We start from the raw sequence: 57,671 nt of genomic DNA, 5'->3' as shown, positions 1-57,671 counted from the left end.
TGCGGAACAGACCGGATAGCGAAGTCGGCATATTGGGTTCCGGAAAGAGGCAAACATCCAGCATGCATTATCCGCTCCCCCGGACGGCACGCAACGTGCAGCCGGCAGCGGACTCACATGAAAAAACCGCTTTTCCTAATTCACCGCCCCAATCGACAAAGTCTCGCCACATCGGCACGGGTATAACGCAAGCATCGCTCGCCGGCTTGGCACGGCGCGGCACCCAAATTCCGCCCTTTTTCATTGGACATCGTGAGACGATGAGACACTATCTTTCCCGCCTGCGCTCGCGTGGCGAACTGCTGACCGTCAAGCGCGAGGTCGATCCGCGCTACGAGATTGCTGCGGTCGCGCGGCGGCTGCAGGACGAAACGACAAAGCCGGTGCTCTTCACAAACGTGCGTGGCAGCTCTCTGCCCGTGTTGATGAATCTGTACACAGACCACGAGCGACTGCGTGAGATCATCCGTTGTGAGGCCGACGAAACGTTCTGCGCACGGCTCGATCGCGAAATCTCTCTCGCTGCGACGCTCGAGACGCCGACCGAGCGCGTCGCGGCGCCTACCGACTGGGTCACGGGCAAGCTCTCCGACCTGCCGATCCCCACTTATCACGCGCGGGATGGCGCGCCGTACATTACAGCCGGCGTGTTTCTCGCGAAGGACCCCGCCAGCGGGCGTGCGAATCTCTCGTTCCATCGCTCGATGGTCATTTCAGACGACGAACTGCGCATCCGGCTCGGCAGTACACACGATCTCGCGCGCTTCCAGCAGCAGGCCGAAGCGCGTAACGAACCACTCGAAGCAGCCATCCTGATCGGCGCCGACCCGGAAATATTCATGAGCGCATGCGTGTCGCTGCCGCCCGACGGCAACGAGCTTGCGCTTGCGGCGGCCATGCGCGGCGGCCCGATCGCGATGCGCCCGGCGCGCACGATCGATCTGGACGTGCCAGTCTCAGCAGAGATTGTGATCGAAGGGCGCATTTTGCCCAATATGCGCCGGCCCGAAGGTCCATTCGGCGAATTCATGGGCTACTACGTCGAAGTGGGCGACAACCATGTGTTCGAAATCACCCACGTCGGCTGGCGCGAGGGCGCAGTCTTTCAAGGCCTGATCTGCGGATCGCACGAGGATCTTCGCCCGCTCGAGGCCGCCACCGCCGCGCGTATCTACAAGGCCATTTCGAGCCAGGTGCGTGGTGTACTCGACGTGAGCTGCCGCCCCACCGTCATGAATACAGTCATCAAGCTCGACAAGCAATACGAAGGCCACGCGCAGCACGCGCTGCTGGCCGCGCTCGGCTCGCACCTCGACTACAACAAGCTCGTCATTGTCGTGGACAAGGACGTTGACATCTACAACATGGAAGACGTGATCTGGGCGTTTCTCACGCGCGGACGCGCCGATACGCGCACGATGGTAATCCATGACGTGCCGGGCTTCTATCGCGATGCGCACAAGGACCATTGGGGCCGTCTCGCGATCGACGCCACACGTCCGTGGGGCCGCGAAGCGGAGTTCGAACGCAAGACCATTCCCGGAGCCGGGCAGATCGTGCTCGACGACTACCTGCCGCATTTCTCCGCGCGGGCGGCGACATGACCGGCATCGTGCAAAAAAAGCGCGTCGTGGTCGCGATTACGGGCGCGACGGGCGCCGTGTACGGCGTGCGGCTGCTTGAGATGCTGCGCCACTGCACAGTGACGACGCATCTCATCGTGTCGCGCGCGGGCTGGATGACGCTACTCGACGAAACCGGACTTGAACGCAACGCGCTGCGCGATGCGGCGAGCGTCTATTACGACCAGAACGAAGTGGGCGCGAGCATCGCCAGCGGCTCGTTCCAGCACGACGGCATGGTAATCGCACCATGCTCCATGAAAACGCTCGCGGCCGTGGCGCACGGCTTCGACGACAACCTCATTTCCCGCGCCGCGAGCGTCACGTTAAAAGAGAACCGCAGGCTCGTGCTGCTCGCGCGCGAAACTCCGCTCACGCTCGCGCATCTGCGCAACATGACACTCGCGGCCGAAATGGGCGCGACGGTGATGCCGCCGTTGCCCGCGTTCTACGCGAAGCCCGATAGTCTTGACGCGATGGTCGACTATACGGTCATGCGCGTACTCGACCAGTTGCACGTCGAGCCTCCGGCGGCCATGCGGCGCTGGCAGGGGTTGGGCGCAGCGTATTAGCCGCTCTTGCCGTCCGCCCGGGACGGCAGGCCGGCACCCCATCGCGTTGCCAGCCAACGCCAAAAAGCCCGGCGTTGCGGCTTCTGCGCAACGTCGGGCTTTCCCGGTCAGGCACAACCAGACTGCGTGTATCGTCAGCCCGCCTGCATCTTCGCTGTGGCAGCCTTCCGGCGGTTTGCACCGCGCTTCTTGCGCTGCGCCATCGTCAGCAGCGTGCCGAGAACGAATAGCGATGTAACGAGCTTCAGGTCCGAAGGCTGGAAGCCGATCACGAGTACGACCGAGATCATCTGGAAGTAGACGATCGATCCCAGGACAGGCGCAAGCACCTGACGCAGCATCGAGCGGTTGCCGACGATCGCCTCGCCGAGCAGCAGCGCTGCGAGGCCGTTGACCAGTACGCCGAAGCCCATATTCACGTCGGCAAAGCCCTGGTTCTGGGCGAGCAGCGCGCCACCAAGCGCCGCGAACAGATTCGCGAGACCGAGACCGACCAGCGTATAGACCTTCACGTTGATGCCCTGCGCCTTGGCCATGGACGGACTCGAGCCGATCGCGCGCATCGCCATGCCGTGCTGCGTGCCGAGGAACCAGAGTACGCCCGCACCGATTACGGTATCCGTCGCGCCAAGCATGAGGATGCGAGACAGGTAGCCGCCACCTGCGGCCGGCAGCCATGAGAATACGCTCGCATACGCGAACAGCGCCGAATTCGGCTGCCCCATCACGCGGATGTTCACCGAGTACAGCATGGAGAGTACGAGAATGCCGCACAGCAACGTATTGATCTTCGCCTTCTCGTGAATATAGGCGGTGAGCAGCCCGGCCGCGAATCCCGCGAGCGTGCCGCCGAGCAGACCAATCACGGGATTGAAGCCCATCATCAGCAGCTTCGCGCACACGCAGGCGCCGAACGGGAACGAGCCCTCCGCCGTCATGTCCGCAAAGTTGATAATCCGGAACGGGATCATGATCGCGAGCGCGATCAGCGCGTAGGTCAAGCCCTGCATCATCCCGACCGGGAAAAGTCCGATAAATCCATTGATCAGATTCATGCGTTCACCGTTTGCGCCATCGGCGGCTCATCGTTGAAGGTCGCCATCAGGCGTTCCATCGTCATCGCGCGCTTTGCCTCCCCGGTCAGATCGCCGACGATCCGACCGTCGCGCATCATGATCAGGCGATTGCCGTAGTCAATCGCGTGATGCATGTTGTGCGTGACCATCAGCGTTGTCAGCTGCGCTTCGCGCACGACCTGCTCCGTCACCCGCATCACGATCTCCGCCGTACGCGGGTCGAGGGCGGCGGTGTGCTCGTCCAGCAGAAGCAGCATTGGCCGTTGCAGGACCGCCATCAGCAGCGAGAGCGCCTGCCGCTGGCCACCGGACAGCAGTGACGCCTGCGCCTTCATGCGCTTCTCAAGGCCAAGTCCGAACGACGCAATCCGCTCCCGGAACGCCTCCGCTTGCGCATGCGTGAGCCCACGGCCGAAACCACGCGCCAGTCCACGCTGGTTCGCGACAGCGAGATTCTCCTCCAGGCTCAACGCGGCTGCGGTACCAATCGACGGGTCCTGAAACACCCGCGAGATGTACTTCGCCCGCCGGTGCGTCGGCAACGTGGTAATGACACGGCCGTCGATCGAAATCACACCCGTATCGGAGATAACTTCGCCTGCGAGCATATTCAGGAAGGTCGATTTGCCAGCGCCGTTGCCCCCGACTACCACCGCGAAATCTCCGGGCAGTAGCTTGAGCGACACATCCGTCAACGCAACCCGCTCGTCGACCGTGCCGGCATGGAACGTCTTGCTGACCCGCTCGACAGACAGGAGCGAGGTGTCCTTTTCACGCATCATTGTCACCCGGGCGGAGCGTCGCCCCTTCAATTGATCAGGCATCCGCAGCCCTCGAACGATTTTGGAATGGTCAGGCCAAGCTTGGCGAACTGGCCACGGCTGATCGACGTGACATAGTCCGATTTTGCAGGCTTCATCACCGGCAGCGTCGATGTCGGTTCCCCCTTCAGCGCACGCACCGCGACGCGTGCCGCGTTTGCGCCGACCGATTCGAACGAAACGGCGTATGACGCGTCCGCCATGTCCTTCTTGATCAATTCCGTCTCCGAACTGATGACGGGTACTTTCATCCGCTGCATCGCTGCTGCCACTGCCGGAATCGCTGACTGCACGAGATTCGATCCGGTAATGTAGATAAAGCCGATGCCGTTCAGCAGCTGGGCGCGCTGCGTGATGTCGTTGACACTGTCAACGCTGACTGGTCGAAACTCAAGACCTGCCCGCTTGGCTGCCTCCTGCAGGGCGCGCGTCGTGGCGACATCATCAGCTTCTCCGGGGTTATAAAGTACGCCGAATGATTTGACGCCGGGCAGCAGCTTCTTCGCGAAGACCAACACTGCGTCGAAGTCCTGCAGGTCGGATGCACCAGCAAAGCGATCGCTGCCGTGAGTCCAGCCTGGCGTAAGGCCAGCCGCGACTGGATCCGTAACCTCCGCGAAAACGAGCGGGATATGATGATCGGCCACCGCTGAGAGTGCGACCTCGGAAACCGAAGTTGTCAGCGTCAGGATCAGCGCCGGATCCTTTGAGAGAATCTGCGAAAACATCTGGGGCATCAGCGCCTGCGTAAAGTTTGCGTCGCTGTACACGTAGTTAACGTTTTTTCCCTCGACATAACCTTCACGCGCCATTTCGGCCTTGAAACCGACCATCGTCCTTGTGAGCGATGGATGCGGCCCCAGGTTCGCAATACCAATCGTCACGGGCTGGCTGCCCTGAGCACTCACCGGCGCCATCACGGTAAACAATCCGGCGACAGCCGCCACGCCGACCATGAGAATGTTCCTCAATGTGCGGCGCAACAAAAACTTCGGAAGAACGGAAACGGTCGATTTCTTCATTGCGTGTATCCCGTAACGATATTGGATAGGCGATTTGTAGCACCGACAGGCAACACGAATTTATTCGCCAGCCAGCTTTTGCCGTTTCGCTAAAACCTGGTTCGCTTTGCCTAACTTTGCGCGCGACCGGACACTACCTGTGACCGGGCCAGCACAATTCTGGCAGCCCGCTCACCGCTCGCACACGCGCCGGTGAGCAGCGCCTGCGATGTCCAGTCCCCGCAATACACGACAGGCCGCCCGGAGGCCTGCGCAGGCGCCTCCTGCCAACGCCAGAAGGCGCGCAGGCGCCCCCCGTACCCCGGGGCGAACAAAGGCAGCATCCGGGGTATCCACTGATTGACGACCGCGACCACCTGCCGGTCGAAGTCGGGAATGCGGGCACGTAACTCTTCGCGCAGCAACACGTCAAGTTCGCCGGTGCAGCCGCGCCTGATTGCTTCGTCCACTGCCTCTGGCGCCAGCTGGCAATACACCTGCGTGAGTGGGCGCCCTTGATCGGGCGCAGCCGGCGTCTGTTGAAACGTTGCGATACGGCTTCCGACATCGCGCGAAGCGAATTGCATCTGCGCTGGGAGGGACTTTGCGAATCCATAGTGGACAACACCAAGGGCGTTGTAGTGCACATTGGCCAGCATCTGGCGCTCTATAGCCTGTGGCGTGCGGATCAATTCCCGCGCGAGTGAGCCCTGGACCGCGCAGACCACGTGATCGGCAGTCAAGGCGTCGCCGTTCGCAAGCGTGACCCTGAGACGAAGCTCATCGCCATCGCGCTGGTGCTCGACGGAAGTCACCCGCGTTCCGGTCCGCACGTCCAGCAACCCGGCAAGTGTCCGGCATACCTGTCCCATACCACCTTTAAGGGTGTGGACCGTATCCTCGCCGATCAGATGCGGCACGGTGGTGCGGTAGAACAGGGTTGATAACGCATCAGGATTGAAGCTGCGCGTCGCGCGAAACACCGGTTCAACCAGGTATGACATCGCATTTGGACCGATCTCCCTGCGAATGTAATCGGCGAGGTTCAGCCGGTCGGCCTCCGGGTCGACATCAAGCGCACTGATCGCCCAGTCCGGATCAACGCGGTCGCGCTGCGAACGCATCCGTAACGCATGCCGCACCATCGCGACCCGCTCCCCTAGATGCAACCCCGGCGTCGCCAGCGAGCGTACAGTCGGCATCAACTCGATCAGATGGTCCCCTTTCGTTGTCACACAGCGCGCGCTCAGACGGCGTAGTGGAACGAGCGCATCGCCAAGTGCGAGGTCGGCGACCAGACGATTGAACGCACCGCCGAACGGGTAGACGAGGCGCGCGCCGCTGTTGAAAACGATATCGCCTTCGCGCCGGTCTCCCATGCGACCGCCAACCGTTTCCGCGGCCTCCAGTACCGTTACATGCATGCCCGCCTGCCCAAGCCGATAGGCAGCTGTGAGCCCCGCAATTCCCGAACCGATCACAATCACGCGGGGGCCATTGCCGTCCTGGCGCGCTGCCGCCGCCATCGCCGGTCGATCATCCAGAGATGTGTCCATCGAAAATCCGCTTGCGGTCATCTCAATTCCCAAAAGTCATTCCGATCTGATGCGGGCAGTCCATCGAACGCATGCATCACATGCAGGCACCGGGCTTTCACCTGTACCACTCGCGTCCGGGAGTACAAGTATCGACCTCGTTCATCGCTCAATAAAACCCGTTTGTACGGTCGCTACTTAAAAAACGCTGGCGAATATACCCGGTGACACACGAGGCCACTAATGCACCAGGTTCAGGGAGCTTCTTTCTAGAACATATGGAAAATACCGGCCAGGGCCGAAACCTGGTTCCTGGAGCTGCTCGCTGCACACGAGGATCCCGCGCATTCGATATTCGCGTATGTCGCGTCTCCCGCTGCACGTTGATAGATTCCGGCGAGGTAAAGGATCGTTCGGTGTGACACGAAGTAATTTACGCCGACGTCAACCTGGTGATACTGTGGCGCGAAGTCCGTCGGATGGACCTTGCCAATTGTGTACGCATACGCGCCAACAAACTGGACCTGCGGCGTCAGGTTGTATGCGATGTTCGCCTCGATGTTGTCGAAGCGCGCATCCGCGTCAGCGAGTCCATCACCCTGATCACCCAGTTTGTCGTAGTCGCTGTGACTCCATAGCAACCCGAGTGTGGTCTTCCCGATCTGGTACGTTCCACCAATGCCGTAGATATCCATGCTCTGCGGGTTCAGCGCGTTTGCCTCATTTGGTGAGGCAGCCGATATCTGTGGGAACAGCATCGTATTCCAGTTGCCCTCGGATGCCGCGAGCGCAGGATGGTTCATATGGAAATAAGCGGCCTGGATCTTTGCGGGTCCGTTTTCGTATTTCGCGCCGAAGCTCATCGCGCTCTCGTTTCCGAAGCTGCCAGCTACGCCACCGAAGCTATACATTGCGCCGATCTGCAGTCCACCTACCACGGGACTTTGGTACTTCACCGCGTTGTTTACGCGGAATTGCCAATTGAAATTGTCGTTGTCTCCCGGGTGAGCGAAATACCCGTTCCACCGATAGACCGCGCTGCTCTGCGCGAGCCAGTCGTTGGCAAAATCGTATTGACGGCCAAGGGTGAACGTTCCCAACGCATCATTCGACAGACCAACGAAAGCCTGGCGGCCGAACAGGCGGCCGCCCTGAAACGACTGGCCGCTACTCATCGCAAAACCGCTTTCCAGGGTAAAGACCGCTTTCGTCCCGCCACCCAGGTCCTCGTTACCCTTCAGTCCCCAGCGACTAGGCCCCTCGGCAGGGCTGACACTCTTGCCACCAGCGACGTTGTTGGTCCAGATGAAACCACTCATCAGTACACCGTACAGATCGACGCTACTTTGTGCGTGAGCGCCAGACTGGCATACAAGTGCGGCCGCCGTTGTGATCAACGTACTCAGGATTACCCTTATACTGCGCATGACTCTTCCCCTTATTGGCTCGTTCGTGTACTTCAGGTTGTCGGCAAAGCAGAGTTTGGAGGCTGATGCGTTCTATTTCGTCTGTTGCCATATGCCGCGAAGGTCCAGGAGGGGCGGCAGCCAGCAACAAGGTGGGTGTCGGAGAACAGATTAGAAACGGCCGTCACGCGTGACAACCGATCCAAAAACCATAGAACCGTTTTCCTTTAATTTAGGATCGCTTCCCTATGACCGCCCTACCGTGACGACCTGTGCGCGTGCTCTGCCGAATTGCCGCCTCGATACTCGCCTCTCCTCGCGCCCCTCCACTCGCTTCGCTGACCGGTTTCTGACAGACGTCAGGTGGTCTATACATATCCAAGCCGAAACGGCTCCCCCTTATCTGCCACGGCAGCCCCATAGCGATTTCGCCAGATCTGTGAAGGAATTCTGTAATGACGCAGGTGCGTCTTATCGTAGTGGCAAGGAGAATTCGATGAAGAAGCGCCACATCGGTGAGCCGATCATCCGCATCCCCGAACCTGGGAAAGGTGAAGGGTCGATGAAGGATAGTTGCAGGCGGATGGTGGCAGGCGAGCCGGCTATGTACGGAACAGGCTGAATGCCGAGACCAGATACCCGGGAACGACGAATGGAGCCTACGGGGTCGCCGCAGTTACATTCACATGCCCGTTCTACGCAGCTTGCCTGGGATGTCGCCAGGATTTTCCTCCTGGCGAACGGTTGCACACGCCCGACCTTACGGGCGCGGCGTGTGACCGCTACAGAGGTTTCTCCCGATCAACCTTGCGCCCAATCTGTATCTGTCAGGTCACCGCACTGAACGCCCGTCGTCGCGATCATGTTGCTCGTCGCGCGCGACTGCTGTCCCGGCGAGTCCGGGCCGGTCCTCACAGCATCAAGCGGCTTTGTTGAGCGCATCAAGGGGAAGGAGCGCGACAAGGTGCAGGCTCAAGAGTGGGCAGGTCCGCGCGGGCGAACCTCATCATCGATGAACGCCGGCTGTTTCGCAACGAGAAGGGATAGTACAGACGCCCATAGTTATCTGATTGATCCGCTGTAGCCGTTAAGATCGCATCCGAATCCATTTCGGGGGAAGGCGACCTGCCGGATTCGCCGATCGATCTGCCAAAATGCAGGCCTGCGAAATGCGCGACCGCTCGACCGCCGAGTGCTGGGGCCAAACACGATCAGCCCGCTACACGCGATCGCCTTTGTATGAATCCGGAGTCCCGACCATGCAATCTGGTAACCCCCATGATGGCACGAGGACTGTGCCGCCATCAGCGATGGTGAGGATACTCTTCAGGAGACTCATGGCCTCACACAGCCGCCGTACTTCGACACGAGCGACTCCCGACCCGTCCGCTTTCTGCATGCCCCCTTTGACCGACGCACGACGACGAGGCCATCCTCCTGGCGCTTCACGGCCGACGAAAAGCGGCGACACCATGTCGATGCGACCGCAGCCAGACGCGCACGCGACCTCACTCCACTCAAGCAGTTGGACTTCGATTTACTCGCACCACCGGCGGCCAGCCCGCCGCCCTCTTGGGACGACGGAGGACTAGGTCCCCGCCTAACCGCTTGCCTCTTCCTGGTCAGCCCGTCGCCCTTGTCAATTGACGAGGAGGGTGTACCCGCCCGTCGCCAGGTGCCCTGGCTTCCCCGGGAACTCGGGGCGCTGCACGCCCGGCCACCAAAATCCATAAAACCAGCTGTTGAACGCCCCCATCGGCGCGACAGCGACGAATTGCAAACCTACTGCGTCGACGCGCACAGCCATTGCATTCATAATCTGTGTCCATTCCGGGCGCAATATGATCGGGCCGTTCTTGGGCTGCTTGAGGCAAAGCGGCGAGTTAAGTTCGATCTCGCAAAATCCGTAGTCACGCGCCACTGCGATCCACGTCGAGGTCTCTTCAAAGAGCGCTCGATACGGAATCCGCGGCGGCCGCGATCTCCCGGAGCATGACCAGGTCGGCCCCGGGCTCCAGTGGATCGAAAGCCGTCCTCCTCCATGGACCCGACACTGTATGCTCATCGCGTGTTGGCCAAAATGAAAAACACTCCATGCGGAGACAACGAACGCGCCGAAGCTCCCGAATATGAGGACACTGCCCAGGGTCATTGCGGGCGCAACCCACGCAAATGCTGCGCCCTGATAAGGGGCGCCGATGACGAAGCCCCAAAGAGCCGTTCCGATCACAAAACTGAGCGCGATACTGAACTGCACCTTGCAGCGATGCACGGACCAGATTCGTGCCACCTGCCATTTGAAGCGGATGTATTTGTTCTTGCCCATGTTCTTCTTTTATTCCGAGTGCGTTCGAACGAAGAATGATAACGGGCGAATCGAAAGTTCATCAAATCATTGGTTTGAAGTCCCTGCCGAACGCTTTGTCAATCCGGTGTTTGGGCAACGGGCAGCGGATCAGGCGCGACGATGAAAACTTACGGGCTGGTACGAGTCAACAGGCGGGAGCGGGTATTTTGCGCAGATTTCTTCCTGTCCAGGTGGGTAGACCCAAACAGCCCCTTCCTTCATTTTTTTAAGGGTTCTTAGTACCGCCTCGGCTTACGCGCGGAACCGGCCAATGCGACTGTGGCCAATAAGCACTGCAAGGAATGTTGAAGCGAAAACCGTTAGCACATAGAAGGCCGGAACAAGCGGTGTACGGAAAACTCCGATAAGGAGAGTCACAAAATACAGGGAGGCCCCGCCGAAGATTGCGGCACTTACATTGTATGTAAGTGCCATTCCGGCGGCCCGTAATTCGGCGGGAAACAGGTAGGCCATCACGTTCGGAACGACTGCAACACTCGCAGCATAGATGATGGAGAAGAAGCCGGAACATAGTAAGAGCTTCGTCATTGTCGGTTCGGTGTTCATCCAGGAATAGAGAGGAGCGACCGTAACAACCATGATGAAGAGTGCAACGAGCAATTGCCGGTATGCCCCGACCCGGTCAGCAAGTGCACCAAACAGCGGTGTCGCAATTGCCCCTATGCCACCACTCACGAGAAGGGCTGAAAAGGAGACATACATCGGTAGATCCAGTACCTTCACAACATAAGTCGGTGCGTAGGCCAGCAGGATATATGCACCCGAGTTGATCGCCCCCGCGAGAAGGAGCGCCAACACCAATGTCCCCGGCCGCTCAAACAGCGTCTTGAAGCCGCCTTTGACCCGGGAGGCTTGTGATTTCGAAAAGGCCTCCGTCTCCGGAAGATGGCGTCGGATATAGAGCCCAACCGGGGCGATCAATAATCCGACTGCGAAAGGAATACGCCACCCCCAGGAGTCTCGCGATGCGTCCGACAGGACGTAGGAGATAAACAGCCCCGACAGTGCTGCAAGGATTGTCGCGATCTGGGTGCCAGCACTGTACAGGCCGCTGAAAAAACCCCGTCTCTCAGCCGGGACAGATTCCAGGAGATATGTCGCGGCGCTCGAGAATTCCCCTCCCGCAGAAACTGATTGAAGCAGTCGCGCGACGATGACGACTAGCGTAGCTACAAAGCCTATTGCTTTATACGTCGGTGTCGCTACCATCAAGAGCATGGACATGGTCATCGACGCCATGATCAACAGCATGGTGAAGCGCCGGCCCACGCGGTCACCGAGCATCCCAAGCAAGATTCCACCGATCGGGCGAACGATAAACGACAGGGCAAACGTCGCGTAGGTCGCAAGCAACGTCTCATCAGGACTGCCTCCGAAGAAGTGCGATGAGATCGCCAGCGCGAAGAAGCCGTAGATGATGAAGTCGTACCATTCAAGTGCGTTACCGATGACAGTTGCCAGGACCGCGCGGGTTGTACTGTTCTTCGGTGATATGCGATTAGCCTCGACAACTGCCATGACTGTCCTCATTCAGAGTATTCAACTGCCTTGTTCGCCCTCGTCCATCAAGGGCTGTTGGTAAGAAGGCGTTGTAGCATCGCGATGCCTGATAAAATCACTCAGGCACCGTCCTCTTCAGGTATCACTGTAAATGTCTACCCGCGAGCAGCAAAATAGTCGACCGTCACTTGCGCACGTTCGTCGCTCTCACGCCTCGCGCAGCGAGGAGACGCAACGGAAAATCCTGGATGCTGCACTTCGCGTCATCCAGGCACATGGTCTCCAGAAGGCCACAATGACGGAGATTGCACGGGAGGCGGGAGTATCAGCCGGTGCACTTCAGCATCACTACGGGTCAAAGGATATTCTCATCACCCGAATCATTGACCTCATCTTCGAAGAGTCGAAGCCAGACGGTGACATTTGGCCCAGCGTTACTCTGCCTGTCAGACAACGGGCTTACGCTTTTGTCGAGCGGGCCTGGCAGTCAATCTACGGAACGGAGCGTTACCTCGCTTCGTGGCATCTTCACTTCGGGGTGCATGCGTCGGAAGCGTTGCGCGTGAGGCTAAATGAAGTGCGGCTCGAGTGGGACAAGGAAATGACCACTCGCTTCCTGCTCTCCTTCCCCGAACTGGAGGCCTGCATCCCTGACCCAACCGGCTTCGCGAGGTTGGTTTTCTCAAGTCTGCGTGGTATAGCCTTCCTCGCCTGGTTCGGTGACGCATCCGACAAAAATCTCGACCAGCTGAACGCCCTTGCGGAGTCAATTAGCCGAGTTGCCACCGGTCATACTGACGAGGGCGCATAGCCCGGGCAAAACACATTTATTTCCATACGGTCCGCATCAGTCGCAACCAGTTTCCTCCGAACACCAGACGTAGGTCCGAATCAGAGTAGCCCATCGTCAGCAGTTCATCAGCGACGTCATTCAATGACGTAGGCTCGAGCTGTTTGATATCCTGCCGTGTATAACCTCCATCCTTCGGCCAATGCGTGGCGTTCTTCGCTGCCAACGCCGTAATCGCAGGCAGGTCGAACACATAGTCCAGACCGAAACCAACGGACTCGATTCCCGCAAGCTGGACAACATAATCAATCTGCCTTGCGAAGCCGGCAGCACTTGCCTCATCATCGCCCGTGAAAATGCTCATCCCGGTAAGGCCGAAGACGCCACCGCTCCGTGCGATCGCCCTGATCTGATCGTCGCGATAGCAACGCGGATGATTGTGCAATTCCCAGATATTTCCGTGACTGCATATCACGGGACGATTCGAATGTTCGATCGCTTCCATGCTTGCCTGGTAACCCGTATGCGCGACGTCGACGAACATGCCAACCCGATTCATTTCGTCGATAACCATTCGACCAAAACGGCTCAGGCCACCTTGACCCATCTCGTGACAGCCGTCCGCAACGAAGTTTTTCTGGTTATATGCCAGCAGCATGTGACGAATGCCCAGTTTGTAATAGGCTTCGATAAGATCCAGGTTGCGACCTATTGGCAACGTACCTTGGAAATGAAAGCCGACTCCCAATTTTCCCGCGCGTTTGGCGAGGACAATATCTTCCGCAGTTTCGACCAGCACGCACACGTCGGCCTGATTCTGGAAGAATCGCCTGCATTCAGCGAGAGCCGTGAACGCCTTCGCAACATCAGGTTCGTCATCCACTACCGTGAAGGATACGTAGGTAAGGCCTGCATTGCGGAGAAGTCCCGGGAGCGCAAGTCGCCTGACGGGGTCTCCTGGAGCAAAAAATGGGAAAGTCATGTCGCAAACGATACTTTCCCGAACAATTTTAGACCCCTTATCCAAGTTAGACACATCGTACTCCTAAGTTAAAAATGGAGACAAGCTGGACACGAGCGGCAGTTAGCCGATTGAATGTTCCAAATTTTTTCCTGGCCCTGCTTCGAATAAACAATGGCTATGTCCATTCGCTTCGCAGCATACTTCCTGGCCCGATATCTGCGCACCCGAAAGGGTAGACCCGCCCGCCAGATACTCCACCGCACCCGCCACTGCGGAGGCAAACGGATAGCAAACACACCTTCCTACGTTGCCGTACTCGGCAACGTAGATCGAATTGTGAAGTTCAACGGCAAGGTGGCCCGTATCGACGTCGATGGACTTGATGGCGAATCGCCCCATACCCCGGGCCGAAACCCTGTCGAAATATCGTTTCAGCACTTCTTCCCGACATGCCCCTGACCGAAGCTCTTCCTGCTCGCACCAGACGCGCGTGCCCTTCCGGGTTGCGTGGTTGAAGAGCTCGGCCGTCGCGACGAGGCCAAACTGCTCCTCGGCCTGTTTCTGAACAAACACCCAGAAACGCCTGGGGATCGGAATCATCGGTTGCCCCTCCGACATCCAGGCTCCCGATTCGTTATCTATATCCACCGGCACGGGAAGTTTAGTCATTCGCGACCCCTCATTTACAATATGCGTGTAATGTAAATTGCTAAATTCCGCGACGGTACTGGGAAGATCCCTATGTACGGGCCAGGTGATCGGCCATTGCCCGGCAACATTCTCTGTAGCTTGCCAGGCACTGGCACCGCGGTGCGCCAGCCGACACGGACCGGCTCGCTCTCGCGCACGCAGCGTTGCACCGGGTTGGCTCGGCAGAGCGGCCTGAACTACGCAGGGTCACGCCAGCCGGGGCAGCGCCGGACAGAAGATCGGGAGAAATCTGATTCAAACCTCGTCGTCCGCATGGAGGGACTGGCTGACCGTGCGGAACTGCCCCTGCGTTTTGAGGTTGTTCCCTTCGCTAGCGGCAAAGGAGCAAGCCGCACGACGACGGAACATGGGTGCCCGACCGGCGCAACGCGTTGTTGCTCGAGGCATGCAACCGGTAAGCGGCCTGACAAATCGACCGATACGCCGTGTAATCAACGAATCCCGGCGCTCCCATGAAGATACGGGAGCATGAAAAGGCCATTTCCGCCCCAAACAGGAATCGGAACCGCACCGCGGCATCGATATCAATATGCGACCACAAAGGATCCCGCAAATTTCAGGGACACCCGTCCACTTCCATCGCCCAACCCGCCCCCCCGGCAACAGTACGCTGGTCAGTACTCACCCTCCTGCGGCAGCAGATGAAATCGCCTGTCTCGTGCAAATAGCTACCGCAAAAGTCGCTTTGCCTAGATCGTGGTCCCTATTCCTGCAACCCGACTGAAAACCGGACGGCTATAAAGTGATGAGTTCGCGACATCTGTTGCCTCTCATCGACAAGGCTCCGGCAGGGCACTGCGATCGCGTCCATGCTTCACGGCAGATGAACGGCTGAAGCCGCGACCGACTGTCGTTCAACAATGCCCTCTGCTGTCGTATGAGTTTTGGCCTTGCGCACTCATCTCGATCAACATATCCATGGAGAAGGAATGAACGACATGAAGTTGGGCGATCAATTAAATCTCCGTCAGATTTTCCTGAAAATTCCCGATCTCGCCCTGCCGATCATTGACTGCTTTCAGCACCTGATGAGAGGGCCGTCCTCTCTGTCCCCGGGGGAGCGCGAACTGATTTATTCCTACACGTCGGGACTCGACGGCTGCCATTTTTGCGCATTCTCTCATCGACACTGTGCAATCGGACTGGGCATACCGGAGTCCGTATTCAGCGTTCCGAGGGATCGTATCGGCGCTGCAGATCTTCCCGCCGAAACGCGTGAGCGGCTTGCTTTTGCATCGTCTCTTCACGCACTTGAGCGCGACTCCATGTCCTTGACTGCTCCTGTGCTATCGAACCATCCCGCTTCGGCTCGCGAAGACGTCGTTCGGGTGACGGCCTTCACCGCATTTATGAACCGGGTCATTGACGGACTTGGCGCCATATCGCCGGACGCGATGCACGTTATCGCAGGAAAAAGTCTTGCGCAATTTGGCTATCTACAAGTTCGCAAAGACGTTGAATCATTGATCAATGCCACAGGTAGCCATCCAACCCAGAGACTGGACGGCCTGCCCAGTGACTGGCCGGGCATCACCAGTCCCCTTGACGCTACGATGGCATGGTTGAACGCAGTGACCGCACAATTGCTGCGTCAGAACTCTGGCATCTCGACCCAGTTAAGACTTGATATCAGGCAGGCGGTCCTCGGCTCCAGAAAATATCCGGATGACGTCAACGGCACTCAACAAAGTCGCACCGAACGCGACGATGCCCTGCTTCAATTTGCCGTTGCCGTGGGCACATCGAAGGCGCGAAGTGTTGCCGACGACTTCGCGAGGTTACGTGGCCAGGGATGGACCGATCGAGATATCATCGACGCCGTATTGATTGCGGCAGGCGCTGCCTGTTCACTGAGAGTTACGGCTGGTATGGACGCCCTCGCAAACTTGACCTAACTAGTCGGCAAAGCGCAACGTGACGCATTGAAAATAAAGGAACAGGAAGGCATCTTCCCGGCAAAACTCAAGGACGCCGTCGCGTGTGATGCACATGATTTTCGGCGTAGTTCTGAATAGATACGCGTGAAACGTGATCGGGATTGCACTCGCTCCATCTGCCGAATGAGTATCAGGGATACGGTCCGCATTCTGGCAGCGACAAGCGCCCCCTTCTGACCCATGCCTCACCGGCTCTGCTGCGTTTCACTTCAGTGTGACTTTGTGCGTCGCCACGATCGGCTGATCCCGACCGGACAAAGCGTCGTGCTTGAGCAGGCGTCACGCGACAAGCGCCAGTAGACGAGGGATTCCGCTGGCGCCCGTCGCAGGCCGCGTTTGCTCAGCCCAGAACGTCGCTGCCGGAAACGGCAGCCCGGTCGACATTCACCCACCGATCAATGTTTGGTGGTGATTGGCGTCCACTTTCCGTTCTTTACTTCGTAGAGCGTACTCGACGGATCCTTCAACGCGCCGGTGTCGCTAAACGCAATCGGACCGGTAATGCCGTCGACCGCTTGCGAATGCAGTTTTGCCAGGTATTGAGTCGGGTCTGGCGAGTTTGCCGCCTGCATGGCGTGAATTGCTGCCCATGTGGCGTCGTAGGCAAATGGAGCATACGTCAGCATCGGCGTATGGAAAGTCTTCTCGTAGTTCGACTGGAACGCCGCGCCACCGGGAAGCGATGCGATCGGTTCGCCATACTCCCATGCCATGGCCCCCTCTGCGGAACCCCCTGCCAGAGAAAGGAATGTCGGTTCCATGACCCCACCTCCGCCGACAAACTGGGCAGCGATTCCCAATTGCTTCATGCGTTTGACGATCATCGCCGCCTGCGGATTCAGCGTCGCCACAAATACGAGATCGGCATTGGTGCTCTTGATATGTGTGAGTTGAGCGCTGAATTCAACCGCCTTGTCAGTCGTGAATTCGCGATCGACGACATTCCCATTGGCAGCCTTCACAGCCTTCACGAATTCATCTGCCTCACCCTGACCGAACGCCGTGCGGTCGTCCAAGACTGCGATGCGCTTTGCCTTGGTCACTTCAACCGCATATTTACCAGCATTGCCGGCGTTCTGGGCATCTGTCGCGATGGTGCTAAAAACATTGCTGAAACCCTGCGAGGTAATGGTCGGATTCGTCGCGGATGGGGTAATCATCGGAATTCCGGCGTTGGCATAGATGCGGGAAGCCGGAAGCGTCGTTCCTGAATTTTCGTGGCCAATCACCACCGCGACCTTCTTGTCCGCGAGCAGCTGCGCGACTTCGACAGCGGTCTTGGGATCAGCCTGGTCGTCCTGCGCCAGGACGACGAAGTGAGCGGATTTGCCACCGATCGTCAGCTTCTTTCCGTTGGCACTGTCCACGGCCAGTTGCACGCCGTTTAACAAATCCTTGCCGTAGGCCGCGTTATTTCCGCTCAGTGGCGCCGCTACGCCGACCGTGACCGTCACCTCATCTGCCGCCATGGCAGCACTCTGAAAGGCTGCAGCCGAGGCTGCCAAAAAGAAATATGCGGCGGCGGTAGCGCTAAACATCCTTTGTGTCGATGTCAGTCTTTGCTTCGTTTGCATTGCGACTACTCCTCTGGCGGTAGATAAGGTAAAGAAAGTGCTTTCAGACCACAGGCCTGACGGAACCGGACGATGGGTTCCGTCCACCTTTTCTGGCGCTCAAGTGGTCTCAAACGTTCATCGGGGAATCGGTAAGCAACTGCAGACTCGAGGGACGCAGGACCTGATCGATGAACCGTTGCTGGTGCGGCTTGTAAAAGTCCCAAAGGGCACGCAGAGCGACTTCGGGGTTTTCCTGGAAGTCGATGCGCAGATCGACGAGCGGCCAACTCTGCTGATCAGCAATCAGAAGCGCCGCCGACATGACCGGCTTGGTTTCACCGCCGGCCTTCACACCAGCGTCGAGCGCTTTCATGAGCCGATCGCCGAACTCCAGTTCGGGGGCGCGCTCATACTCGGCAATCATGCTATCGGTGATGTTGTGATTGGCCAGGAAGTTTCCGGTGGCTACGCAGGCGTCGCCGACGGTACCCGTGGCGATGTTGGGAATCGCGGGTCCGCAGAAAAATGCAACTCGCCCTTCCTTGTCCACAGCCGCGAACTGGCGTTCGCCAGGATCGTCGTTTGCCTGTGACAGCACCCGGACAACTTCCGGCGCACTCAGTCCCTGGCTGAGGAGCTCGAGGCCGACAGGGCCCTGACGGGTGTCGGTGCGATGCTGCGTCGTCACGGCGCCGACGCCTGCCTTTACCCAGGGGCAACGATTCCCGACAGCAATCGCCGAGGTTGCGATCGCGATGCCGAACATGCCGGTTTTCTTGTCCTTTGCAGCGATTGAGAATGTCATTTCGTATTCCTTAATTAATGGGAAAGTAACTGCCGTACGTCTGTGTAATATCCCCGCCGCCTCACCCACGAACCTCGGGGCATCCGCCGCAGCTCAAACGCACGCTTTCACGACCGCCGTGTTGCGCCCGGCGTGTCGTTACCACGCCCCTGACCGCGAGGCTCCTGGTCAGGAAGGCATTCTCCTGATAATTCACATCGGCGATTGTAGCGCTACAATCTGGTGCCGATGCGCAACCTTGACTCTGAAACGGAGCGTATAGCAGAAAAAATTGTAGCGCTACACTTTTTTATCCGTGAGCCGGAATGGCGGGGGAGTCCGCGGAGTTACGCCCTTAAAGCGTTGCACCCTGTTTAAATCGAACCCCATTTCGCCGCGTGTGGCCCTTGCAATTGTTGCGCTAAAATGCGGGGCCTGGTTTAGGTGGCAGCATCACGGTGGACCGGCGTCCATCGCTTCGCTAGCCTTCTTCCCGTGGGTTCGATCACTGCAACTTTGGAAGGCACGGTGGGCTCATGCCTGAATGTTTCGGTTGCTACCGATATGTCGCGGCGAATGAGGGTAGCGCATGTTCTGTGCATCCGCGCAGTAACTCCGGTGCCGCAGTTTATGAGAATCGTGCCGGGCTCACGCGGCACATGCGGCCAACCTTGTCAGGCAATCATCGCAGCAATCCCGCGGCGATAGCTTCTTCCGTATCGCCGCTCGTCAGGAGGTTGGAGCGTGGACCACAAAATCAATTCATCACGCAGCGGTGCCAAAAAAAAGGCGACAATGCAGGACGTCGCAACGTTGGCCGGTGTCGCGCCCATGACCGTGTCCAACTGCTATCGGGTGCCCGACAAGGTACATCCGCAAACGCTCGCCAGGGTCCTTGAAGCCGCAGCAAAACTGGGCTACACGCGTAACCGGATTGCAGGCAATCTCGCGTCAGGACGCAGTCAGGTGGTCGGTGTACTTGTACCTTCTCTGGAGAATTCCAACTTCATCGGAATGATTCAAGGTCTGGAAGATCGACTGCATCAACTCGACCATCAGCTGATGTTGGCGGTCACGCCGACGGCCGACCGAGAGCTTGACTCCATTCGCACCTTTATCGAGAGGCGCATCGACGGTGTAGTGCTGACTGACGTGCAACATTCCCGTGACACTGTCGACCTGCTCAGGAACGCGCGCCTGCCGACGGTCGAGACATGGAGTCTCAAGGGGCCGTTCATTGACATGGGTGTCGGCTTTTCCCTATACGATGCGGCCTTCGACATGACAAATCTCATGATCGAAGCGGGCTACCGCAGGATTGGCTTCGCCGGGTTCACCCCCGCTTCGACAGAGCGATTCCTCGAGCGGCAACGTGGCTTCGAGGACGCACTCAGGCGTGCGAACCTGCGTCACGATGTGCACGCATATACCGAACAGTCCGAAGGATTTGCCGGCGGCCGGATCACCCTGAATGCCCTCCTCAGAGAGGAACCCGAGCTGGATGGTGTCTTTTGTGGCACCGACATACTTGCCGCGGGGATGATCTTTGAATGCATGCGCCGAGGCTGGAGGGTACCTGGTCGAATCGGCATCGCTGGATATGGGAACTATCAGATTGCCTCGGAAATAACGCCCAAGCTCACGACCGTGGCAACTCCAGGTTATGAAATGGGTGTGGCGGCAGCAGAAATGCTCGTTGGAAGGCTGGTCGGCGCCGCACCGGCACCCGTAATTCGCGATGTAGGCTACAGACTGATCAGCGGGGCTTCCTTCTGATTCGCGCAAGCGCAACCGGAACGCTTCGCGACAGCCACCTTCGAAGCCTGAGCCGAGCGCCTCACCGGAGCGCAGGTCGTCGTTCAGGCGCACCGGGCGGCCTGCTACCTGGTTTCGTCCCTGTCCGGCGCTACCAACCGGCCAGAAGGGTAAGCGCCGCTTTAAGGTCGCCTGGCATCGCCGTACGCGACAATTGCGAGAAGACGGCCTGTATCCGGGTTACTTGAGTTGAACCGTGACGTAGCGGGACAATTTATCAGGCGCTGCAGCAACCAGCGCCCGATCCACCGCGCTCACGACCCGTTCGATATCGCGCCTGAATGGCCCGCGGTGGCTTTGGGGCGCATTTCCATGCGGGCCTGCCAATACTGTGAGCATCAGGGCGTGTGATTGATCACGTCGAAGGCGCTAACGCATAAGGCAGTATGTGGTGCGCATGTCAGTAATCACCGTGCACGATGAAATGGTTCGGGCATCGGGCTATCAGGCACAACGCCTACGTCGGATCGCCTTGCCTTAGTCCGTACCCGGTCTACCCGACTTCAGCGCGACGCGCCGAAAATCCTGCCAGCATTGATTGACCAGCTTCATTCCCTCCACCGCAGGAGCCCAGGCGACCATGCCGCGTCGCGAAGTAAACAACGGCAAGATCGGCAATGTGTCCATTACGCGCGCATCGGCGGCCCGATACAGTGCGATCCGTTCGTCCGTCGAGACGGTCGTGCGTGCGCGGTCAAGCAGCGCATCGAGCACGCCATCGCGGTTGTAGCCTGCATTAAAGCCGCACGGCGACAGGTTCGCACCATGTAGCACCTGCTCCAGCCACAGGTCGCAGGACATCCCCCAGCTCATTTCGCTGAAAGCAATGCCGTCGGGCGCACCTTCACGCCACTGATTGCAGTAGGCCACCCAATCTTCATGGAGCGTCACCTCCAGACGAATGCCGATCCTGGCCAGATCCCGGGCCACGCATGCGTAGATCGATCCAGGATCGAGTTGCGCCGAGCCGGCGCGCGCCGCGACCACCCGTAAGGACAGCGTATCCACGACGCCTGCTTCGGCCAGCAGCGCGCGGGCACGCTGCGGATCGTACGCATAGCGATCCGGCAAGTCCGCCACATGCGCCGGCGCCCCCGGCGGAATCGCACTGCTGGCAGGCAGCGCGGCGCCCGGAAAAAGCGTTCCGCACAGGGCCGTGCGATCGATCGCGCAGGCGATGGCGCGCCGCACCCGCACGTCGGACAGATGCGGATCGCGCAGATTGAATACCAGATACCACAGATAGGGCGGCGCAAACGCCGGCACGCTGAACCCGCGCGCGGCCAGATCCTCGAGATCCGCGCCCTCCAGGCTGTAGGCGAAATCCACGCGGCCCTCGACGAGCGCGCGGACACGGTCGCCGAGGTCGGGAAACGGCAGGAAGTGGACGCCCGCAAGCGCAGGCGCCCCACCCCAATACGCGTCGTTGCGCGACAGCGCCACCGCGGATCCGCCTGCCGTCTCGAAACGGCGCTCGAAGCGGAACGCCCCGGTACCGGGTGCTCGATCGGTGCAGCCGTCGGCGCCCCACCGGCGCAGCGCCGCCGGGCTGATCAGCGACTGAGCCCCTGGCGCGTCCTCCTGCGTCATATAGCGCAGGAATTCCGGGAACGGCTCGCACAGCAGAAACTCAACCGTCCTCGCGTCGAGTGCGCGCACGCATTCGATCGCCGCAGCCCCGGCACGATTGAAGTCGGCCACCACGGGCGAATAATACGGCGAGTCGGGACGCACCATCCGCTCGTAATTGAGCACCACGGCGTCGGCATCGAGCGGCGCGCCGTCGTGAAAGCGCACGCCGTCGCGCAAGCGAAACACGAAACGACGCGCCTCACGCGACACTTCGACATGCTCGGCCAGACGCGGCACGACGCGCGTGGGCGCATCGGGCGGGCTGGGCTCCGTATCGAAGTCGTCCTCGACCAGGCTTTCATGAGTCTGCTGTACTACGCGCCCGGTATTCCACCCGCCGAACGAGCGCGGCGGGTCGATGCCGTCCACGGCCCAGTCCAGCGCCACCCGCAGTATCCGGTCATGCTTCATTTGGTCTCCTCGAATCGTCGTCAAGTGGCAAACAGGCGGCCGTCGCCGCGGGCGTGGTGCATCGCCGCGATCTCAAGTCCTGCAGCCGCGCTGCATTCCATGTCGTCGGGCCGCGTGTTCAGCGCAATCTCTGTCGCGGCGATGACGTCCGGCGCGAGCCCGCTCAACAACCCTTGCGCCGCCGCTGCCGGCACGATGTCGAGCCGCACCGCAGCCGACAGGATCATGGTCGCCACTCCGCGCATCTCGATCAGCACGGCCTCGTCCCGGCCGATGCCCACCGCGGCCGATAGTGCTCCCGAGACGACTGCCAGATGGCCGGGCGTGCGCCGGGCGGAGACCTCGGCGGCATATTGCAGCAGTACCGCGTCGGTGCCGAGCGACGGCGCGAGTGCGGCGAGCCGGCTGCCGCAACGGCGCGAGGCGGCTTGTGCCGGCTGCGTCAGTTTCAGCAGATCAAGCCGTGCGTCGGTCGCCGCGAGCGCCTGCAGATCGCCGGCGCGCACCGCGTCGTGCGCCATGGCGGTTGCGGCGCCGTCGCCACGTGCGGCGCCATGCATGAGCGCCGCGACGACCATCTGGCGCAGTGCCGGTGCGCCCGTAACGCGCCCGGCGCGCAGCAGCGCCTCAAGTCCCATTGCATGCGCGTGGCGCCCGATCGGTAGCGCGGCGTCGGCGAGTTGCATCAACGCCAGCAGCGCGCCCGCACGCACCGGATCGACCGCCTCGGTATCAGCCATGGTGCCGATGTGCATGGCCGACGTGGTGCTGCGGATGCTCGTGTGTCGCCCCCGTACAGATCGGTGGCCCATCGGCGGCGAACCGCCTGTGCTCGAATCGGATCGCCAGATCGGGTAGTCCGAGCGCAAGCACCGGCCGCGACGCGAGTTCCGGGGTATCGGTCACCGGCACGACGATTTCGTTGCCGCGCAGTTCCGACGGGCTGTGACGGTTGCCCAACGCATGCCCGATACGAAACGCCGCTTCCGGCGTCAAATCGAGCAGCGCGATCACCATGACCGGCTCGGCAGGGCGCGCTACGACGACGATGCGCGCGCCGTCGTCATACAGCACGGCACCGTGGAAAAGCCAGTTCTGCCGCGGCAGGTCAATACCGAGCTCGGTGCCGTCCTCGGCATGCAGACGCATCCGGCGCCGCCCTGCATCGTGGGCGGAAATGCTGACGGCGACGTGCTGCCGGTGCGAGAATCGCGGCGCATCGGCGCGGCCGAGTATCTGGTTCACGAGCAACATAAGCATCCTTATTTTCTGAGTATCGGCGCGGGTAGCCCGCGCATGCATCGCCTCGCGGCGTCCCAGGCCAAGTGCGTGGCCTGGCGCAAAAGCGTCGCTTCGCCGGCCAGAAACCGCGCCACCGCGCCATGCCGGGACGCCAGCACGGACGCGCCGCCGTAAACACCCGGTAGCTTCGCCAATGCGGCATCGATGCACTCCGCCAGGTCTTCCGCTCGCCCCGTTTGTGCCAGGGCAAACAGACTGCCCATGTAGCCCTCCCTGCCAAGGCTTCCCTCAAGAGCCGGATCCGCTTCCTCCGGTCGAAACGTGGACCCGTCGCGCAATACGACCGTGCCGCCGAAACTGGCCTGCAACCGCAGGGAAATCGATCCGTAGACGTGGCGTTCGCCGCGCGCGACCCGACCGGGGGCAAGCGATTCCGCGACGATCGCGCCAGCGCCGTCGGCCAGATCGATCTGCGTCTGCTGCCGATGAACCGCGCCCGGGTGAGAAATCAGCATGTCCGGAATCGACTCGAAGAACGCATCGCGGCCGACCGACACCTGCATGTGCTGCACCGACAAGGCATCGCCCTGCAGCCGTGTCGCAGAAGGCGTGGACATGCATAGCGCGGCGCCCTCTTCCAGATGCATCTCCAGGTTCAGGTGATCGCCGCCGAACACCGAACCGGCCGCGTTCTGCACGTAAATCAGCGCGCCGGGTCCGTGATCCAACGGCAGCACCGCCGTCGTGGTCAGCGGATAGCACTGCCGCCGCTCTGCGAGCCGGGTGTGCCCTGTCCTGTCGCGGACGAAGCGCATCGACAAACAGCCATCCGTCATCCGCGGATACATCCGAACAACGCGGCCCGGGCGATTTCGTCGAACACGGCACGCACGCCGCCGCCGCGCCGCAAATCGGTAAACAACGAGGGCCGGTCGGGACGGGCTCTGGCTACGTCGGCGCGGATGCGGTCCAGTTCGGCGTCGACATACGGTGCGAGATCGACCTTGTTGACGACGAGCAGATCGGCGCGCAGCACGCCCAGGCCCCGCTTGCGCGGAATATCGTCGCCGCCGGCTACGTCGATCACAAAGGCCCACCAGTCCACCAGTTCGCTCGAAAACGTCGCGGCAAGATTGTCTCCGCCGCTTTCGATGACGATTACGGCGGGCTGGAAACGACGCTCCAGCCACTCGACCGCCTCAAGGTTCACCGACGGATCTTCTCGAATCGCCGTATGCGGGCAAGCCCCGCTTTCGACGCCCAGCACCCGCTCGGGATCGATCAATCCCGAGCGCTTCACGCGTTCGGCGTCTTCGCGCGTGACCAGGTCGTTGGTGATGACGGCCACCGAAATGCCCTCCTCGGCGAAAACCGGCAACAGGCGCTCGACCAGGCGCGTCTTGCCGCTACCTACCGGACCACCGATCCCCAAACGTACTGCAGTCATGGTGTTCTCCTACTTGAGCATGTACGACATGCCGAGTGCCACGCGCTCGGTGGGCGCGCTATCAATGATCTGTCCGTCGACGCTGACGCGGAAGGTTTCCGGATCGACGTTGATCGGTGCGACCATGTCGTTGCGGATCATGTCCCGCTTGGTCAGCCCGCGTGTGTCCGCGACCGGCACCAGCTTGGCCTTCAGGTCCAGGCGGCGCCCCACATCGGCGGCGATCGACGGTGGCGCCACGAAGCGAACGCCAAGCGCCTGCGGCGCGCGGCCGAAGCAGCCCCACATGGGTCGGTAGCGCAATGGCTCACAGGTCATCAGCGAAGCATTGGCTTCGCCGAGCGGCGCCCACACCGGAAAGCCAGCCTTCATCACCAGCTCCGGCTTTGCCCCGAAACTGTCGGGACGCCAGAACACCAGATCCGCCAGCTTGCCAGCCTCGACCGAGCCCACTTCGCCGTCGATGCCGAACATGCGCGCCGGGTTGATCGTGTACTTGGCGATATAGCGCAGGATGCGAAAATTGTCGGCGCCGGACCCGCGGTCCTCCGCCAGGCTGCCGCGCAGCACGCGCATATGCTCGGCCAGTTGCCAGCAGCGCGCGACGGTCTCTCCGATGCGCCCCATGCCCTGACTGTCCGAGCCGATCGCACTGATCGCGCCGAGGTCATGCAACACGTCTTCCGCACCGATCGTTTCGCGCCGGATCCGGCTCTCGGCGAAGGCCACGTCTTCCGGCAAGCGCGGGTTCAGATGATGGCTCGTCATCGCCATGTCGAAGTGCTCGTCGAACGTATTGATCGTGAACGGATTGGTGGGATTGGTGGACGAAGGCAGCACGTTGGCCCTGCCGCAGATGCGGATGATGTCGGGCGCGTGGCCACCGCCCGCGCCCTCGACGTGATAGGCGTGGATGCAACGATCGCCGATGGCTTTCAGCGTGTGCTCGACGAAGCCCGATTCGTTCAGCGTGTCCGTATGCAACTGGATCTGGCCACCACCGATCTCGGCGGCTTTGAGCGCAGCGTCGATCGCGGCCGGCGTGGCGCCCCAGTCTTCGTGGATCTTGAGGCCGGCGGCACCGCACGACAACTGTTCGACGAGCGGTTCGATGGCATGCGACGCTGCTTTTGCAATGAACCCGAAGTTGAGCGGGAACGCTTCGGCGGCCTGCAGCATCAGGCCGAGATTGCGCGTGCCGGTCGAGGCGATCGGCACGGTGGTAGGGCCGAGGCCGCCACCCATCAACGTGGTGATGCCGCCGCACAGCGCCTCGTCCACCTGGCCGGGATCGATGAAGTGCACGTGACAGTCGATGCCACCCGCCGTCACGATCAGGCCCTCGGCCGCGCGGATGTCAGTGTTCACGCCCACGCGCAGGCCGGGCGTCACTCCGTCCATGATGTTCGGATCGCCTGCCTTGCCGATGCCGACGATACGACCGTCCTTGATGCCGATATCGCCCTTGACGATCCCGGCGACCGCATCGATGACGAGTGCATTGGTGACGACGAGATCCAGCACCCCGTCGGCCGCGGTCCGTTCGCCGTCGCAGCCGGTACCGGCGCGCAGCGTCTTGCCGGCGCCGAACACGAGTTCGTCGCCGCCCGCGCAGAAGTCGCGTTCGACCCGCGCCCACAGGCCGGTGTCGCCCAGGCGGACGCAATCGCCCGTGGTCGGACCGTAAAGCTGCACGTATCGTGAGCGTTCGATGCTGCAGGCCATGCCTACTCCTCCAAAAATGCCGCGAGCCTCGACATCGCCACTTGCCGCACGGCGGGATCGTCCAATGCGCCGTTGACGAGTCCCGCCAGGCCGTACACCGCTCGCGCGCCTCCGATGGCCACCAGGTCGACGTCACGTGTATCACCGGGCTCGAAACGCAGCGTCGTGGCCGCCGGGATGTCGAGGCGGTAGCCGTATGCGGCGTGCCGGTCAAACGCGAGCGCCGGATTAACTTCGAAAAAATGGTAGTGCGAGCCGACCTGGATCGGCCGGTCTGCCGAGCTTGCGACGCGCAGGCGCAAGGTAGGGCGATGCCGATTGACGACGACGGGTGTCCGCTCCAGGCGCCAGCGCGGCGGCGGTGCCTGCGGCTCCCCCTGGCTACCCGGGCCGATGGGATCATGCACGCAGACCAATTTCTGCCCGTCGGGGAAAAACGCTTCGACCATGACTACCTCCACACGCTCGGTAACCCCGGGCATCACGTCATCGTCAGTCAACAGCGTGGAGGCGAGCGCCACCATATCGGCCACCGTCCCGCCTACGCGTGCGCCCTCGCACACCGTATCCGCGATCAGGGCGCGGGCCTCCGGTTCGGTCAGCAATAATCCTCTGCTGCGGCGCGATCTGGCCAGTTGCGCTGCCTGATGCAGCAACAGACGATCGACTTCACGCGGAAACAGGCGCATGCATTGACTCCGTTCACACCGATGGAGACGTCGAATCCTAGACGCCGAGATACTGGGCAATCCGGCCGTTCGTGTCGGCCTCGCCCCTGTTGCCGCACAGCACGATCTCGCCGCCTTGCACGACCACATATCGATCAGCGAGTTTCAGCGCGAAGCCGAGATGCTGTTCGATCAGCAGAAAGCTGGTGCCGTATCGCTCGCGCTGCAGACGGATGACTTCGCCTATGCGTTGCACCATGGCCGGCTGCAACCCCTCCGTGATCTCGTCGACCAGCACAAGCCTGGCGCGGGTCGCCAGGGCGCGCGCCATCAGCAGCATCTTCTGCTCGCCGCCACTGAGCGTGCCGGCACGCTGACCGAGTCGCTGCGCCAGAAACGGAAATGCCGCCGCGGCCGTTTCGATCACCTCCGCCAGTGGCCGATTGCGCGTCGCCAACCGGAGGTTCTCCCGCACCGTCAGGTCCTGGAACAAGGCTTTTTCCTGTGCGACGTAGCCGATGCCGAGGCGCGCGATCCGATGGGGCGGCATGACGGTGATGTCCTTGCCGTCAAGCGCCACCGAACCGGTTTTTTTCCCCAGAAATCCCATCACGGTGCGCAGCAGCGTGGTCTTGCCCATGCCGTTCTTGCCCAGCACCGCCACAATCTCTCCCGGGGCGACGTCAAGCGCCAGATTGCGGACCACCATCGATTCGCCGTAGCCGCTGGTCAGGTTCACTGCGTGGAGTAAGGGATTCATGCCGCATGCTCCAGATTCTCGCCGCCGGTATAGACGCTGCTCACCAATTCGGACGAGACGACTTCGTCGACCGATCCGTCGAGCAGGATTTTTCCCTGATGCAGGACGATGACGCGCGAACTGATTTCCCGAACGAAGTTCAGATCGTGTTCAACCAGCAGGACGCAGATACCCTGTTCGCGCACGATGTCCACGAGTATGCGGCCAATCTGCGTGCGTTCGGTCTTGGTGAGCCCCGCCGTCGGTTCGTCCAGCAGGACCACGCGTGGTTCGAGCGCCAATACCATGGCCAGCTCGAGTGCCTGCTTCAGGCCGTGGGACAGCAGGCGAGCTTCCTCGCCCAGCCGCTCGGCCAACCCGGTGGCCTGGACCACGTGAAACGCGGCCTCGGGCAATTGCAGCGCCGTTCTACGCCGCCACAGCGAGGGGCGATCATGGACGAACCGGGCGATGCCGAGGCATTCGGCCACCGTCAGGGTGTCGAACACGTTGGCCATCTGGAATTTGCGCCCGACGCCCATGGCGACGCAGCGCGCTGGCGGCGACTTGCCGATGCTGCGGCCGTTGACCACGACATCGCCTGAGCTGCGCTCCATGCCGTCCGCGATGCAGCGCATGAGCGTGGTCTTGCCGGCGCCGTTAGGCCCGACCAGACTGACGATTTCTCCGGCACGAGCGGCGAAGTCTATGCCGCTCAATACCGCGAGGCTACCGAAATTCTTGTGCACGTCGACGACCTGGAGCGCAGGCGGCACGCCGTCCCCGGCATCCTGCCGATGCGCCGTCCCGCTGGCGAGCGCCAGCTCGGGCACGAACGCACGACGCGCCGCCTGCGTGGGGCGCACGCGCCCGAACAAGCGGCGCAGCGCCGCTGGCACGATGGGCAGCAGCCCGCGCGGAAAAGCGATGATGACAATGACGAAAATGCTGCCGATGAGAAGTTTCCATACATAAGGAAAATCACCGCTGAGCTGCGCGCTTTCGTAGTCGACCAGCATCGTGCCGAAAATCGGACCGAGCAGCGTTGCCCTGCCGCCCAACGCGGTCCAGATCACGAGCTCGGTGCCGAATACGAAACCGGCCAGTTCCGGCGAGACCAGCATCGAATAATTGGCGTACAGATAGCCCGCAACGGCACCGACGGCGGAGCAGCCAAGAAATGCGGTGGTCTTGAGCAGCGCAGTGTTCAGCCCGAGGTATTCGCAACGCTGTTCGTTTTCGCGAATGGCGATCAGGATCCGTCCTGCGTCGCTGTGAACCAGCAGCCACGCGCCAGCCGTCACTACGATCAGAAAGCCACCGGCGATCCAGAACCATGCCTGCATGGACAGATCGAAGCTGTCGAAACCGGTCAGGCCGCTGCTCGATCCGGTGAAATTTCCACCCGAAAAAATCACCTGGGTACAGACGATGCAAAGCACCAGCGTAATGACCGAGGCATAGAGATTCGTCGCACCGTGCCAGAACGCCAGCCAGCCGACCAGCGCGGCGACCGCCATGGCCGCCAGCACGCCCAGAACAAGCGCCGCGAGCGCCAGCCACGGGCTGAAACCGATGTGGGTAAATATCAATCCCGAGGTATAGGCGCCGATGGCGAAAAATGCGGACTGCCCGAAGGTCAGAATCCCCATATACCCCCACAGCAGATCGACCGTCAGGGCGACCGCCGCATACAGCAGGGAGCGGGTCAGAACGTTGACCGAATAGGAATCGAGCACGACGGGCCCGAATCCAACGAGCAACGCGCCCACCAGCACGATGATCGCCACCGGCCGCAAGGTGCGGCGAACCTGCGCGAGAGTCTCAGACACGGGCAAATCCTTCCGGACGGATGCGCAGAATCACGGCAGCCAGCACCGTGATGGTCAATCCGCCGAGTATGGGATCGATATAGACGCTGATCAGCACCTGCGCGGCTCCAAGGACCAGACAGGAAACGGCCAGCGTCAGCAGCGAATAGCCGGACACCATCACCAGCATGAACGCGTTGACCTGCCAGGGCACACCCATGTTCGGATCGATGCTCGACAGCGGTGCGATCACCATCCCCGCTATACCGGCCAGCGCCGAGCCGAGCGAAAAGGTCACGAACCGCACCAGGCCGCTATTGATGCCGAGCCCGCGGGCCAGATCCTCGTTCATGATCACGGAGCGTGTCTCGAGACCGAGGCGCGTGCCCTGCAGCAGCAACGTCAGCAGGCCGCCGAGTGCCAGAGCGACCAGTACGAGGCTGAGCCGATAGAGCGAGTACTCCGTTCCCAGCACGTTCACCGTCCCCGTCAAGGGCGAACGGGCAAAGTGCACACCGCGGCCGAAGCACAAGGTCACGACCTGGCTGATGACGATGCCGAGCCCCCAGGTGGCGAGGATCGCATCCAGCGGCCGTGCGTAGAGCGGTCGCACGGCCAGAGACTCGACCACGACGCCCGCGACGCCACCGACCAGCGCGCCCAGCGGCAAGCCCAGCCAGGGGTTCATGCCCAACCCGGTACATGCCAGCGCGGCGTAGCCGCCCAGCGTGATGACCGCGCCGTGCGCGAAATTGATGATCTTCATTACGCCGAACACGAGCAGCAATCCGCTGGCTACAACGAACAGAATCGATGCCGTTGTCAGGACATCGAGAACGAGCGCAATCATATACGCGACCTTTTACGAGAAAGACGCCCCGCGACCGCCTTGCGGCCGGGGCTTGGCGTGTGCGCTGATCGATCCAGGCATCATTTGAGGTTCGGGCACTGCTCGCCCGGATCCTCGTTCTTGAACTCGGAGATGACCTTGACACTGCCGTCGGGCATTACCTGCCCCAGGTACATGGAAAGTGCCGCGTGACGCTCCTTGTCCATGGTGATGGCGCCGCGCGGCCCATCCACCGTGACCGACGCGAGCGCCGGAATCACCTTGTCGGTCGCGGTCGAACCGGCCTTGGCGACGGCCTCGGCGTATGCGAGCACCGCATCGTATTCCGGCACCGAGAGGTCGTTCGGCGTTTCCAGCTTGTCGCCGAACCTGGCCTTCATTGCGGCCATGAATTTCTGATTGGCGGGTGTCTGCAGGCTGGTGTAATACGAGCCGGCCACATAGGTGCCGACCGCATCCGCGCCCATGCTCCTGGCCGTGCCCTCGTCGATGCTGAGATTGCCGTACAGAGCCTTGATGCCGCCGGTGCGCAACTGCTTGGTCAGGGTGACGTTCGGCACGCCGCCAGCCGTCGAGATCATCAACGCGTCGGGGTGGACCGCGCGAATCTTGCTGACGATGGCGGTCCAGTCGGTCGCGTCGATCGGGTTGTATTCCTCACCGACGACCTTGCCGCCGGTTTTCTCGATGTACTTGCGCGTGAACGCCAGCATGCCGCGCCCGAAAGCATAGTCGCTGCCGATCAGAAAGAAGGTCTTGGCATCCTTTTGCCTGGTGAAGTAATCGACCATCGGCGCAACCTGCTGCTCGGGCACCCATGCATTGATATACATGTACTTGTTGCACGAGCGTCCCTCGTAGAACGAGGTGTAGATAAACGGTATCCTGCCGCGCGTGACGATGGGCAGCGCCGCGTTGCGGGCCGCGCTGGTCTCCATGCTGACGATCGCGTCGACCTTTTTCTGGAATACCAGCACGTCATAGGCTTTCTGCGCGCCGGCGGCGCTCGAGCTGTCATCCACGATCTCGAGCCGCAGCTTGCGACCGAGCACGCCGCCGGCGGCATTGATCTGATCCACGGCCAGATCGGCCGCCTGCACCACCGAAGGCGCAACCACGCTGTTCGCACCACTCAGCCCCACTGCTACGCCGACCACGATGTCGTTGGCTGCGTATGCGACGGGCACGCTCAGGCACAGCGCCATGCCGGCGACGAAACCGACTGTTTTCTTTACGTCATGCATAGTATTTCTCCTGGAGTTTGTTTTTTGCTCACCGGTTGCCTTTCAAAGAACCCTGTCGACGCCTGCGCTCAGTGCCCGTCGAATGCCGGGATGCGGCCGTAGATATCCGCGCGCCGATCCGCCAGCACGTCGTTGTGCGTGCCGACGCTCGTGCGTGCGTCGAGCGTGATGGAGGCGCTAACGATTTCCTCGAGCGAGCGGCTCGCTACGTCGCCCACGGGCCAGCCACTCTGGTCCACGACGAGGCTTTGCCCCTCGAAAGGCTGTCCGCGTTCGACGCCGACGCGATCCGCACAGGCGACTACCAGGCCGTTCGTATGCGCGGCGGCCATCGCGAGCGTATTCGCCATGGCCGGACGATCGGCCGACTGGTTCGGCATCGGTACCCAGTTGGTCGGGACGCATACGATCTGCGCGCCGCCCAGCGCATAGAGGCGAAACAGTTCGGGAAACCAGAGGTCGTAGCAGATCGCGATCGCGATCCGGCCCAGCGGCGTGTCGTAGATCGGCGAGGGCCGATCGCCGCTGGCGAACAGCTTCTTCTCGTCGCCCCACAGATGCGTCTTTCGATAGCTGCCGAGATAGCCGTCGGGTCCGAGGAGCACGGCGCTGTTGTACAGCGCGCCATCCGCCTTTTCGGCGATGCCGGCGACGATGTAGACGCCAAGCGCAGACGCGACCTCGCTCCAGGCCGCAGTGGTCGAGCCGTCCGGCACGGGCTCGGCCAGGCTTTCCGCTTCGGCGCGCGAGTCGAACACGTAACCGGTGTTCGCCAGTTCCGGCAAGACAACGAGCTCGGCGCCCAGGTCCGCCGCTCGTGTCACGAAGTCGATGGCGCGTCGTACGTTGAGATCCTTTTCGCCGATCCGGGGCGCCATTTGCACGCAAGCGATCTGCACGTTTTTCCTTGAAAAAAGCAAAAAGCTCCCAGTCCGTGGAGTAACGGAATCTGGGAGCTTTCGTAGCCGTGGTAGCGGCAACGCTGCCGCGGGACGTGGAAGACGCCTTGCCCGTATTAGTCACGGAACAAAATTGAGCGTCAAGCCTGAAAAAAATTACCCGACAAACGACACTTCGGCGCACGAATGCGTCAGGACTCACCTTTCTGCAAATCGAGTCCGTCGAGCATTTCCTGCGCGCTGATGATCGAATTGGCGATCACGCTGGTAGACACCCGCTTGCCAGACGCCTGCTTGCGAATGAACTGATAAGCGTCGGCCTCGCTCATGTTGCGCACGCTCATGATGATGCGAGTGGCCTTCTCGATTTCGCGTCGGGCCTTGAGCGTTTCCTCGATCTTCGACGCCTTGCCGATCAGGCGCTGCTCATAGGCGCGCAAGGAAAGCGCGAGCACCAGCGCGGACAGGATGCCGACCGCGCGCAACGGACGTACCAGCACGCCGTGCGTATTGCTGTCGAGCAATGCCTTGAGCAGGGTTGGATTTTCCGAATCGAGCACCGCGACGCGCGCCCCTTCGGTCTCCGATGCCAGCCAGGAAATGTCAGGCGGATCGCCGATCAAAAAGAACAGCGCTTCGGCCGGCGGCAGCACCGCCACGGGCGGCCAGATCGCTTCGACCTGACATCCGATGCGCTTCAGTTGATGTGTGAGGTCCCTGCCGTCCGTGTCGGGCGGATGAACTACCAGCACGCGAATATTGCGCAGGTGATGGATGATGTCTTCGTTGCTCAATCGGGCATCCTCGCGTGTTGCGCACCGTAGTCGAATGAATGACTGATCAGATAGGGATCGGGTTTGACTGGATGGAGCGCTTCCCAGACGAGGTCGAACTGCCCCCTGTCGTTCAGAATGCCGATCCGAGAATTGAGCCAGGTATGGTTGTTGTCGGCATCGACGATGACACGTCCCTGCGGCGCATCGAATTCCACACCAGCGGCGGCCGCCGCGAGCTTTTGCGGATCATCCACTCCCGCGCGCTCCAGGGCCGCCGAAAACAGGTAGATCTGGTTGTAGGCACTTTCCGAGTTGTAGCTCGGCATCGAGTCGCGGCCGAAGCGCCGTGCAAAACCTTCCTGAAATCGCCGACTGCTGGACGTATCGACGCTCGCAAAATACGTGGCGGAAGTAATGTGGCCCGAGCAATATTCCGGACCGATTTTGCTGACCTGGTTTTCCGCCAGCGAAAGACTTCCCACCGGCAGCTCCCGCGGATCGAGGCCAGCGTCCCGGTAGAATCGATAGAAGGGGCGCGTACCGCAGCCGATGATGGTCGACACGACAGCCGCCGGCCGATCGCGCTTGATGCCGTCGACCACGCGGCGCAGGACGATCTCGTCCGGAACGATCGGCACGTAGGTCTCGTCGACGATGCGGCCGCCGGCGCTTTCGATCAAACAGCGCAATAGCCGGTTGGTCTCGCGCGGAAAGACGTAATCCGACCCGACGAGCGTGATGTCCTTCCCGACATGCGAAATGATGTAGCCCGCCAGTTGCATCGTGCTTTGATTCGGCGCAGCCCCGGTGTAGATGACGTTCGGCGAATACTCGAACCCTTCGTAGTTGGCCGGGTACCAGAGCAGCCCGTTGCGGCGCTCCAGGCTTCCCAGTATCGCTTTGCGACTGGCCGATAACAAACACCCGAAGATCACGCTGACGCCGTCGTCGACCAGCAGTTTGTCGGCATAGCGCCGATACTCGGCGGAATCGGACCTTGGGTCGTAGCACACGGGTACGATAGGGCGACCGAGCACGCCACCCGCCGCGTTGATTTCCTCTATGGCAAGCACAGTGCCGCGAAAATACTCCGACTCGGTCTCTTCGGCCACGCCGGAACGGGAAAACAGGATGCCTATCCGCCACTCGTCTTTCATAACCAGCCCGCCTGCCGCGACACTCTCTCATAACCTGATTCCGGATAAGAGTAGCGGAAAAAAATAGGCGAAAATAAAGCATGCGGCCCGGCAATTGGGAACTCTGTCGGTTGGACCCCGGCTCACGCGTCAGCACTGCTGACGGCCAGAAGTAGCGTGACGTTGCTCAATAGTGCGTGTGGTCCTCCGAAGCATTGAGGTCGGACGGCGGCAGGAGCTGTCTTCGCAGTATCGGCTTCACGACACTTGTGCCTTCGATGAAACGACTGCGCGAGGATACCTTGCCCCGGCAGGAGGCAATCCGCGAAGCTCAGGCAAGAATTATCGCTGCGCCGATGCCACCGTCAGATCTATTCGTCAAAAAATCCGCTGTCGCTTACGGGCTCGATGATGGTCTGCCACGTAATCGCGGCAGCCATTATGCGGCGCCCTGAGTCACGCACCGGATACAAGCCGTGATCGAGGCACGGACGGCCCCCTACGGCCTGCAACTTTGCTTGGTACCCTTCCGGCGTTGCCCAATCGGGCCAAAGCAGTAATCTCCGCTCCGGCATCGCCGTACCCGGCAACTGCGAGGAAGCCGCCTCTGCCAGGGTTAGTTGAGCTGACTCCTGACCGCGCGGGATGATGCATTACGTTCCGTAGCAACGAGCGCCTGATCCAGTGCGCTCACAACCCAGTCGATATCCTGAGCCTGAAAGGCCAGCGGCGGCCGAAGTTTGAGCACATTTCCATGCGGGCCCGCCACGGAGGTAAGCACGCGTTGATCACGCAGGTTCTCGATGACGTCAAGCGCACGAGCCTTGTCCGGCGTTTTACTCTCCCGGTCCGTAACCAGTTCGAAACCGATAAACAACCCCGCCCCCCTCACGTCCCCTACGCACTCGTGGCGCTCGGCCAGACGGGAAAACTCGCCGAGCAGACGTGCGCCGACCTGTTGACTGTGCTCTTGAAGCCGTTCCTCGCGAATGACGTTGAGCACAGCCTGGGCCGCGGCCATGGAAACCGGATTGCCACCAAAAGTGTTGAAATACGGAATCTCATCACTAAAGGCGGCAAGCACCTCCGCCCGCGCGAACAGGGCGGACACGGGGATACCGTTTCCCATTGGCTTGCCCATCGTCACCACGTCGGGAACGACGCCATGGCGTGCGAAGCCCCAGAAGGCGTCGCCTGTCCGTGCGAAACCGGGCTGAACCTCGTCCGCGATGAAAATACCACCGTTGCGATGTACCACGTCAATCGCTGGCTGAAGGTAACCTGCAGGGCCTGGCAAAACGCCATCCGACGAAAAGATGGAATCCGCCATAAATCCGGCGAACCTGATACCCTGGGCAGCCATGTCGTCGATCTGCTTTTGCATCTCTGCCGCGAACCACAGGCCCAGATCGGGCGTGTCGACGCGATAGCGGTCCGGCGCTGGGATGAGGCGGGTTGTCGGGTCAATCGGCTGGCCGCTGCCCAACGCAGGCGAGGCGCCCGAGGTCAGGTAGCTGGTGCCATGGTAGGCCTCGCGGCTGACAATGATTCCCGTGCCGCCGCTATAGGCACGTGCAACCCGCATCGCCAGGTCGTTTGCCTCTGAGCCCGTACACATGTACATGGCCCTGCTGATTTCGGAGGGCATCGTGGTCAGCAGTTCCTCCGTGTAGGCGAGGATTCGCTCGTGCAGATAACGGGTATGCGTATTCAGCTGCTTCATCTGCTCATGCACCGACGCTATGACGGCCGGGTGACAATGACCGATGCTGGCGACGTTGTTATACATGTCCAGATACTTATCGCCGTGAACGTCCCAAAGATATTGCAGCTGGCCGCGTACGAGATGAACGGGCTTTCTGTAGAACAACCGATAGGAACCCCCCAGCAGTTGCTCCCGCTTCTGCGTAAGTTGGCGGGTGTATTCATCCAGTGTTGCCGCGTTCTCAGGACGGAAACTATTCGTGTCCATAATGGTTGACCGGGTACCCATGACTAATTGCTCCACATTTAAAAGCGGTCTGAGATCAGGATGACGTTTCACGCGCTCGATAGACGAACGGGAACGAGAGTCCGCCTGTCAGACCCGCTTGAGTATTCAGAAAAAGTTGCTCCATTCCGCCGGCGATCTGTCGAACGGCGACGAGCGGAAGTGGATTCGGAACTGCCGGTGTGGGTCAGTGCAGCGCAGGCGCGCAGGCAGGACCCTTTGCGCCGGTCGTGACCTGTCTCGAGAACAAGCGGTCCACCCGGGCAATTTCCTCTGGCGACTGTTTGATCGCGAGCGCAAAAATCACGAAGACGATAAAGTTCGCGGCGAGCCCGACGATCCCGCTTGTCAGCGAGCCGAGTGCCCGAATATCGTCCGGATAAATGGTCGTCAGTACGATTGCGATCGCAATGCCGACCAGCATGCCGGCAATCGCCCCCTGCTTGTTTCCGCGCTTCGAAAAGATCCCGAAGAAAAGCGGCACTGCCAGCTGGATAATCCCTTGATACGAGATCTGCGCAAGCAATTGCAGTCGACTGTAATCGAATGTCAGGTACGCGATCACGGCAGCAGCAACAATGAATACGACCATTCCGGCCTTCGACAGCACCATGAGCTGCCGGTCGGAGCGCGGAGTATTCCAGGTCGCAATGTCATTTGCGAATTGTGTGCCGCACACCTGCACGCAACCGTCCACGTGTCCGATACTGGCTGCGAGTACGATGACGGTTGCGAGCGCAAGCAGCCACGGGCCGCCGATATCCGCGAGAGCGACGAACCAGCCGTCCTGCGGATGTGCTGCAACCTTGGGATCGTGGCTCGCCGTCGCGGCAAACAGCATCAGGATGCAATAGAACCCGCCAACCAGCAACATCGTCAACAGCGTGCCCTTCTTGACTGCGCGTACACCGCTCGCCGTGTAAATCCGCTGGAAGCTCATCGGCCAGCACATCGACCCGATCACGCCTGTGAAGATCAGGCTAAACATGTACCAGGGACCATATGCCGTGCGAGCGTCCCCCGGGATCAGGAGCATCCTGGCCGGAAGCTGGGAGAGGTTCGAAAAGGGCGCGTGGTTGCCCATCAACAGCAATATGCAGACTACCGCGCATACCACATACGCGACGATGCCTTGAAACATATCGGTCATGATGAGCCCGCGCATGCCCATGCTGACCGTCCAGTATTGACGGATGAGAACAACGGCAACGCCCACGATCAGACAGGTCGTAACGGACCACTGGCTGAAGCTGGCGAACTGGAACAACGTCCCGAGCGCCTGGATGCCCATCACGACCCACGGAAACACGGAGATAATTCCGATGATCGACGCAATCCGCTTGACGACCGGGCTGTTGTAGCGCATTCCGAGCAAATCTGGTTGCGTCGTCAGGTTGTACTGCGACCCCCACGACCATGCGCGATTCGCCATGAGGTACATCACCGTAACCCCGAGCGTGGCGTACACCATTCCATAGAAGCCGAGCACGCCGCCGACGGACAAGGCAAAGAATGCAGTGAACGTTGACCCCGGCCACCAGGAATTTGTATAACTCATTGCAACGTACCACGGACCGTAGGAACGTCCGCCGACCGCGTAGTCCGCGAAACTCGTGCTCCTCCGGTTGGTCGCATACAGTATCGCGATCATCACGACGAGAAAAATGGCAATCGTGCCAAACGTTATGAATACGGCTCCATTCGACGCGTTCATGCCAGCTCTCCTTCTTTCACGCAATCTCCGACCTTCCCTTCAACCAGGTACAGCACCCAGACGCCGAGTAAGACCAGAACCACATTGACCATCCAGTAAAAAATCGGTAGCGGTATACCGAGCACCAGAAGCGTGCTACCGCTGACACTGAGATAGAGCGGCGGAAACAGTGCCATCAGCAGTAGCAGGAAGAAATAAATACCAAACACGACTCGGATCAGGCGCCGCGGTGGTGACAGCATTGGCGTATTCACTTTCAGATGCTCCTTAAAGTTAAGGTTTTCTTCACATAAATTCAGGAATACTAAGTACAGTAGTTGTAATTAGCCGGTGATGACTTCGTCCTGCTACCCTCAAATCCTGTTACCTACCAGCCTGCCGATCTGACCATCGTCGAACAGCAGGAGAAGCTCATACCTGCCTTAGCCAGCTTTCCCATCTGATATCCTGCATGACAGTGCGAGCTCGCATGTACTTCCATATCCCGTACTTATAGAAATCAAAATCGATTCTGGAGACTGAACGCTGCACCATCGCCCATGCCGACCATTTAAGGTCAGCCAGCGCTTTGTAGAGCTGTACACGTGCAATTTCCCTGGGTCCAACGCGCCCAAAATATTCCTCGATCAGTTCCAGCTCCACCTGCTCATCGAAGAACATCTCGCCGAACCACATCGCAAGCTCGTAGTACCGGTCGTTATTCGACGCGTATTCGAAATCGACGAGCATGACTCGATGTGCTGCATCGAGCATGAAGTTGCCCGCGAGCGTATCGTTCATGCATGGCGCGAGATCGACGCCGGATGCCTCGAGCGCCCGCCGTGCGCGTGCGTATTGCCGGCACAACCATTCGTGATCGAGCGGACACGCCGCGCGTAGTGTGCCGCGCTGGTCCTCATGCTCGTCGATCATGTTGAATACGGTTTTCGTCTGCGTTAGCAATGGCTGGTCGTTAAACGCCTTCAGCGCCCGTAACGCGTTGTGCCGTACCGTGCCATTCAGAAAGTCGAGATTCGAAGACGAGTGCCATCCCTCCATGAACTCGAAAATTTCGACGCCGCAGTCTTCCATAAATGAGAAGACCGGAGCACCGTAACCACATTCAGCGGCGCGCACACTTGCCTCATGCGCGGTGCGGCGATCGATGAACATTTCCGTCCCGATGCCAGGGACCTTAAGGAAATACGTGGTTTTCTCGTGTCCGTTCGCAACCTCCACGCGCCAGTTCGAGTTGGAAATTCCACCGCTGACAGGCGAATAGCGGATCGCCCGCTCCGCCCAATCCGGCACGCGGCGAATGACGGACTCGATGTTGAATTCATCAGTTGTCTGTGCATCTCCGGGAGTTTTCATTTCACCTATCCTTTGAATGCTCGTAGCCAGCCCTCGAAACGCGGGTCCCGAATCGTCTGCCGACAGCGCTGTAGTGTCCATTGAGAAAGCTTGGTGAACTCAAGGCGGCGCGAGGACGTCGTGCCAAGCCATAGTCCCCACAACGTCCAGTACCAGTCGTCAACAAACGCATAGAGACGGCAGCGTGCGTAGTCGGCTTCTTCACACTGACCACTCCAAAACCTGATTCCGTCACGCCATTGCGGTTCAAACTGGTAAAGCTCATTCAGAACGACAGCGACGTCGTACCAGGCATCGCCCGTTCCACCTCGATCAAAGTCGACCAGGGCCAGCGTATCGTCAGGGCCAACCATCACGTTTGAAGCTGCACCGTCACCGTGTAGCGGGACAGGGGTGGTGTCGCGTCCACTTTCGAGCGCGCTCGATGCCATTTCGACGCACTCGTCGAGCCATTCATGACCTGACGGCAGAACGACGGCGTCGCGATCACACAGTGCGCGCAGGCGGGCAATATCGGCCACAAACGAGCGGTGAAATCCGGGATCCGGTCCGCAATGAACCTTGCGCTTGAGATCCCACAAACGCTCGAGTCGGTCAGGCGCAGTGAGATCGTCGACCCGTGCCCACCGCCACGCATCGTCCGGGAGCGCATCGAATAGCAACACACCGCGCTCGACATCGGCCAGATAGAGAGCTGGCGTGACACCGGTCAACGCTGCCGCCCGGCTGGCGAGTACGGTCTGCTCCACATCGATCAGCGGACGCATATCGTCGTACAGCACTTTCGCGTATCGTTTCTCGCCGTCGCCTGTTTGAACGAGAAATCCCGCCCATTCGGTCCGGAGGCGCATCGGCGACGCGACACCGCCAAGTCCGCTGCAGCTATACTCGAGCGCAGTCAGGTCCGTATCGGCGAGTGCCTCGATCAGGCGTGCCTGTTCGGAGGAGGTTTTCATTTCCCAACCCTCACCGACTGTTCTGCGTTGTCACGCAGAGCGTTTCCAACAGCGCACTTAGCGCGCGCAGGCCATTGTGCAGATCTGCCTCTTCCGTGAACTCAGCTTCGTTATGAGCGATGCCGCGATGGCTCGGTATGAAGAGCAGACAGGAGGGAACCGTTCGACTTAGACTGATCGCGTCGTGCCCGGCGACCGTCACGCTGTCGACGGACCGCAGCCCGAGCGATCTGCAAACGTCGTGTGCGCACTGTGCCAACCTGCTATCGAGCGCAACCGGCGCGCGTAGCTGACGGCTCTCCACTTCGACATGCGTGCCGGTCTGCGCAGCGATGTCGTCGAGTATCTGGGCAAAGCGTTTGCCGACGTCCTCGAGTCTATCTGTGGACAGGGAGCGGAATTCGACGTAGAGCGTCGCCTTCGATGGCACCACGTTTGGCGAATTTGGATAAACGTCGAGACGTCCCACCGAACCATGCATCTGGTCGCCGTGCTTCCCGACTTCCGAGTACACGGCCGAAATCGCGCGTGCAGCGGCCCGTAGCGCGTCCCGCCGCTGGTCCATCGGCGTAGGACCCGTGTGGCTTTGTTCGCCGTCAAAGCGCACGCGCAGCTTTAGGGCCGCCCAGGTTTCCCTCACTACGCCGATTGAGATCTGCTCCCGCTCGAGTCTTTCGCCCTGCTCGACATGCGTTTCCACGTATGCGGCGACCGGGATGTCGAGCATCTCTTCGCCGAGGTAGCCGATGCGCTCGAGCGCCTGGCACAACGTGATGCCCTGTGCATCGGTACAGGCGAGCGCGTCGTCAACCGATAACGCGCCAGTGAATACGCTGCTGCCCGTCAGGCTGGGCTGGAAGCGGGCGCCTTCTTCGTTTGTCCAGTCGACGACAGCGAGATTGCATGGAGGGCGAACGCCACGTTCCCGTAGCCGTCTTGCAATGCCGGCAATTGCGACTGCACCGGCAAGCACGCCGTAGACCCCGTCGAAACGTCCCGCACTCGGCTGACTATCAAGATGCGAGCCGCACAGCACGTAGGGCGCTGACGGGTCGAACGTGACGAGACCGAACAGGTTGCCGACGCGATCGACTTGCACATGGAAGCCATGGCGGACTAACCAGTCGCGCAGCAGGTCGCGTACACGGCCATCTTCCTCAGATGCGGCAAGTCGATGCAGACCTCCCGCGCTGGTTACGCCGATCGCCGAGGTGGCTCGAAACAGCGCATCGAACTCACTTATTGCATCGGCATCAGGCAAGTTGACTGCGATTGGAGAGCTAGGGATAGAGTATGTCGACATGTTCCTGTTCCATACGTTGACGATAGTCTCCTGGTGGCGGGAGATTCGTGACAAGAGTCGTGACTGCGCTGAATGGCAGGGTGTTGATGAACGTGCGATGGCCAAACTTGCCGTAGTCGGCGAGAATCACGCTTCGTACGCAATGCCTGGCGAGCGTCCGCCTCAACACTGCCTCGGGTTCCTCGTAATCCATGAAACCGAGTTCCAGGTCGATGCCGCCGATTCCCATGAACGCGATGTCGTAGTGGAACTGCCGGGAAAATTCGAGCGTATGAGGACCAATCAGCGCATTGTCGTTACGGCGAACATCACCAGGCGTGACGACCACATGGTTGTCGCTTTGCTGCGCGACGAGTTGTGCGATATCCAGTGAGTTCGTGACAATCCGTAACCGGCTGAATCTCGTCAACGCCTGCGCCATCGCAAATGTCGTCGTGCCGGTATCAAGAAAAATTGCCATACCCTCCTGGACAAATCCTGCCGCACACGTGGCGATCTGGGTCTTCGCCTTTGTCTGAAGTCGGCTGCGCACCTGCAGCGGCTGCTCCTCGCTGCTCCTTGGCGCAATCGCGCCGCCGTGAATCCGGCGGAGTTTGCCGATCGACTCAAGATATTTGAAATCCCGTCGAATGGTTTCTTCGGAAACCAGTAAAAGTGCTGCCAGATCAGATGCTTTCACGCGCTGCTGCGCGTCCAGCAAGCGCAGGATTTCCTGAATACGTGGCTGAGTGAGCATGAAGTGGTCGATCCCGGTGACTAGAGTCCTAGCAGTGTAGCGAGACCGTCGTGCCCTGCGTGAGGTACGCCCATCACGATGTGCGCGATGCGCGACCGTCACATCACGGGCGTCGGGCGCCGAAGTGACCCATCTCACTGATCGATCGTGAACCACGAAGCGTTGGCAACGTAGCATGGTGGGCCTCAGACGCCGAGCATCGGGGGTAGCCGATGCGCCCATGGCATGATTGCTTCGATGGCGGAGCAGAACTGCAGCACATCTGCGTCTGCGAAACGCGGACCCACGACCTGCAATCCAACTGGCAAACCCGTGTCGCTCCAGCCGCACGGCAGGCTCGCGGCCGGATTACCGGATAGATTGAACGGGTACGTGAAGGGCGTCCAACACGCCCAGGGCAACGCACTGTCATGCGTATCGAGTTCAGGCGGAGCGATGAGATCCGCGTCGAACGGAAGGATTGGCAGCGTTGGCGTCAGCAGGAAATCGTACGTGTCGAACAGCGCATGAACCTGGCAGGCGAACGTCGCTCGCCGCTGGATTGCAGTGAGATAGTCCTCGAGACTGTAATCTGATGCCCGGCCTATCAGCCTGGCGAACCCGGGGTCGAGCTGGTCCGCACAGTTTTTCAAGGTCTGGCCATACACGATACCGCGCCCGGCGACCCAAAGCGTTTCGAACGTGGGGAGCGGATCATGCCAGCCGAGCACCGGCATTTCCAGGTCGATCGGGAGCGCACGTGCAATTCGCTCAACAGCTGCGCCGACGACACGCGATATTTCCGGATCAACATCGACACCAAATAGCGTTGGACAGAACGCGACGCGTACCCGCTTCAACGGCTCTTCGCAGCGTGCGAGATACGATCCGGTCGCTGCAGGCAACGCCTGGTGATCACGCGAATCGGGCCCGGCAAGAACGTCAAAAAGCAGCGCGCTGTCACGTACGGTCCGGGTGATGGGACCCGCGTGGCTCAGCATTTCTGTCGCCGACCAGGGCCACGTTGGGATGCGACCGTGGGACCCCTTCATCGCGAATACGCCACAAAACGCGCTGGGGATTCTGACCGATCCCCCTCCGTCCGAGCCGAGTGATGCAGGGACCATGCGCGCAGCAACCGAGATAGCCGAACCGGAACTCGACCCCCCACTTGTGAGGCGCGCATCCCACGGATTGCAGCCATTACCAAAAACCCGCGAATAGCTCGCCCCACTCCAGCCAAACTCGGTCGTCGCAGCTTTTCCGAGCAGGATTGCCCCCGCTTCCTTGAGCCGCCTGATAACGGGAGCATCTTCCTGCGGTACCCAGTTCATAGCGGTCAACGAGCCTCGCGTAGTGCGCAGCCCTGCGGTGGCAAACAGGTCCTTGATTGCGAACGGGACGCCGTGCAGGCCTCCACGCGTCCGGTTCTCTTTAGCCTCGCGCGTGAGGGTTTCCGCGTAGCGAAGCGCCTCTTCCGCATAGACGTCACCGAACGCATGCAATGTTGGATTGTGGGTTTTGATCGAATCCAGACAGCGCTGAACGAGCTCAACCGGCGTCAGTTCGCCGCATCGTATCGATGCGGCCGCGTCGGCGACGGTCGGCATTAAGTTCTTGTTTACTTGCGGATTCATGGCGGAATGGGGCGTCGTCATCAGCATTGATAGGGCGATTCCATTACAGGCAAGCCAAAAATCCGCGTCAAGAAAAATTTGTTGGGAATGTTGTGATTGTTGGTTTTGTTGGTTTTGGTTTGGTGCATAGATTCGACGTACAGCCGCAGATCTCACCCTGGTCGCTCTTGACGTCGATCGACGGCCAGTGGCATGAGCCAACCAGTCCGCGCGAGTTACCGGAGAGATTTGTCCCCAGGAGGGGTTCTGAAGCTGTGTCCGGGAGGCGGCCCTCCATCATGGACGCAGCGACCTGACGCGCGGCCGAAACTGTTCGTGGGCAGGCTTATGGCGCTCAAGATCAAGAGGGAGCGGAATTGTGTAGCTGTCGTCCACGAACGACCGGCGTTGCTATGACGGGCGTGGCCTTCGAAAGCGCGGGTAAAGTCTGGGATCCGGGATCCGTACCGCAGGGCTGAGTATGAAAACGATGAAAGAGCCTCAAAATAGCGCACGAGCTGCGTCGTAAGCCATTCATCATTCGATAATCAGCTGGGGACTCCTTACGACGTGCACCCGAGTGGCAACCAACAGTTGCCAGGGCAACTGCGTCGATCATTGCCTCACCTGGAGCAACCCAATAAAGTTATTGAGCGGCAGGCATTTCCCGCGCCGCGATGTGTGTTTTGAGGGCTCCGGTGCGCGCATTGGAGCCCTTTTTTCTCCACATCAACTGAAGAATTGACGACCGACGCCTGATTCGGCTATCTGCTGACCCGATGCTCATGGATTCGTCATTGTCCGGGAGCCGTGGTACCCGTCACACGCAGCGCGTTGGCAACCAGCGAAAACGCCGGAGAAGGCTGACGCCGGCTTGGGTAATACAGGTAATAGCCGGGAAAGGAAGCGCACCACTCGTTCAGGACGCGCACCAGACGGCCTTCCTTGATGTGCGGCGCGAATTCATCCTCGGGGAGGAAGGCGATGCCCAATCCCGCCAACGCGGCGTCCACCATGCCGGGCGACGTGTTAAAGATGAGCTGTCCGTTGACCCGCACATTCTGCCTCTTGCCCCGGCGCTCGAAATCCCAGACGTACAACCCACCTGCCGTCTGCATGCGCTGGTTGATGCAATTGTGGCTCAACAGGTCACGCGGCGTTTTGGGAACCGGGCGGGCAGCGAAGTATGCCGGCGACGCCACAACAGCCATGCGCACCGGCGGCCCGATGGGCACCGCAATCATGTCCTTGTCGATGGTGTCCCCCAGGCGCACACCCGCGTCGAAGCGATCGGCCACGATGTCCCTGAACCCGTAGTTGACATCGAACTCGACATTGATATCGGGATAGTCGCGCAATAGCGGCTTGAGCTTGGGCAGCAACGTTGTCCGCAGGACATGCTCACCGCAGGTAATCCGCACCGTGCCGGCTGGCTTGTTCCGCATCTGCGTCAGCTCATCCAGTTCGGCTTCGATTTCCTCGAAGCGATGGCCGATGGCCTTCAACAGACGTTCGCCCGCAGCCGTGGCCGACACACTGCGGGTGGTTCGCGTCAGCAGCCGGATCTCAAGCCTTGCCTCCAGGCCGGCGATGGCCTGACTGAGTGCCGACTGGGTCACGCCCAGCAAAGCAGCGGCACGCGTGAAGCTGCCTTCCCGCGCCACTGTCACGAAATACAGGAGATCGTTGAGGTTACGTCTGACCATGAGGGCCATCCTCAGAGGTGATTAATTAGCCGATCTTATATCCTCTTTAAGAATTCATTAGCTAGTCGGGCGCACCGTCCTGAAGGAAGATTCAGCATATGACCGCCAATGCGGCATCTATCTGAAAGTGAACGCCCCGAACATGAGCAAGCCATTCAACTGTGCGGAAAAAGAAGCTGCAGATCCCACGCGCAGCCAGGTAACGGATCGACGCGGCTTTCTGAAAGTGGCTGGAACCACCCTCACCGCACTGAGCGTTCTGTCTATCACTGGCAACATCGCCTTTGCTGCAAATACGAAAGCGAGCCCCGATATGTCCAATGGCGCAGACAATTTTTACCGGAGCGACAAGGTGACCTTGCAGACAGTCTCCTTCGACAACCAGTACAGGATGCAGGTCGCAGGCAATCTGTTTGTTCCAAACGGGTTCGACCGGAACGTCAGGCATCCCGCGATCATCGTCGGCCATCCGATGGGCGCGGTGAAGGAGCAAAGCTCGAACCTGTACGCGCAAAAGCTGGCCGAACAGGGCTTCGTCACCCTGGCGATCGACCAGTCGTTCTGGGGAGAGAGCGAGGGCCAGCCGCGCAACGCCGTCGCACCGGACATCTATGCCGAGGCATTCAGCGCGGCGGTGGACTACCTCGGTACGCAACCGTTCGTGGATCGCGAGCGCATTGGCGTTCTCGGTATCTGTGGCAGCGGCAGCTTCGTCATCAGCGCGGCGAAGATCGACCCGCGCATGAAAGCCATTGCAACAGTCAGCATGTACGACATGGGGGCGGCCAACCGTGACGCCCTGAACCACTCGCTGACGCTCGAGCAGCGCAAGCAGATCATCGCGGAGGCAGCGCAGCAGCGGTATGTGGAGTTCACCGGCGGAACGACACGGTACACCGGTGGGACGGTGCTGAAACTGGACGCCCATACCGATCCCGTGCAGCGCGAGTTCTACGACTTCTACCGCACTCCGCGCGGCGAGTTCACGCCGAAGGGCGTGTCGCCGCAGACCACCACGCGTCCGACGCTGACCAGCAACGTGAAGTTCATGAACTTCTACCCGTTCAACGACATCGAGGCGATCTCGCCGCGCCCGCTGCTGTTCATCAGCGGTGACCAGGCGCATTCCAGGGAGTTCAGCGAGGACGCCTACCGGCGCGCCGCCGAGCCGAAGGAACTGGTCTGGGTGGCGGGCGCCGGCCATGTCGATCTCTACGACCGCGTGGACCTCATTCCCTGGGACAAGCTCACGTCCTTCTTCAGCAGGCATCTGGCGCAGACGGTAACTTCATGACGGCACGACCCTGTGAGGCCCGAGATCAAGGCAACTTCTCCGCGGATACGACGAGCGAACGGGCCGGCTGTTGGAGCGGCGTATTCGCGATGTCGCTGTGCGTGTTCGCGCTGATCGCTTCCGAGTTCATGCCTGTCAGCCTGCTGACGTCCATGGCGAACGACCTCCATGTCACCGAGGGAATGGCCGGGCAGGGCATTGCGATCTCCGGGGCGTTCGCTGTACTGACCAGCCTGTCAATCTCCGCGCTGGCCGGCAGCCTGAACCGGAAGACCCTGCTGCTGGGATTGACGGCACTGATGGCCGTCTCCGGTGCCGTGATCGCGCTGGCATCGAACTATCCGGCGTATATGGCAGGCCGTGCGCTCATCGGCGTGGTCATCGGCGGTTTCTGGTCCATGTCGGCCGCGACGGCCATGCGGCTGGTGCCAGCCCATCAGGTGCCGCGCGCGCTGGCGATCTTCAACGGTGGCAACGCGCTGGCCACGGTGATTGCCGCGCCGCTGGGCAGCTATCTGGGCTTGGTCATGGGCTGGCGCGGTGCCTTCTTCTGTCTGGCGCCGGTGGCGGCGGTCACGCTGGTCTGGCAATGGGTCAGCCTGCCTTCGATGCAGCCCGAGGCCCGCGCAGCCGGCTCCCCCAACGTGTTCAGGTTGCTCAGGAGCCGCTCCGTCGCGCTCGGCATGGCCGCCTGTGGCGCTTTCTTCATGGGGCAGTTCGCCTTGTTCACCTACGTGCGGCCGTTCCTTGAAACGGTGACGCATGTCGGCGTGTCCACGCTGTCGCTCATCCTGCTCGTGATCGGGGTGGCAGGCTTCATCGGCACCGCGCTCATCGGGGCGGTCCTCAAGCTCGGTCTGTACAGGACCCTGATCGTCATTCCGGTTCTGATGGCGCTGATCGCCCTGGCATTGATCCCCCTCGGAGCTTCGATCGCGGACGTTGGGGCGTTGCTTGGCGTGTGGGGTCTGATAGCGACAGCAGCACCCGTCGGCTGGTGGAGCTGGATCGCCGAAGCCATGCCGCAGAGCGCCGAAGCGGGCGGCGGGCTGATGGTGGCCGTAATCCAGTTGTCCATCGCCCTGGGTTCGACGGTGGGCGGTCTGCTGTTCGACACCAGCGGCTACCGGAGTACCTTCGTGGCAAGTGCCGTCGTGCTGCTGCTCGCGGCCTTCCTGACCTTCCTGACCTCACGCTCGCTGACGTCCCACACCGCTTGAGTATGCAATGAAGATCGAACATCGACGAAATCGAAAGGGGTGGAGCCTGCGTGGACTGAGCCTGGTGCTCGGGTTATTCATTTTTAGCAGCAGCGGCGAAGCCGGCCAGCAGTCGGTTTCGGGCTCACTCGCCGTTACTGCTGCGGATGCCAGTGCGGCGTCCCTGAAACCGGAGGAATCACGTATGTGGATGACAATCGGCGAACATCGTTTCGCCATTACGCTGGCTGACAACGCCGCCGCCCGCGCGCTCGCAGGGCTGCTACCCCTGACGCTGGATATGGCGGAACTCAATGGCAACGAGAAGCATGGCGAGGTATCCAAATCGTTGCCGATAAACGCCAGCCGCCCAGGGACGATTCGTAACGGCGACCTGATGCTGTACGGGTCAAGGACCCTGGTCGTTTTTTATCAGACCTTCGACTCGTCCTATTCGTACACCCGCATTGGTCGCGTGGACGATCCCACTAGCCTTGCCCAAACGCTCGGCGACCGCAATGTACGAGTTACGTTTTCCAGGGACTAATCGGGCTCTGCCAATTCCCCCCAGCAGCCTCAAGGCTGGCTTGCGGAACTCGCCCCGCGTTCGTGATGAAAGAGCGGTGACGCCGCGGATTCCCAGAACGTCAGCGAATGACAGCTTCTCCGCTTTGACGCGGCCACAGAGTTGTGGTGATCGAAGCTCGCCAATGGGTCGACGCGCGCCGATCGAGCGCCGCCGCGTCGGCATAGAATCATCGTAGTAGCTGAGCGTGACCGTCGTCGGGCTGTTCAGGCCGAACGCGACGGACGGCGCGACGCCCCACCGCTTGCTGTAGACGTTGTTGCGCCCCGCCTGATTCGCATCGAAGCCCATCGCATTGAAACGAAATGCGTTATCGCCTGCGAACTTCTGGTTGACGTCGAGCGTCAGGCGCTTATATGCGTCAGTACCGATGCCGGCACTGCCCGTGATGAAGTTCTCGTTCTTCGGCATCTTGGTTTCGATGTCGATCGAACCGCCCACCGCGCCGCGGCCGGCATAAACCGAATCCGGGCCCTTGATGACCGTGATGTTCTCGATGTCGAAGGTCTCGCGATTCTGGACGCCGGAGTCCCGAATGCCATCCACAAAGATCGAATTGCGCGATTCGAAGCCGCGGATCACCGGTCGATCTGCCGACGGGTTCGCCGCCGCATCGCCGCCCAGAAAGGTGATACCAGGAACGGTCTTGAGCGCGTCCGCGAAGGTTGTTGCGTTGGTTTGCCTGATCAGTTCTTCGGGGATGACCGTGATCGAACGTGGCGTGTCCAGCAACGGCGCGGTGAATTTATAAGACGGTAGCGCCTTAACCTGCATATCCGATTGGACCGCAGTCGCATTCACGGTTACGGCAGGCAATGTTTGCGGCGAGGAATCGCCCGACTCCTGCACAGGCGCGGCCTGCGCGAACGCTTGCGAGGGGGAGAGAAAACTTGCGCAATAGAGGGCGCCGACGGACGCGAGCAGGCGCGTCCGCGTGTTGAACAGAGCGGGCATGGTGGCGGTCTTGAAGATGGATGATCCCCACGTTGCATGGGGCACACGGATGCGAAATGGATCGTCTTAATCCAGTAAATGAGAAGCATCCTCATTTACTTTTAGAAGCGAAGTGTAATGTTTCCTTTACAATCGTGTAAACAACTTTCGTCGCAAAGGTGTTGTATCCGGGAGGGTTGGCGCCGAACGGTCGCGTCGAGCAAAAACGGTCAGCCCTATCCCACCGCCTATGGTGGCCTGGCACTCTAGCCCGCTATTGATCGGAGCTATTGCCATTATCGAACGATATATCCTGATGTCGGGCTTGTTAGCTCTCGTGTTCAATTCATAGATCGTCCCGCCGTACGTCAGGAAATCGCCCCGTGTTAGCGCGGCGCTGCCGTGGCTGTGTCTGTGTCTTAAGGGCCGCTCGGCGGGCAATATGGGCGAAGCGCTGCGTGTGCTGCTGACGCGAAGGGCTTGTCGGGGAGTGTCGTGAGTCGGCTGAAGGCGTAGGGCCGAGGAGCATGCCACGTGGAGCCGGCGTGATCTGTCGAAGTCGTACTACGTCTATTGGCGGGTCGACGGTATACACCCCGGGCTGCGCAGCGAGAACTCCGATGACCAATTCATGCTAGTGATCATCGGCGTGAGGGGATTGGCGTAAAGAGCGCGGGGCAATCGGTGACGGGTATCGGGAAACAAAGGCATCATGGCTTGAGCCGCTGCTTGATCTGAAGCGCGGGGCTTGCAAGCGGGTCCACGACTGGCCGTCGGCGATAGTGCAATGGGCTTCTGGGCACGCGCAAAGGCGGACATGTAGACGATCTGGATGGCTGCCACACGAGCCGACGCGTACGCCGCTTTCGCCCCTTTCGTGTCGATCCATTCAGCGAAATATCCGAAGGCAACCGAGACGCTGAAAATGGATCGCGAGAGCCTGTTGGCGTTCTACGACCTCCCCGCTGAGGACTGGCAGCATTTGCGGACGACCAACGCGATCGAGTCGACATCCGCGAAGGTACGTCATCGAACGACGCGTATGCGTAACTGCGTGTCGCGGCCTACCTTTCTTGGTCTTGCATTCAACCTGATTGAGGAGGCGGAGAAAACTTGGCGCCGCATCAACGGACCGGAAACGATCAAGCAATTGCTGGAAGGCCCCCCTTCGAGGACGGCGAACCGGTGCAAGACGATCGACCAGTCCAGCAGAAACTCGCCGCTTGAAATCGACCGTAATGATGCGGCTCATACACCACTCTTGACGTTAGCTCAGCTAGCTGACCTATATGTCGGCGTAGATCGTTGCCGACTGCATATCGCTGCAAGAGATCAAGATAATTCACCACACGATGGACAGGGCCAAAAACTCTCAATTGCCCTAGCTTAGCCGGCAACGGCAATCCGGCCGGCAAACCGCAGGTGGATTATCCATGGCCGGCAGCAAAACGGGTTCAACAAAGGTTCAACGGCGTAGTGACGTAACCGCGCTTTCTTGTGAGATGACAATTTTCAAGTAGTTGATTTTTAAGACAAAGTTATGTGAAGTGACGCGTCGAAGGGGACTCTTAATCCGTAGGTCGAGTGTTCGAGTCACTCACGCCCCACCAGGAATTTCAAGGGCTTAGCAGCGATGCTAAGCCCTTTTCTTTTTCCGACTGTCAACGAAGTGTCAACGGCTCATCCGCTTCTCCCTCGCTGACAATCTCATCAAGCCTTAGACTCGACCAGAGCCTAGCCCGGCAGGCGCGTTGAGGATTCTGCGCTCACCCCACGCCGCGTATCTCCTTCTTTTCTCCGAAACAACGACAGTCGGCCGCGAGATCGAAATACATGCGCGCATCTGCAACGCTTGGATGATCGCGCGGCGCTCGCCTGCGTGCGCGACGCGATTCATCCAATACGCATGGAACGTATCAAACGTCGTCGCCCCACCCCCCAAGGCAGTCAGCCAGTCCAGTACCGTTTGGGTGACCGCCTCGAGCTAGTGTTACGTCAGTTCGAGGGCCGTGATGCGTAGCGCCCGCGATTTACCTTGAAAACCGGACTGCATCTACTGACGATGGTATCGGGCCGTTCGTCGGGTTTCGCGGATGCTTGATGGCTAGACGCAAGTCGCTTATCAGGTGTCTTCCGGGTTTCGCGGATGCTTTTGCTTCCTGCGCACCTTCTTCTGCTAACAAAATCCACCCAAAACGAACCAACTCCTGCCAAATCAGCAGCACGCAGCAGGCATGGACTGGCATGTCCACGATTCGGGTTTCGCGGATGTTTTCGGAAAGCCGCCGTTGTGCCGATGGTCGGCCACTAGCGTGGCAATCTCATGCATTGCCAACCCAACCGGTAAGCGGCCGGCCGTCAATTACCACAAGACACCGTTGACACCAGCCAGGGAGATTGGACTGTGACGTTCAAACAGGTTGCTCGGCAATAGGGCGGGACACCTCACGCAGACGTTGGCTTTGAAAGAAATTCGAAAGACACGAGATCCAGCTCATATTCAGCAATCGTCATCACGACAATGTGCTAGATTTCTGTCACTACCCGCGCGCGCGATACTCGGAGAATGTAAAGGTTGCATTTTTCAGCTTCGATCGTCTCGTTAGCTCGCTCGATTCCACACGCGAAAAATAAGCTAATCCATGGACACCGTACCTCGCCCGATTCTAGAGCTTGAAGCCGTCTTCAACGAAGCAGCCTTTCCTGAATATACATACGTTGATCCAGAAAACTATAAATTTATAAAATCTGCAATCCGCGCCAAGGGAAAACACGTAACCATCTCTGGCGCATCAGGCTCTGGAAAAACAACGGTTGTCAATAAAATCTTAAAAGATCTCGACATCCGACACACCGAAATATTTTTAGTCAATGGTCGCGAGTTCAAGCACCACACGCACTACTTGGAAATGTTTGGTGCCATGCTTGGCGTCGAGCCAACGTATGATGCTATAACTCCATATCTTGCTTCTCAGCGACTTGTAATACTTGACGATTTTCATCATCTTTCTGGATCAGTGAAGGAAGGATTATCTTTAGATCTCAAACTTTGGCACGAAAAGCATGTCCGCTTCGTTTTGATCGGCATCGCGTCGAGTGCAAGCGAGCTCGCCGGAAATGATTCCGAGCTTGGCATACGTAACGATGTGTTCGATTTGAGGACTCAGAATGAGGAGTTTGTGCGTAAGCTCATGAATCTTGGCGCACATCACCTACACCTTAAATTCTCCGAGCGCTTCGTGTCCGAGACGGTTGCCGGTTCAAAAGGGATTCCTTCGGTTGTGCAAGCGATATGCCGAACAGCTTGCATTAAAAATGATGTTGAGCGCACTCAAGATGCCGAACGCGAAATCGATGAATCTCTAGCGAATATCAAGAAAGAGGTTCTCCGAATTTTTGAGCACAAGTACCTCGATAAGATCGTCTCTCTTTCAAAGGGCAAGAACCAGGCCAAATCGGTTCACAATACCTACTTTGATATAGTTACCGCTATAGCAAAGGACGAGCGCTCGGATATTCCGACCGAACACCTCTATCGAGCAATAGTTTCACCCATTACCGACCCAAAAAAGAAGAATCAAAAATCTACGTCTTATTACAACTGCCTCAACTATCTTGGCGACGTCATCAGAGATTCAAAACTTGATGACGTGATCATGTATCAGAAGGGCAAGTCGATATCAATCGAAGATCCAACTTTTCGTTTCTATCTAAACCTCTTAGATCTTGACGAGGTGCGTCGAAAAATTCACATTCGGAATGCCGATTATCCGTGGGATGTCGCTGTTTCGTTCGCAGGTGAAGATCGATCACTTGTACTACAGTTTGTAAAAGAATTGGAGGAAAAGGGAATTTTTCCTTTTTATGACTTTAACTACCAAGCTCAACTGTGGGGCATGGATCTCCAAAAGAAGCTGGCCGACATATATTCAAATGATGCACTTTATATGGTGATATTCATTTCAGCCAATTATCCCGAAAAGGATTGGACACGCTTCGAATTCGAGATTGGAAAAAGCGCTAGCGATAAGCGGACGGATACCTACATACTTCCAATCGTAATCGATGACGTTCCGATGGTTGGCCTATCAAAAACACTCGGGAAAGTGTTTCTAAAAGATCACGACATCTCTTACTGTGCCGACCTCATCGCCGCAAAGATTACCAACTGATGCGAACATAGTTGACAGCACAAGGCACCCGGAGACAACTTATACCCCTTGTTTCCGGGTAGCACGTCAATGTCACTCATAAAATTAATCACTTAAATCATAAAATTAAAATGGAATTAGAGTCTAAAATTGCCCACCTTGGTTTCATCCAAGGAACAATTAACAGAATGAGCGGGAATGTATTTCTGATAAAAGGCTGGACAATTGCTCTTGTCGCCGCCATGACCGCACTCACATCCGACTCAAAATTCAGCGCATATATAGCCTTTTTTCCTATTCTGTTATTTTGGTGGCTTGACGCATACTACCTAAGACAGGAAAAATTATATCGGGAGCTATATAAAGCTATCGCAGCGAGCAGCCAAACAACATCATTTGACATGGAGACTAGCCCATTCCAATCAAATGTAAAATCCGTAATTTGCACAATGACAACAAAGTCGGCCATGCCATTTTACGGTCTGATTCTAATCCTACTCGTCGTCTTTATTTCAAAAGGGTTATTCATACACAACCCAGAGAAAACCAATTCACCCCAAACCTCATCCCAACCGGCACACGACTCTTATATTATATTAACACCATACCTTCCCATGCCACATTCAGAAATCAGCCATCGCCCACAGTTCTATTACCCATATTGAATTGAATTTTATTTAGGCAATCTGCACATTACGTCAACTCGCCCTGCATTTGCGAAGTACGCACTAGTGGATTAAGGCGCCTAGCCTCTTCGAGATGGTCAGGAGCGAGGTGTGCGTAGCGCATCGTCATCATCAAACTTTGATGTCCGAGGATGCGTTGAAGCGTCAAGATGTTGCCCCCGCGAATCATGAAGTGCGATGCGAACGTGTGCCGTAAGACGTGCGTCAACTGGCCGTCAGGAAGCACAATGTTCGCGCGATCGATCGCTGATCGAAACGCGGCAAAGGCGCTCGCGAATATGCGTTCGCCAACGCCGTGCGCCGTATGATGTGCGGCGATCTGCTCGGTTAGTTCGCGAACGATTGGAACAGCACGAGCCTTGCCAGATTTGGTTCGTGCAAACTGAATGACGCCGGATCTGACCTGCCCTACGCGAAGTACCTCCCGTAAATGCAAATAGTCGCATCGGCCACGGCGGACTTCCCCTGCATTTCCTTCATCGAACGCGTTCGAGATACCCGTTTTGTCCGGTCTTTCGCCGGTCGGGGGCACCCAATTTCGGCGTTCGAACAAGCAATGAGCACATCAAGCCAACCCGCAAAACGGCTGTATGTCGATCGGGAAACCGTGCCGCCGTTTTCATCAGGACTTCCACCGCCTGCCAAGGCGCGAACCTCCGGCCCCTATATCTCCTTACTTTAATCTGCCCCTTATTTTAGCCTTACGTTCTCTTAATCCGTAGGTCGAGTGTTCGAGTCACTCACGCCCCACCAGGAATTTCAAAGGCCGGTCAGCGCAAGCTGACCGGCCTTTTCCGTTTACACCTGCCGCTTTCCTGCCGTTTTTCATTCACGCCGCGTCGCTTCGCGTTGCGCGCCTCTCGCGGTACGCGAGCGCACCCATCTTCCGCATCGTTTCCGCTAGAATCGTCCGACAAATATCACACGACCGGCGCAGGCACTGTCGTTCGCCCGCCGGCACTGAGAGAGCATGGGACGTCAGACATGGAAGCATGTGAACGGGACGCGACCATTCAGAGGGCCTGGTTGCGCCGGTATCGGCCGGTTCGGCGGGTCACGCCATCCCCCCGATCAAGCCGGAATCCGCGGTGCGAAGCACGACGAACCGGATCCGGTCATGCCGGGTAGGGACGCACTCGTCGCGATGGCGCTCGGCGTCGTGCTGCTCGTACTGGCCGGCATGCTCGCCGTGACGGCCGGGCAGGCGACCGGCCAGCTGGTCCGTGCACCGGGCACGGTCGTGCGCATCGTGCAGGACAGCGACGCGATGCGCGCGTACCGGCCGATCGTCGCGTACCTCGCGAACGACGGCCAGCGTCGCGAAGTCGCCGGCAATACCGCATCGACCGTCCCCGCCTACGACATCGGCGAGAACGTCGAGGTATGGCTCGACCCCGGCCACCCCGAACGCCCCGCGCTGATCGACGATTTCGCGCAACGCTGGTTTCCGGCGATCGTGCCGGCGCTGCTCGCCATCGCATCGTTCGCGATCGGCGGCCTGCTGATCGCCGGCGAGCGCCGCCGCCGGTCGTCCGCCCCGCCGCCGGTCCGCCGCGCCCGCAAGCACGTGCGCAGCCGCTGGGATATCGCGATCGTGCTGATTCCGATCGCGATCGGCACGGGCTTCATCGCCGGCGCCGGTGCGGCCGGCCTGCGCCAGTGGCAGGTCATCCACCACTATGCGCGTTCCACCGGCCATGTCGTCGAGATCGCGAAAAACGCGCACTCGCCCCGCGCGCGCACGTCGCTGTATTCGGCGATCGTCGCGTTCACGACCGACAGCGGACGCCAGATCAGGTTCGCGCAGGGTTCGGCGTCGTCGCATCCGGGCCTGCACGAAGGCGAAGCGGTCAACGTGCTGTACGACCCCGTCACACCCGAGCGCGCGGTGGTCGACCGCTTCTGGGATCACTGGGGCCTCACGGCCATCCTGTTCGCGATCGGCGCACCGTTCCTCGCGGCCGGGCTGTTCATCGCCGCGACGCTGTGGCCGGAACATCCGCCGCACGAAACCGCGCCATGACGTTCGCGTGCCGCCCGTGCACCGCGCGGCACGACGACCGGCTCGGCGCGCGCGTCACCGCTCCCTGAACGCCTCCACTTTCGCGCGGTTCCCGCAGGTGCGCATGTCGCACCAGCGCCGCCCGACGCCGCGCCCGCGATCGACGAAGAACCACGTGCAACGGCCGCACTGGCGCACGCGCGCAAAATCGTCGCCGCGCAGCAGATGCTCGAACCCGAGTGCGGCCGCGTCGACCCAGCGCGACGCGACGCGCGCGTCGGGCCGCCACGCGAACCGGCCGTCGACCGCATCGAACGCGCTGCGCCCGATCGCCTCGCGGATCGCAACGGCGAGCCGGCCCGCCGCGCGCGCGCCGGCAGTGCCGCCGCCGCCGGCCGTCAGGTGCGCGATCGCGCTGTAAGCCTCCTC

Annotated in this window: 48 protein-coding genes and 2 pseudogenes (1 of these 50 running past the window's edge); 12 read left to right on the top strand and 38 right to left on the bottom strand. The window is 59.9% G+C overall.

Translation table 11 applies throughout. The features are described 5' to 3' along the window. Positions 1–64 carry the start of an AraC family transcriptional regulator gene (locus tag L810_RS10535; protein WP_012431188.1) on the bottom strand. It extends 1,091 nt beyond the left edge of the window, so the window shows 64 of its 1,155 coding nt (coding positions 1–64); its start codon is at positions 62–64; its stop codon lies off the left edge, out of view. Between L810_RS10535 and L810_RS10530 the strand changes: the two genes are divergently transcribed. Both L810_RS10530 and L810_RS10525 read left to right on the top strand, forming a co-directional pair. Next, the gene (locus tag L810_RS10530) at positions 63–1,604 is read left to right on the top strand and encodes a UbiD family decarboxylase (RefSeq protein ID WP_223274405.1); all 1,542 of its coding nucleotides are present in this window, start codon (positions 63–65) and stop codon (positions 1,602–1,604) included. The genes L810_RS10535 and L810_RS10530 overlap by 2 nt on opposite strands. Further along, positions 1,601–2,194, top strand: coding sequence for a UbiX family flavin prenyltransferase (locus L810_RS10525; protein ID WP_012431186.1), 594 nt, complete (start codon positions 1,601–1,603; stop codon positions 2,192–2,194). The genes L810_RS10530 and L810_RS10525 overlap by 4 nt, the downstream gene beginning before the upstream one ends. Positions 2,195–2,328: 134 nt before the next feature. Here the strand turns inward: L810_RS10525 and L810_RS10520 are convergent, their stop codons facing one another. The 5 genes from L810_RS10520 to L810_RS10500 form a co-directional block, all read right to left on the bottom strand. Continuing rightward, complete coding sequence (locus L810_RS10520; RefSeq protein WP_012431185.1) at positions 2,329–3,249, bottom strand: ABC transporter permease; 921 nt, start codon at positions 3,247–3,249, stop codon at positions 2,329–2,331. Continuing rightward, positions 3,246–4,049 (bottom strand): ABC transporter ATP-binding protein, encoded by an 804-nt coding sequence (locus tag L810_RS10515; protein ID WP_106355324.1) that lies wholly within the window; start codon positions 4,047–4,049, stop codon positions 3,246–3,248. Before L810_RS10515 ends, L810_RS10520 begins: the two co-directional genes overlap by 4 nt. Before the next feature lie 29 nt (positions 4,050–4,078). Beyond that, positions 4,079–5,113 (bottom strand): ABC transporter substrate-binding protein, encoded by a 1,035-nt coding sequence (locus L810_RS10510; RefSeq protein ID WP_021158350.1) that lies wholly within the window; start codon positions 5,111–5,113, stop codon positions 4,079–4,081. Between the two features lie 110 nt (positions 5,114–5,223). Beyond that, positions 5,224–6,648 carry a protoporphyrinogen/coproporphyrinogen oxidase gene (locus L810_RS10505; RefSeq protein ID WP_012431182.1) on the bottom strand — a complete coding sequence of 475 codons (1,425 nt, stop codon included), beginning with the start codon at positions 6,646–6,648 and terminating at the stop codon, positions 5,224–5,226. A 248-nt stretch (positions 6,649–6,896) separates the two neighbouring features. Beyond that, positions 6,897–8,054 (bottom strand): porin, encoded by a 1,158-nt coding sequence (locus L810_RS10500; RefSeq protein ID WP_039350196.1) that lies wholly within the window; start codon positions 8,052–8,054, stop codon positions 6,897–6,899. A 475-nt stretch (positions 8,055–8,529) separates the two neighbouring features. Here L810_RS10500 and L810_RS49020 point away from each other — a divergent pair, with 475 nt between their 5' ends. After that, on the top strand, positions 8,530–8,655 hold the full coding sequence (locus L810_RS49020) for a hypothetical protein (protein ID WP_257008823.1): 126 nt from the start codon (positions 8,530–8,532) through the stop codon (positions 8,653–8,655). Positions 8,656–9,672: 1,017 nt separating this feature from the next. On the opposite strand, the gene L810_RS10495 is transcribed toward L810_RS49020, so the two are convergent. Next, positions 9,673–10,359 carry a hypothetical protein gene (locus tag L810_RS10495; RefSeq protein WP_012431180.1) on the bottom strand — a complete coding sequence of 229 codons (687 nt, stop codon included), beginning with the start codon at positions 10,357–10,359 and terminating at the stop codon, positions 9,673–9,675. Between the two features lie 273 nt (positions 10,360–10,632). Then, the gene (locus tag L810_RS10490; protein ID WP_012431179.1) at positions 10,633–11,919 is read right to left on the bottom strand and encodes an MFS transporter; all 1,287 of its coding nucleotides are present in this window, start codon (positions 11,917–11,919) and stop codon (positions 10,633–10,635) included. A 133-nt stretch (positions 11,920–12,052) separates the two neighbouring features. Between L810_RS10490 and L810_RS10485 the strand changes: the two genes are divergently transcribed. Next, positions 12,053–12,712 (top strand): TetR/AcrR family transcriptional regulator, encoded by a 660-nt coding sequence (locus L810_RS10485; RefSeq protein WP_012431178.1) that lies wholly within the window; start codon positions 12,053–12,055, stop codon positions 12,710–12,712. A 16-nt stretch (positions 12,713–12,728) separates the two neighbouring features. Here L810_RS10485 and L810_RS10480 read toward each other — a convergent pair whose 3' ends face one another. Further along, complete coding sequence (locus L810_RS10480; RefSeq protein ID WP_012431177.1) at positions 12,729–13,727, bottom strand: dipeptidase; 999 nt, start codon at positions 13,725–13,727, stop codon at positions 12,729–12,731. A 48-nt stretch (positions 13,728–13,775) separates the two neighbouring features. Further along, on the bottom strand, positions 13,776–14,324 hold the full coding sequence (locus L810_RS10475; protein ID WP_042974000.1) for a DUF5943 domain-containing protein: 549 nt from the start codon (positions 14,322–14,324) through the stop codon (positions 13,776–13,778). A 971-nt stretch (positions 14,325–15,295) separates the two neighbouring features. On the opposite strand from L810_RS10475, the gene L810_RS43920 reads away from it, so the two are divergent. Continuing rightward, positions 15,296–16,261, top strand: coding sequence for a hypothetical protein (locus L810_RS43920; protein WP_012431175.1), 966 nt, complete (start codon positions 15,296–15,298; stop codon positions 16,259–16,261). A 437-nt stretch (positions 16,262–16,698) separates the two neighbouring features. Here L810_RS43920 and L810_RS10465 read toward each other — a convergent pair whose 3' ends face one another. Both L810_RS10465 and L810_RS10460 read right to left on the bottom strand, forming a co-directional pair. Beyond that, on the bottom strand, positions 16,699–17,841 hold the full coding sequence (locus L810_RS10465) for a branched-chain amino acid ABC transporter substrate-binding protein (protein ID WP_039350192.1): 1,143 nt from the start codon (positions 17,839–17,841) through the stop codon (positions 16,699–16,701). Positions 17,842–17,986: 145 nt separating this feature from the next. After that, complete coding sequence (locus tag L810_RS10460; protein ID WP_012431173.1) at positions 17,987–18,664, bottom strand: DUF1028 domain-containing protein; 678 nt, start codon at positions 18,662–18,664, stop codon at positions 17,987–17,989. A gap of 723 nt (positions 18,665–19,387) precedes the next feature. On the opposite strand from L810_RS10460, the gene L810_RS10455 reads away from it, so the two are divergent. Then, on the top strand, positions 19,388–20,419 hold the full coding sequence (locus L810_RS10455; RefSeq protein WP_012431172.1) for a LacI family DNA-binding transcriptional regulator: 1,032 nt from the start codon (positions 19,388–19,390) through the stop codon (positions 20,417–20,419). 516 nt (positions 20,420–20,935) lie between these two features. On the opposite strand, the gene L810_RS10450 is transcribed toward L810_RS10455, so the two are convergent. The 23 genes from L810_RS10450 to L810_RS10340 all read right to left on the bottom strand — a co-directional run bounded on the left by L810_RS10450 (position 20,936) and on the right by L810_RS10340 (position 46,391). Continuing rightward, the gene (locus L810_RS10450; protein WP_012431171.1) at positions 20,936–22,501 is read right to left on the bottom strand and encodes an ABC transporter substrate-binding protein; all 1,566 of its coding nucleotides are present in this window, start codon (positions 22,499–22,501) and stop codon (positions 20,936–20,938) included. Positions 22,502–22,521: 20 nt separating this feature from the next. Continuing rightward, positions 22,522–23,256, bottom strand: a complete 735-nt coding sequence (locus L810_RS10445) for an urease accessory protein UreF (protein WP_223274406.1) — start codon at positions 23,254–23,256, stop codon at positions 22,522–22,524. Beyond that, on the bottom strand, positions 23,234–23,746 hold the full coding sequence (locus L810_RS10440; protein WP_226291999.1) for an urease accessory protein UreE: 513 nt from the start codon (positions 23,744–23,746) through the stop codon (positions 23,234–23,236). Before L810_RS10440 ends, L810_RS10445 begins: the two co-directional genes overlap by 23 nt. A 17-nt stretch (positions 23,747–23,763) precedes the next feature. After that, positions 23,764–24,558: an urease accessory protein UreD gene (locus L810_RS10435; protein ID WP_223274410.1), complete on the bottom strand. Its 795-nt coding sequence runs from the start codon at positions 24,556–24,558 to the stop codon at positions 23,764–23,766. 17 nt (positions 24,559–24,575) lie between these two features. Beyond that, positions 24,576–25,190, bottom strand: a complete 615-nt coding sequence (ureG, locus tag L810_RS10430) for an urease accessory protein UreG (protein WP_012431167.1) — start codon at positions 25,188–25,190, stop codon at positions 24,576–24,578. Positions 25,191–25,199: 9 nt separating this feature from the next. Beyond that, positions 25,200–26,915 (bottom strand): urease subunit alpha, encoded by a 1,716-nt coding sequence (gene ureC, locus L810_RS10425; protein WP_012431166.1) that lies wholly within the window; start codon positions 26,913–26,915, stop codon positions 25,200–25,202. Positions 26,916–26,917: 2 nt separating this feature from the next. Further along, the gene (locus tag L810_RS10420; RefSeq protein ID WP_012431165.1) at positions 26,918–27,604 is read right to left on the bottom strand and encodes an urease subunit beta; all 687 of its coding nucleotides are present in this window, start codon (positions 27,602–27,604) and stop codon (positions 26,918–26,920) included. Positions 27,605–27,641: 37 nt separating this feature from the next. Further along, the gene (locus L810_RS10415; protein WP_012431164.1) at positions 27,642–28,343 is read right to left on the bottom strand and encodes an ABC transporter ATP-binding protein; all 702 of its coding nucleotides are present in this window, start codon (positions 28,341–28,343) and stop codon (positions 27,642–27,644) included. Further along, complete coding sequence (locus tag L810_RS10410; protein ID WP_012431163.1) at positions 28,340–30,154, bottom strand: ABC transporter permease subunit; 1,815 nt, start codon at positions 30,152–30,154, stop codon at positions 28,340–28,342. The genes L810_RS10415 and L810_RS10410 overlap by 4 nt, the downstream gene beginning before the upstream one ends. After that, on the bottom strand, positions 30,147–30,980 hold the full coding sequence (locus tag L810_RS10405; RefSeq protein ID WP_175932827.1) for a branched-chain amino acid ABC transporter permease: 834 nt from the start codon (positions 30,978–30,980) through the stop codon (positions 30,147–30,149). The genes L810_RS10410 and L810_RS10405 overlap by 8 nt, the downstream gene beginning before the upstream one ends. A gap of 83 nt (positions 30,981–31,063) precedes the next feature. Next, positions 31,064–32,227: a substrate-binding protein gene (locus L810_RS10400; protein WP_012431161.1), complete on the bottom strand. Its 1,164-nt coding sequence runs from the start codon at positions 32,225–32,227 to the stop codon at positions 31,064–31,066. A gap of 68 nt (positions 32,228–32,295) precedes the next feature. After that, positions 32,296–33,126 (bottom strand): nitrilase family protein, encoded by an 831-nt coding sequence (locus tag L810_RS10395; protein ID WP_012431160.1) that lies wholly within the window; start codon positions 33,124–33,126, stop codon positions 32,296–32,298. A gap of 191 nt (positions 33,127–33,317) precedes the next feature. Then, entirely contained in the window at positions 33,318–33,920 is a 603-nt protein-coding gene (locus L810_RS10390; protein WP_012431159.1) for an ANTAR domain-containing response regulator, read from the bottom strand. Continuing rightward, on the bottom strand, positions 33,917–35,059 hold the full coding sequence (locus L810_RS10385; protein ID WP_012431158.1) for a transporter substrate-binding domain-containing protein: 1,143 nt from the start codon (positions 35,057–35,059) through the stop codon (positions 33,917–33,919). Before L810_RS10385 ends, L810_RS10390 begins: the two co-directional genes overlap by 4 nt. A gap of 595 nt (positions 35,060–35,654) precedes the next feature. Continuing rightward, positions 35,655–37,031 (bottom strand): aspartate aminotransferase family protein, encoded by a 1,377-nt coding sequence (locus L810_RS10380; RefSeq protein WP_012431157.1) that lies wholly within the window; start codon positions 37,029–37,031, stop codon positions 35,655–35,657. A 184-nt stretch (positions 37,032–37,215) separates the two neighbouring features. Further along, positions 37,216–38,742, bottom strand: a complete 1,527-nt coding sequence (locus L810_RS10375; protein WP_012431156.1) for a sodium:solute symporter family protein — start codon at positions 38,740–38,742, stop codon at positions 37,216–37,218. Then, the gene (locus L810_RS10370; RefSeq protein ID WP_012431155.1) at positions 38,739–38,996 is read right to left on the bottom strand and encodes a hypothetical protein; all 258 of its coding nucleotides are present in this window, start codon (positions 38,994–38,996) and stop codon (positions 38,739–38,741) included. Before L810_RS10370 ends, L810_RS10375 begins: the two co-directional genes overlap by 4 nt. Positions 38,997–39,153: 157 nt before the next feature. Beyond that, complete coding sequence (locus tag L810_RS10365) at positions 39,154–40,095, bottom strand: choline kinase family protein (protein ID WP_012431154.1); 942 nt, start codon at positions 40,093–40,095, stop codon at positions 39,154–39,156. A gap of 5 nt (positions 40,096–40,100) precedes the next feature. Next, on the bottom strand, positions 40,101–41,051 hold the full coding sequence (locus L810_RS10360; protein ID WP_012431153.1) for an aminoglycoside phosphotransferase family protein: 951 nt from the start codon (positions 41,049–41,051) through the stop codon (positions 40,101–40,103). A gap of 10 nt (positions 41,052–41,061) precedes the next feature. After that, the gene (locus tag L810_RS10355; protein WP_012431152.1) at positions 41,062–42,354 is read right to left on the bottom strand and encodes a Zn-dependent hydrolase; all 1,293 of its coding nucleotides are present in this window, start codon (positions 42,352–42,354) and stop codon (positions 41,062–41,064) included. Further along, entirely contained in the window at positions 42,332–43,090 is a 759-nt protein-coding gene (locus tag L810_RS10350) for a DeoR/GlpR family DNA-binding transcription regulator (protein WP_012431151.1), read from the bottom strand. Before L810_RS10350 ends, L810_RS10355 begins: the two co-directional genes overlap by 23 nt. A gap of 185 nt (positions 43,091–43,275) precedes the next feature. Next, positions 43,276–44,733: an amidase gene (locus L810_RS10345; RefSeq protein ID WP_202945176.1), complete on the bottom strand. Its 1,458-nt coding sequence runs from the start codon at positions 44,731–44,733 to the stop codon at positions 43,276–43,278. 746 nt (positions 44,734–45,479) lie between these two features. After that, positions 45,480–46,391, bottom strand: a complete 912-nt coding sequence (locus L810_RS10340; protein WP_012431149.1) for a LysR family transcriptional regulator — start codon at positions 46,389–46,391, stop codon at positions 45,480–45,482. Positions 46,392–46,533: 142 nt separating this feature from the next. Between L810_RS10340 and L810_RS10335 the strand changes: the two genes are divergently transcribed. From L810_RS10335 to L810_RS44990, 3 genes are all read left to right on the top strand, one after another. Beyond that, a complete protein-coding gene (locus tag L810_RS10335) occupies positions 46,534–47,685 on the top strand; it encodes an alpha/beta hydrolase (protein WP_081712824.1) in 1,152 nt (383 codons plus the stop codon). A gap of 89 nt (positions 47,686–47,774) precedes the next feature. After that, positions 47,775–48,905: an MFS transporter gene (locus L810_RS10330; RefSeq protein WP_021158343.1), complete on the top strand. Its 1,131-nt coding sequence runs from the start codon at positions 47,775–47,777 to the stop codon at positions 48,903–48,905. A 7-nt stretch (positions 48,906–48,912) separates the two neighbouring features. After that, the gene (locus tag L810_RS44990; RefSeq protein WP_012431146.1) at positions 48,913–49,431 is read left to right on the top strand and encodes a cyclophilin-like fold protein; all 519 of its coding nucleotides are present in this window, start codon (positions 48,913–48,915) and stop codon (positions 49,429–49,431) included. Positions 49,432–49,914: 483 nt separating this feature from the next. Here the strand turns inward: L810_RS44990 and L810_RS49610 are convergent. Next, positions 49,915–50,244, bottom strand: a pseudogene (locus L810_RS49610) (TonB-dependent receptor plug domain-containing protein); the annotation flags it as partial. Positions 50,245–50,755: 511 nt separating this feature from the next. Between L810_RS49610 and L810_RS44985 the strand changes: the two are divergent. Further along, a pseudogene (locus L810_RS44985) lies at positions 50,756–51,630 on the top strand (transposase); the annotation flags it as partial. Positions 51,631–53,045: 1,415 nt separating this feature from the next. Further along, a complete protein-coding gene (locus L810_RS44290) occupies positions 53,046–54,575 on the top strand; it encodes a TIR domain-containing protein (RefSeq protein ID WP_021158340.1) in 1,530 nt (509 codons plus the stop codon). Between the two features lie 672 nt (positions 54,576–55,247). Here L810_RS44290 and L810_RS44980 read toward each other — a convergent pair. After that, the gene (locus L810_RS44980) at positions 55,248–55,772 is read right to left on the bottom strand and encodes a tyrosine-type recombinase/integrase (RefSeq protein WP_230945807.1); all 525 of its coding nucleotides are present in this window, start codon (positions 55,770–55,772) and stop codon (positions 55,248–55,250) included. Positions 55,773–56,210: 438 nt separating this feature from the next. Here L810_RS44980 and L810_RS10310 point away from each other — a divergent pair, with 438 nt between their 5' ends. Beyond that, positions 56,211–57,263 (top strand): DUF3592 domain-containing protein, encoded by a 1,053-nt coding sequence (locus L810_RS10310; RefSeq protein WP_042973997.1) that lies wholly within the window; start codon positions 56,211–56,213, stop codon positions 57,261–57,263. 54 nt (positions 57,264–57,317) lie between these two features. Here L810_RS10310 and L810_RS47025 read toward each other — a convergent pair. After that, the coding region (locus L810_RS47025) for a CGNR zinc finger domain-containing protein (RefSeq protein ID WP_042973995.1) at positions 57,318–57,671 on the bottom strand (354 nt) is incomplete at its 5' end.

Origin of the sequence: Burkholderia sp. AU4i, from assembly GCF_000466765.1 — a bacterium.
Lineage (GTDB): Bacteria > Pseudomonadota > Gammaproteobacteria > Burkholderiales > Burkholderiaceae > Burkholderia > Burkholderia cepacia.
The sequence above is the reverse complement of the archived record's forward strand: the minus strand, read 5'-3'. Positions and strand labels throughout refer to the sequence as shown.

Bases quoted from the DNA above. Each gene is read 5' to 3' on its own strand.
- L810_RS10465 (WP_039350192.1), bottom strand. From the start codon at position 17,841: ATGTTTAGCGCTACCGCCGCCGCATATTTCTTTTTGGCAGCCTCGGCT.
- ureG (WP_012431167.1), bottom strand. From the start codon at position 25,190: ATGACTGCAGTACGTTTGGGGATCGGTGGTCCGGTAGGTAGCGGCAAG.
- L810_RS10385 (WP_012431158.1), bottom strand. From the start codon at position 35,059: ATGAAAGACGAGTGGCGGATAGGCATCCTGTTTTCCCGTTCCGGCGTG.
- L810_RS10400 (WP_012431161.1), bottom strand. From the start codon at position 32,227: ATGCATGACGTAAAGAAAACAGTCGGTTTCGTCGCCGGCATGGCGCTG.
- L810_RS10475 (WP_042974000.1), bottom strand. From the start codon at position 14,324: ATGACTAAACTTCCCGTGCCGGTGGATATAGATAACGAATCGGGAGCC.
- L810_RS10355 (WP_012431152.1), bottom strand. From the start codon at position 42,354: ATGTCGACATACTCTATCCCTAGCTCTCCAATCGCAGTCAACTTGCCT.
- L810_RS10380 (WP_012431157.1), bottom strand. From the start codon at position 37,031: ATGGGTACCCGGTCAACCATTATGGACACGAATAGTTTCCGTCCTGAG.
- L810_RS10525 (WP_012431186.1), top strand. From the start codon at position 1,601: ATGACCGGCATCGTGCAAAAAAAGCGCGTCGTGGTCGCGATTACGGGC.
- L810_RS10450 (WP_012431171.1), bottom strand. From the start codon at position 22,501: ATGAAGCATGACCGGATACTGCGGGTGGCGCTGGACTGGGCCGTGGAC.
- L810_RS10505 (WP_012431182.1), bottom strand. From the start codon at position 6,648: ATGGACACATCTCTGGATGATCGACCGGCGATGGCGGCGGCAGCGCGC.
- L810_RS44990 (WP_012431146.1), top strand. From the start codon at position 48,913: ATGAAGATCGAACATCGACGAAATCGAAAGGGGTGGAGCCTGCGTGGA.
- ureC (WP_012431166.1), bottom strand. From the start codon at position 26,915: ATGGCCTGCAGCATCGAACGCTCACGATACGTGCAGCTTTACGGTCCG.
- L810_RS44290 (WP_021158340.1), top strand. From the start codon at position 53,046: ATGGACACCGTACCTCGCCCGATTCTAGAGCTTGAAGCCGTCTTCAAC.
- L810_RS10485 (WP_012431178.1), top strand. From the start codon at position 12,053: ATGTCTACCCGCGAGCAGCAAAATAGTCGACCGTCACTTGCGCACGTT.
- L810_RS10335 (WP_081712824.1), top strand. From the start codon at position 46,534: ATGAGCAAGCCATTCAACTGTGCGGAAAAAGAAGCTGCAGATCCCACG.
- L810_RS10365 (WP_012431154.1), bottom strand. From the start codon at position 40,095: ATGAAAACTCCCGGAGATGCACAGACAACTGATGAATTCAACATCGAG.
- L810_RS10360 (WP_012431153.1), bottom strand. From the start codon at position 41,051: ATGAAAACCTCCTCCGAACAGGCACGCCTGATCGAGGCACTCGCCGAT.
- L810_RS10530 (WP_223274405.1), top strand. From the start codon at position 63: ATGCATTATCCGCTCCCCCGGACGGCACGCAACGTGCAGCCGGCAGCG.
- L810_RS10310 (WP_042973997.1), top strand. From the start codon at position 56,211: ATGGGACGTCAGACATGGAAGCATGTGAACGGGACGCGACCATTCAGA.
- L810_RS10375 (WP_012431156.1), bottom strand. From the start codon at position 38,742: ATGAACGCGTCGAATGGAGCCGTATTCATAACGTTTGGCACGATTGCC.
- L810_RS10495 (WP_012431180.1), bottom strand. From the start codon at position 10,359: ATGGGCAAGAACAAATACATCCGCTTCAAATGGCAGGTGGCACGAATC.
- L810_RS10420 (WP_012431165.1), bottom strand. From the start codon at position 27,604: ATGCGCCTGTTTCCGCGTGAAGTCGATCGTCTGTTGCTGCATCAGGCA.
- L810_RS10490 (WP_012431179.1), bottom strand. From the start codon at position 11,919: ATGGCAGTTGTCGAGGCTAATCGCATATCACCGAAGAACAGTACAACC.
- L810_RS10345 (WP_202945176.1), bottom strand. From the start codon at position 44,733: ATGCTGATGACGACGCCCCATTCCGCCATGAATCCGCAAGTAAACAAG.
- L810_RS10515 (WP_106355324.1), bottom strand. From the start codon at position 4,049: ATGCGTGAAAAGGACACCTCGCTCCTGTCTGTCGAGCGGGTCAGCAAG.
- L810_RS10510 (WP_021158350.1), bottom strand. From the start codon at position 5,113: ATGAAGAAATCGACCGTTTCCGTTCTTCCGAAGTTTTTGTTGCGCCGC.
- L810_RS10340 (WP_012431149.1), bottom strand. From the start codon at position 46,391: ATGGTCAGACGTAACCTCAACGATCTCCTGTATTTCGTGACAGTGGCG.
- L810_RS10330 (WP_021158343.1), top strand. From the start codon at position 47,775: ATGTCGCTGTGCGTGTTCGCGCTGATCGCTTCCGAGTTCATGCCTGTC.
- L810_RS10520 (WP_012431185.1), bottom strand. From the start codon at position 3,249: ATGAATCTGATCAATGGATTTATCGGACTTTTCCCGGTCGGGATGATG.
- L810_RS43920 (WP_012431175.1), top strand. From the start codon at position 15,296: ATGAACGACATGAAGTTGGGCGATCAATTAAATCTCCGTCAGATTTTC.
- L810_RS10500 (WP_039350196.1), bottom strand. From the start codon at position 8,054: ATGCGCAGTATAAGGGTAATCCTGAGTACGTTGATCACAACGGCGGCC.
- L810_RS10350 (WP_012431151.1), bottom strand. From the start codon at position 43,090: ATGCTCACTCAGCCACGTATTCAGGAAATCCTGCGCTTGCTGGACGCG.
- L810_RS10460 (WP_012431173.1), bottom strand. From the start codon at position 18,664: ATGACATTCTCAATCGCTGCAAAGGACAAGAAAACCGGCATGTTCGGC.
- L810_RS10445 (WP_223274406.1), bottom strand. From the start codon at position 23,256: ATGCACATCGGCACCATGGCTGATACCGAGGCGGTCGATCCGGTGCGT.
- L810_RS10435 (WP_223274410.1), bottom strand. From the start codon at position 24,558: ATGCGCTTCGTCCGCGACAGGACAGGGCACACCCGGCTCGCAGAGCGG.
- L810_RS49020 (WP_257008823.1), top strand. From the start codon at position 8,530: ATGAAGAAGCGCCACATCGGTGAGCCGATCATCCGCATCCCCGAACCT.
- L810_RS10415 (WP_012431164.1), bottom strand. From the start codon at position 28,343: ATGAATCCCTTACTCCACGCAGTGAACCTGACCAGCGGCTACGGCGAA.